The sequence below is a fragment of the Janthinobacterium sp. OK676 genome (assembly GCF_900103595.1).
In the GTDB taxonomy this organism is placed as follows: Bacteria; Pseudomonadota; Gammaproteobacteria; order Burkholderiales; family Burkholderiaceae_D; genus Janthinobacterium.
On record NZ_FNHA01000010.1, the window covers coordinates 230,687 to 286,724 of the forward strand.

53 protein-coding genes and 1 pseudogene (2 of these 54 cut by a window edge) are annotated in these 56,038 nt (G+C 63.0%); 26 read left to right on the forward strand and 28 right to left on the reverse strand.

From position 1 onward, the window contains the following. The 3 genes from BLU39_RS19945 to BLU39_RS19955 all read left to right on the forward strand — a co-directional run. A protein-coding gene (locus BLU39_RS19945) for a PAAR domain-containing protein (protein ID WP_092716081.1) crosses the window boundary here: on the forward strand, positions 1 to 111 show its end. It extends 156 nt beyond the left edge of the window; 111 of the gene's 267 nt are visible here — the last part of the coding sequence; its start codon lies beyond the left edge, outside the window; the stop codon is at positions 109 to 111. 85 nt (positions 112 to 196) lie between these two features. Further along, the gene (locus tag BLU39_RS19950; protein ID WP_139178388.1) at positions 197 to 871 is read left to right on the forward strand and encodes a hypothetical protein; all 675 of its coding nucleotides are present in this window, start codon (positions 197 to 199) and stop codon (positions 869 to 871) included. Between the two features lie 39 nt (positions 872 to 910). After that, entirely contained in the window at positions 911 to 1,345 is a 435-nt protein-coding gene (locus BLU39_RS19955) for a DUF695 domain-containing protein (RefSeq protein WP_052755885.1), read from the forward strand. On the opposite strand, the gene bla is transcribed toward BLU39_RS19955, so the two are convergent. Beyond that, positions 1,346 to 2,239, reverse strand: coding sequence for a class A beta-lactamase (gene bla, locus BLU39_RS19960; protein ID WP_092716085.1), 894 nt, complete (start codon positions 2,237 to 2,239; stop codon positions 1,346 to 1,348). Continuing rightward, positions 2,232 to 4,907 carry a hybrid sensor histidine kinase/response regulator gene (locus tag BLU39_RS19965; RefSeq protein WP_092716087.1) on the reverse strand — a complete coding sequence of 892 codons (2,676 nt, stop codon included), beginning with the start codon at positions 4,905 to 4,907 and terminating at the stop codon, positions 2,232 to 2,234. Before BLU39_RS19965 ends, bla begins: the two co-directional genes overlap by 8 nt. Between BLU39_RS19965 and BLU39_RS28320 the strand changes: the two genes are divergently transcribed. Both BLU39_RS28320 and BLU39_RS19970 read left to right on the forward strand, forming a co-directional pair. Continuing rightward, complete coding sequence (locus BLU39_RS28320) at positions 4,906 to 5,115, forward strand: hypothetical protein (RefSeq protein ID WP_139178390.1); 210 nt, start codon at positions 4,906 to 4,908, stop codon at positions 5,113 to 5,115. The two genes, BLU39_RS19965 and BLU39_RS28320, sit on opposite strands and share 2 nt — an antisense overlap. A gap of 308 nt (positions 5,116 to 5,423) precedes the next feature. Continuing rightward, positions 5,424 to 7,655, forward strand: a complete 2,232-nt coding sequence (locus BLU39_RS19970; protein ID WP_092716089.1) for a TonB-dependent receptor — start codon at positions 5,424 to 5,426, stop codon at positions 7,653 to 7,655. An 80-nt stretch (positions 7,656 to 7,735) separates the two neighbouring features. On the opposite strand, the gene gluQRS is transcribed toward BLU39_RS19970, so the two are convergent. The 7 genes from gluQRS to BLU39_RS19995 form a co-directional block, all read right to left on the reverse strand. Next, positions 7,736 to 8,653, reverse strand: coding sequence for a tRNA glutamyl-Q(34) synthetase GluQRS (gene gluQRS / locus BLU39_RS19975; protein ID WP_092716091.1), 918 nt, complete (start codon positions 8,651 to 8,653; stop codon positions 7,736 to 7,738). A 120-nt stretch (positions 8,654 to 8,773) separates the two neighbouring features. Further along, positions 8,774 to 9,046, reverse strand: coding sequence for a hypothetical protein (locus tag BLU39_RS28325; protein WP_139178392.1), 273 nt, complete (start codon positions 9,044 to 9,046; stop codon positions 8,774 to 8,776). A 122-nt stretch (positions 9,047 to 9,168) separates the two neighbouring features. Continuing rightward, the gene (locus BLU39_RS28330) at positions 9,169 to 9,408 is read right to left on the reverse strand and encodes a hypothetical protein (protein ID WP_139178394.1); all 240 of its coding nucleotides are present in this window, start codon (positions 9,406 to 9,408) and stop codon (positions 9,169 to 9,171) included. Between the two features lie 7 nt (positions 9,409 to 9,415). Next, positions 9,416 to 10,198: a glycohydrolase toxin TNT-related protein gene (locus BLU39_RS29035; protein ID WP_092716093.1), complete on the reverse strand. Its 783-nt coding sequence runs from the start codon at positions 10,196 to 10,198 to the stop codon at positions 9,416 to 9,418. A gap of 180 nt (positions 10,199 to 10,378) precedes the next feature. Next, positions 10,379 to 11,419 (reverse strand): type VI secretion system baseplate subunit TssG, encoded by a 1,041-nt coding sequence (gene tssG / locus BLU39_RS19985; protein WP_092716095.1) that lies wholly within the window; start codon positions 11,417 to 11,419, stop codon positions 10,379 to 10,381. Then, complete coding sequence (gene tssF, locus BLU39_RS19990; protein WP_092716097.1) at positions 11,383 to 13,224, reverse strand: type VI secretion system baseplate subunit TssF; 1,842 nt, start codon at positions 13,222 to 13,224, stop codon at positions 11,383 to 11,385. The genes tssG and tssF overlap by 37 nt, the downstream gene beginning before the upstream one ends. A gap of 78 nt (positions 13,225 to 13,302) precedes the next feature. Then, a complete protein-coding gene (locus tag BLU39_RS19995) occupies positions 13,303 to 14,115 on the reverse strand; it encodes an outer envelope protein (RefSeq protein WP_092716215.1) in 813 nt (270 codons plus the stop codon). Positions 14,116 to 14,546: 431 nt separating this feature from the next. Here BLU39_RS19995 and BLU39_RS20000 point away from each other — a divergent pair, with 431 nt between their 5' ends. The 8 genes and pseudogenes from BLU39_RS20000 (at position 14,547) to BLU39_RS20030 (ending at position 22,499) form a co-directional block, all read left to right on the forward strand. Further along, positions 14,547 to 16,061: an ABC transporter ATP-binding protein gene (locus tag BLU39_RS20000; protein WP_092716100.1), complete on the forward strand. Its 1,515-nt coding sequence runs from the start codon at positions 14,547 to 14,549 to the stop codon at positions 16,059 to 16,061. Further along, the gene (locus BLU39_RS20005; protein ID WP_092716103.1) at positions 16,054 to 17,130 is read left to right on the forward strand and encodes an ABC transporter permease; all 1,077 of its coding nucleotides are present in this window, start codon (positions 16,054 to 16,056) and stop codon (positions 17,128 to 17,130) included. Before BLU39_RS20000 ends, BLU39_RS20005 begins: the two co-directional genes overlap by 8 nt. Further along, a complete protein-coding gene (locus BLU39_RS20010; protein ID WP_092716105.1) occupies positions 17,123 to 18,052 on the forward strand; it encodes an ABC transporter permease in 930 nt (309 codons plus the stop codon). The genes BLU39_RS20005 and BLU39_RS20010 overlap by 8 nt, the downstream gene beginning before the upstream one ends. A 21-nt stretch (positions 18,053 to 18,073) precedes the next feature. Continuing rightward, the gene (locus BLU39_RS20015) at positions 18,074 to 19,150 is read left to right on the forward strand and encodes a BMP family ABC transporter substrate-binding protein (protein WP_092716108.1); all 1,077 of its coding nucleotides are present in this window, start codon (positions 18,074 to 18,076) and stop codon (positions 19,148 to 19,150) included. A 120-nt stretch (positions 19,151 to 19,270) separates the two neighbouring features. Continuing rightward, positions 19,271 to 20,107, forward strand: coding sequence for an HDOD domain-containing protein (locus BLU39_RS20020; RefSeq protein WP_092716110.1), 837 nt, complete (start codon positions 19,271 to 19,273; stop codon positions 20,105 to 20,107). Positions 20,108 to 20,241: 134 nt separating this feature from the next. Beyond that, a complete protein-coding gene (locus tag BLU39_RS29040; RefSeq protein WP_254789018.1) occupies positions 20,242 to 20,436 on the forward strand; it encodes a hypothetical protein in 195 nt (64 codons plus the stop codon). A 32-nt stretch (positions 20,437 to 20,468) separates the two neighbouring features. Next, a pseudogene (locus tag BLU39_RS29045) lies at positions 20,469 to 20,783 on the forward strand (IS1595 family transposase); the annotation flags it as partial. 102 nt (positions 20,784 to 20,885) lie between these two features. Continuing rightward, positions 20,886 to 22,499 (forward strand): M28 family peptidase, encoded by a 1,614-nt coding sequence (locus BLU39_RS20030; RefSeq protein ID WP_092716112.1) that lies wholly within the window; start codon positions 20,886 to 20,888, stop codon positions 22,497 to 22,499. Between the two features lie 40 nt (positions 22,500 to 22,539). Here BLU39_RS20030 and BLU39_RS20035 read toward each other — a convergent pair whose 3' ends face one another. Continuing rightward, complete coding sequence (locus BLU39_RS20035; RefSeq protein ID WP_092716114.1) at positions 22,540 to 23,553, reverse strand: zinc-dependent alcohol dehydrogenase family protein; 1,014 nt, start codon at positions 23,551 to 23,553, stop codon at positions 22,540 to 22,542. A gap of 174 nt (positions 23,554 to 23,727) precedes the next feature. On the opposite strand from BLU39_RS20035, the gene BLU39_RS20040 reads away from it, so the two are divergent. Further along, on the forward strand, positions 23,728 to 24,648 hold the full coding sequence (locus tag BLU39_RS20040) for a LysR family transcriptional regulator (RefSeq protein WP_092716116.1): 921 nt from the start codon (positions 23,728 to 23,730) through the stop codon (positions 24,646 to 24,648). A gap of 11 nt (positions 24,649 to 24,659) precedes the next feature. On the opposite strand, the gene BLU39_RS20045 is transcribed toward BLU39_RS20040, so the two are convergent. After that, positions 24,660 to 25,874 carry an MFS transporter gene (locus BLU39_RS20045; protein ID WP_092716118.1) on the reverse strand — a complete coding sequence of 405 codons (1,215 nt, stop codon included), beginning with the start codon at positions 25,872 to 25,874 and terminating at the stop codon, positions 24,660 to 24,662. A 254-nt stretch (positions 25,875 to 26,128) separates the two neighbouring features. Beyond that, positions 26,129 to 27,139 (reverse strand): LLM class flavin-dependent oxidoreductase, encoded by a 1,011-nt coding sequence (locus BLU39_RS20050; protein ID WP_092716121.1) that lies wholly within the window; start codon positions 27,137 to 27,139, stop codon positions 26,129 to 26,131. Between the two features lie 260 nt (positions 27,140 to 27,399). Here BLU39_RS20050 and galT point away from each other — a divergent pair, with 260 nt between their 5' ends. The 5 genes from galT (at position 27,400) to BLU39_RS20075 (ending at position 36,466) form a co-directional block, all read left to right on the forward strand. Next, complete coding sequence (gene galT, locus BLU39_RS20055) at positions 27,400 to 28,500, forward strand: galactose-1-phosphate uridylyltransferase (RefSeq protein ID WP_092716123.1); 1,101 nt, start codon at positions 27,400 to 27,402, stop codon at positions 28,498 to 28,500. Then, positions 28,497 to 29,603, forward strand: coding sequence for a M24 family metallopeptidase (locus BLU39_RS20060; protein ID WP_092716125.1), 1,107 nt, complete (start codon positions 28,497 to 28,499; stop codon positions 29,601 to 29,603). Before galT ends, BLU39_RS20060 begins: the two co-directional genes overlap by 4 nt. After that, positions 29,600 to 30,667 carry a galactokinase gene (gene galK / locus BLU39_RS20065; RefSeq protein ID WP_092716127.1) on the forward strand — a complete coding sequence of 356 codons (1,068 nt, stop codon included), beginning with the start codon at positions 29,600 to 29,602 and terminating at the stop codon, positions 30,665 to 30,667. The genes BLU39_RS20060 and galK overlap by 4 nt, the downstream gene beginning before the upstream one ends. A gap of 66 nt (positions 30,668 to 30,733) precedes the next feature. Continuing rightward, entirely contained in the window at positions 30,734 to 32,581 is a 1,848-nt protein-coding gene (locus tag BLU39_RS20070; protein WP_314607399.1) for a glycoside hydrolase family 2 protein, read from the forward strand. Positions 32,582 to 32,635: 54 nt separating this feature from the next. Then, entirely contained in the window at positions 32,636 to 36,466 is a 3,831-nt protein-coding gene (locus tag BLU39_RS20075) for an NAD(P)-binding protein (RefSeq protein WP_092716131.1), read from the forward strand. 343 nt (positions 36,467 to 36,809) lie between these two features. On the opposite strand, the gene BLU39_RS20080 is transcribed toward BLU39_RS20075, so the two are convergent. Continuing rightward, positions 36,810 to 37,307: a hypothetical protein gene (locus BLU39_RS20080; RefSeq protein ID WP_139178396.1), complete on the reverse strand. Its 498-nt coding sequence runs from the start codon at positions 37,305 to 37,307 to the stop codon at positions 36,810 to 36,812. Positions 37,308 to 37,764: 457 nt separating this feature from the next. Here BLU39_RS20080 and BLU39_RS20085 point away from each other — a divergent pair, with 457 nt between their 5' ends. Further along, entirely contained in the window at positions 37,765 to 38,064 is a 300-nt protein-coding gene (locus tag BLU39_RS20085) for a hypothetical protein (protein WP_092716136.1), read from the forward strand. Here BLU39_RS20085 and BLU39_RS20090 read toward each other — a convergent pair whose 3' ends face one another. The 6 genes from BLU39_RS20090 to BLU39_RS20110 form a co-directional block, all read right to left on the reverse strand. Further along, positions 38,065 to 38,478 (reverse strand): VanZ family protein, encoded by a 414-nt coding sequence (locus BLU39_RS20090; RefSeq protein ID WP_232731321.1) that lies wholly within the window; start codon positions 38,476 to 38,478, stop codon positions 38,065 to 38,067. Beyond that, a complete protein-coding gene (locus BLU39_RS28335; protein WP_139178398.1) occupies positions 38,459 to 38,698 on the reverse strand; it encodes a hypothetical protein in 240 nt (79 codons plus the stop codon). Before BLU39_RS28335 ends, BLU39_RS20090 begins: the two co-directional genes overlap by 20 nt. Before the next feature lie 328 nt (positions 38,699 to 39,026). Then, a complete protein-coding gene (locus BLU39_RS20095; protein WP_092716138.1) occupies positions 39,027 to 39,791 on the reverse strand; it encodes an SDR family NAD(P)-dependent oxidoreductase in 765 nt (254 codons plus the stop codon). Positions 39,792 to 39,875: 84 nt separating this feature from the next. Beyond that, positions 39,876 to 40,397: a TPM domain-containing protein gene (locus tag BLU39_RS20100; RefSeq protein WP_092716140.1), complete on the reverse strand. Its 522-nt coding sequence runs from the start codon at positions 40,395 to 40,397 to the stop codon at positions 39,876 to 39,878. Continuing rightward, positions 40,397 to 41,233, reverse strand: a complete 837-nt coding sequence (locus BLU39_RS20105) for a TPM domain-containing protein (RefSeq protein WP_092716143.1) — start codon at positions 41,231 to 41,233, stop codon at positions 40,397 to 40,399. Before BLU39_RS20105 ends, BLU39_RS20100 begins: the two co-directional genes overlap by 1 nt. A gap of 1 nt (position 41,234) precedes the next feature. Further along, entirely contained in the window at positions 41,235 to 41,849 is a 615-nt protein-coding gene (locus tag BLU39_RS20110) for a LemA family protein (protein WP_070313665.1), read from the reverse strand. Between the two features lie 157 nt (positions 41,850 to 42,006). On the opposite strand from BLU39_RS20110, the gene pyrF reads away from it, so the two are divergent. Next, entirely contained in the window at positions 42,007 to 42,831 is an 825-nt protein-coding gene (pyrF, locus tag BLU39_RS20115) for an orotidine-5'-phosphate decarboxylase (RefSeq protein WP_092716145.1), read from the forward strand. 310 nt (positions 42,832 to 43,141) lie between these two features. Here the strand turns inward: pyrF and sbcB are convergent, their stop codons facing one another. Beyond that, complete coding sequence (gene sbcB / locus BLU39_RS20120; protein ID WP_092716147.1) at positions 43,142 to 44,590, reverse strand: exodeoxyribonuclease I; 1,449 nt, start codon at positions 44,588 to 44,590, stop codon at positions 43,142 to 43,144. A gap of 156 nt (positions 44,591 to 44,746) precedes the next feature. Between sbcB and BLU39_RS20125 the strand changes: the two genes are divergently transcribed. Further along, a complete protein-coding gene (locus tag BLU39_RS20125; RefSeq protein WP_254789019.1) occupies positions 44,747 to 45,376 on the forward strand; it encodes a DUF5610 domain-containing protein in 630 nt (209 codons plus the stop codon). A 106-nt stretch (positions 45,377 to 45,482) separates the two neighbouring features. Here the strand turns inward: BLU39_RS20125 and BLU39_RS20130 are convergent, their stop codons facing one another. The 5 genes from BLU39_RS20130 to BLU39_RS20150 form a co-directional block, all read right to left on the reverse strand. Then, positions 45,483 to 46,448 (reverse strand): GGDEF domain-containing protein, encoded by a 966-nt coding sequence (locus BLU39_RS20130; RefSeq protein WP_092716151.1) that lies wholly within the window; start codon positions 46,446 to 46,448, stop codon positions 45,483 to 45,485. A gap of 258 nt (positions 46,449 to 46,706) precedes the next feature. Further along, complete coding sequence (locus BLU39_RS20135; protein ID WP_086139606.1) at positions 46,707 to 47,084, reverse strand: HPF/RaiA family ribosome-associated protein; 378 nt, start codon at positions 47,082 to 47,084, stop codon at positions 46,707 to 46,709. A gap of 184 nt (positions 47,085 to 47,268) precedes the next feature. After that, complete coding sequence (locus BLU39_RS20140; RefSeq protein ID WP_092716219.1) at positions 47,269 to 47,934, reverse strand: DUF1345 domain-containing protein; 666 nt, start codon at positions 47,932 to 47,934, stop codon at positions 47,269 to 47,271. Between the two features lie 39 nt (positions 47,935 to 47,973). Then, positions 47,974 to 49,224, reverse strand: a complete 1,251-nt coding sequence (locus BLU39_RS20145) for an MFS transporter (RefSeq protein WP_092716153.1) — start codon at positions 49,222 to 49,224, stop codon at positions 47,974 to 47,976. Positions 49,225 to 49,304: 80 nt separating this feature from the next. Further along, positions 49,305 to 50,330, reverse strand: coding sequence for a CDP-6-deoxy-delta-3,4-glucoseen reductase (locus tag BLU39_RS20150; RefSeq protein ID WP_092716155.1), 1,026 nt, complete (start codon positions 50,328 to 50,330; stop codon positions 49,305 to 49,307). Between the two features lie 12 nt (positions 50,331 to 50,342). Here BLU39_RS20150 and BLU39_RS20155 point away from each other — a divergent pair, with 12 nt between their 5' ends. The 4 genes from BLU39_RS20155 to BLU39_RS20170 all read left to right on the forward strand — a co-directional run bounded on the left by BLU39_RS20155 (position 50,343) and on the right by BLU39_RS20170 (position 52,532). Then, on the forward strand, positions 50,343 to 51,260 hold the full coding sequence (locus BLU39_RS20155; protein ID WP_092716157.1) for an SDR family oxidoreductase: 918 nt from the start codon (positions 50,343 to 50,345) through the stop codon (positions 51,258 to 51,260). Positions 51,261 to 51,343: 83 nt separating this feature from the next. Then, complete coding sequence (locus BLU39_RS20160) at positions 51,344 to 51,604, forward strand: hypothetical protein (protein ID WP_086139611.1); 261 nt, start codon at positions 51,344 to 51,346, stop codon at positions 51,602 to 51,604. 176 nt (positions 51,605 to 51,780) lie between these two features. After that, entirely contained in the window at positions 51,781 to 52,050 is a 270-nt protein-coding gene (locus tag BLU39_RS20165) for a hypothetical protein (RefSeq protein ID WP_092716222.1), read from the forward strand. Positions 52,051 to 52,292: 242 nt separating this feature from the next. Then, positions 52,293 to 52,532, forward strand: coding sequence for a hypothetical protein (locus BLU39_RS20170; RefSeq protein ID WP_029496207.1), 240 nt, complete (start codon positions 52,293 to 52,295; stop codon positions 52,530 to 52,532). An 87-nt stretch (positions 52,533 to 52,619) separates the two neighbouring features. On the opposite strand, the gene BLU39_RS20175 is transcribed toward BLU39_RS20170, so the two are convergent. The 3 genes from BLU39_RS20175 to BLU39_RS20185 all read right to left on the reverse strand — a co-directional run. Continuing rightward, a complete protein-coding gene (locus BLU39_RS20175) occupies positions 52,620 to 53,306 on the reverse strand; it encodes a glycine-rich domain-containing protein (protein WP_092716159.1) in 687 nt (228 codons plus the stop codon). Positions 53,307 to 53,508: 202 nt separating this feature from the next. Further along, positions 53,509 to 55,356, reverse strand: a complete 1,848-nt coding sequence (locus BLU39_RS20180; RefSeq protein ID WP_254789020.1) for a sensor histidine kinase — start codon at positions 55,354 to 55,356, stop codon at positions 53,509 to 53,511. 215 nt (positions 55,357 to 55,571) lie between these two features. Continuing rightward, on the reverse strand, positions 55,572 to 56,038 hold the final stretch of the coding sequence (locus BLU39_RS20185; protein WP_092716161.1) for a glutamine--tRNA ligase/YqeY domain fusion protein. Its footprint extends 1,300 nt past the window's final position; the window shows 467 of its 1,767 coding nt (coding positions 1,301-1,767); its start codon lies off the right edge, out of view; it ends in the stop codon at positions 55,572 to 55,574.

Here is a 56,038-nt window from a genome sequence, read left to right on the forward strand (position 1 = left end):
AGCGGCTCGTCCCGGCACAGCATCAACGGCATCGCCATCGCCTTCGAAGGCGACACCACCACTTGCGGCGCCAAGTTGCTCGCAGGCGGCGTCAACTTCCGCACGTCCTGACGCGGTACGCTCCAGGTATTTCCTGCTAACTATATAATCTGCGCTTGGACGATACCCGCCCTTGAACGTCGATTGAAGGAATACCATGCCAGGATCCATGCCAGCTTATTTCGTGCGCCCCTTGGCGCTGTGTGTCATGTCGGCCGCGTGCCTCTCTGCCAGTGCCGCCGAGGCGGTGGCCGTGGATGCGCAGCAGCGCGCGTCCCTGCTGGAGTTTTATGCGCAGCAATATCCGGGCGAGCCGGCTGCGCGTACCGTGTTCGAGAGCGTGCCCGTGGTGGGCGGACGCGGCAGCGAAGTGGTGGGCAGCGTGGAAACGTCGCCGTATCGCGGCCATGGCGCGCTGTGCCGGACGCAGCGTACCAAGTTCGTGCTGCACGGCGAGGGCAAGCAGGCGCGCTGGCAGGAAGCGGGGATGGAGTATTACGCCTGGCTCGACCGTGGCACCTGCCGCGCGGTGGCCGAACCCGTGCGCATGCTGCAGCGCGTGCCCGATGCGGAGCTGGAAGGCGTGTTGTTGTACCAGAAGCCGCTGCTGGAGCGGGCGCGGTTATTGATGGCAGGTAATACGGCCTGCGCGCCATTGCGGGCACTGAAGTTTTCGCTGGCGGCCGTCGACGTGGGCGCCGCCGCACCGCGTGCCGAAGAGCGTTATGCGCTCGTGTTCAAGAGCGACCGCGACAGCTACGCCCGCGTCTGGCTGCGCAAGAGTGGCGCCCAGTATGACGCGTGGAATGTGACTTGCCCGCCGGTGCTGTAAGCTGCGCACCCTCGATTTATTTTTTTGACTGTTGCAACCATGAACGAAAATTCCACTTCCGCCCGCAGCTGGGGCACCATCGTCACGCATAGCGACGAGATGGCCATCATCTATCGCTATGTCGATACTTTCCATGACGACTGGGACCTGTCGTCGCAGCCGGACCGCATCATCATCGCCTGGCGTTACGAGGACGAGACGGGCATGCCCGCGCCGAACGAGCGCGAGCATATGGAAGAACTGGAAGCGGCGCTGGCGCCCGTGGTGGAAGAGGACGGCTTCGCCACCCTGGCGCTGGTGTCGACCGGCGAAAACTTGCGTGAATGGATTTATTACACGCAGTCGGGCGAGGAATTCTTTAATCGCCTGAACACGGCGCTGGCGCCGCGTCCCAAGTTCCCGATTGAAATCCGCAGCGCCGCCGACCCCGCCTGGTCGACGTATGCGGGGTTTATGGCGGCACTGCCGAAGTAATTACACCAGCGCGGCCGTCACGATGCGCGTGGCGGCCGTGATGATGTCCTGGTTGGTGTCCGCTTTTTTCTGTTCGCGCGTGTAGTACACGGCGATCACGAGCGGCGCGCCGCTGGCCGGGTAGGCGACGCCGATATCGTTGACGCTGCCATACGCGCCCGAGCCCGTTTTATCGGCCACTTGCCAGCCGGCTGGCACGCCGGCACGGATGCGCTTGTCGCCCGTCGTGTTGCCGCGCATCCAGGTGTCCAGTTGCTGGCGCTGCTGCGCCGGCAAGCTATTTTCCAACAACAATTGCTGCAAGCTGTGCGCCATCGACGCGGGGCTGGCCGTGTCGCGCACTTCGCCTGGAATGGCGCTGTTCAATTCCGTTTCCCAGCGTTCCAGCTGGAACACCGTATTGCCGATGCTGCGCGCAAACGCCGTCACGGCTTGCGGCCCGCCTAGGAGTTTCATCAAGAAATTGGCCGCGCTATTGTCGCTGTACTGCAAGGTGGCGGCGCACAGGTCGGCCACGCTCATGCCGTCGGCCAGATGCTTTTCCGTGATGGGCGAATAGGTGACCAGTTCTTTTTTCTCGTAACGCACGTGCTGGTCCAGCAAGCCCGGCTGGCTGACGCTGCGGGCCAGCACGGCACCCGCGAGCATCGCCTTGAAGGTGCTGGCAAGGGGAAAGCGTTCATCGGCGCGATAGGCGACGCGCAGCTCGCCGCCGTGGCGCCAGGCGGCAACGCCGAGGCGTCCGCCAGCGGCTTGTTCCAGCGCTGCCAGCTGCATCTGGGCGGTGGCGATGCTGGTGGCGGGCGCGGCAAACAGCAGCGGCGCCGGGCACAGCAGGGCGGCGCCGCCGGCCAGCACGAGGTTGCGGCGGACGTGGTTCAGGGATTCAGTCATGGTCTGTCGATGCTTTCGGAGTGGAAAGGGTGGCCAGCAGTTCGCCGATGGCGAGCAGGCTGGCCGGTTTGGTCAGATGGTGGTCGAAGCCAGCTGCGCTCGACTGGCTGCGGTCGTTTTCGGCGCCCCAGCCCGTCAATGCAACGAGCACGACGTTGGCGCCGGCCGGTATCCGGCGCAGCGCGCGCGCCACTTCGTAGCCGTTCATGCCGGGCAGGCCAATGTCGAGGAAGATGACGTCCGGTAAAAATTGCGGCGCGGCTGCCAGCGCCTGCGCGCCGTCGTGGGCCACGTGCGTGACGTGGCCCATCATGTCGAGCACGGCGGCGAGGGTGTCGGCCGCATCGACATTGTCATCGACCACCAGCACGCGGAAATGGCGGCTGCTGGCGGAGCTTGCGGCGATGGCCGGTTCGGTGGGCGCCTTGGGTTCCACCGTCAGCAGGGGCAGGCGCACGCTGAAGGTGCTGCCCAGGCCGGCGCCGGGGCTGGCCACTGTCGCGCTGCCGCCATGCAATTCGGCCAGGCGCCGCACGAGCGACAGGCCGATGCCCAGGCCGCCCTGCGCCCTGCCCATGTTTTGTCCCACTTGCGTGAACATGTCAAACACGGTCGTGATCGATTCAGCGGGTATGCCCACGCCACTGTCCTGGACTTCGATCAATGCCTCATGGCCATCGCGTAATGCGCGCAAGCTGATGTGGCCGCCGGCTGGCGTGTACTTGGCGGCATTGTTGAGCAAATTGCCCAGCACTTGCGCCAGGCGCGTGGGGTCGGCCTCGAGCGGCAACGGGTCTTCAGTCAGTTGCAACTGCAACTGGTGGCGGCCGGCCTCGATCAGCGGCATGCTCGTTTCCACAGCGCCGGCAATGATGGTTTTCAAGTCCGTGCGTTCGAGCTTGAGCTCAATCTGGCCCCGCGTGATGCGAGCCACGTCGAGTAAATCATTGACCAGATGCACCATCTGATTGACTTGCCGTTCCATCACGTCGCGCACGCGCGCCACGGTGGCGGGCTTGTCGGCGGCCAGGCGCATGATCTGCAAGCCGTTACGGATGGGGGCGAGCGGATTGCGCAGTTCGTGCGCCAGGGTAGCGAGGAATTCCGTCTTGCGCCTGTCCATTTCGGACAGGTTGTCGGCCAGCTGGCGCAATTGCTGTTCCGAGCGCTTACGCTCGCTGATGTCGCTGAACAGTACCGTCAGCAGGCGGCTGCCGGGGCCGCCCAGGCGCGCGGCGAACACCTCGAACCAGCGCTCCATGGCCACGGCTTCGTTTTCGTAGCGCACGGGTTCGCCCGTCTTGACGACCTGGTCGTACAGGTCGAACCAGTGCTGGTCGTGGTCGGGCACGAAGCTGCGGATGGTCTTGCCGATGGCGTTTTCCAGTCCCGATTGCTTGACGAAGGCCGGGTTGCCTTCCAGGTAGCGGAAATCGACGGGGCGGCCTTGCTCGTCGTACAGCATTTCGATGACGCAAAAGGCCTGGTCCATCAGCTCGATCAGGGTGCTGTAGCGTTCCTCGCTGCTGCGCAGCGCATCTTCCACCTGTTTCTGGCGCGTGATGTCGAGCAGGACGCCGGGCAATTGCAAGGGCGTGCCATCGGGCGCATATTCCACGCGGCCCCGCGCGATGACCGAGCGGTACTGGCCATCGCCGGCGCCAACGCGGTAGCTGGCCTCGAACGGCGTGTGCGCGTGCAGCGCCTCGCTAATCTGCGCGCTGACTTGCTCGCGGTCATCGGGATGGATGATGTCCAGGTAGCGCGCCAGCGGCGCCGCCGTGGCCGCATCGGCATTGACGGGGAACAAGCGGGCCATATTGCTGTCGGCCGTGACCCGGTCGGCAACGATGTCCCAGTTCCAGGTGGCCACTTCGCCGGCCGCCAGGGTCAGGCGCAGGGTTTCCTCGTTCTGCTTGCTGGCAGTCAAGTCGAGCGAGATGCCGGACAGGGCGATCACGTTGCCCGCGCCATCGCTGGCGCAAGTGCCGCGCATGTGCGCCCAGTGCAGCGAGCCGTCGGGCCAGCGTACGCGGATGTCGATTTCGAAATCGCTGGCGCTGGCGATGGCCGCGTGCACCGCCGTTTGCCATTGCTGCTGGTCGCCGTCGAGCATGGCGCCCGTCAGCTGCGCGTAATCGATGTCGCTGGCGGGCGGCAGGCCCAGGTTGGCCTTGAAGGCATCGGAACCGACCATGCTGCCGCTGCCCAGGTCGATCTCCCACGTGCCCATGCGGCCGCCCTGCATGGCCAGGCGCAGCCGTTGTTCTGTCTGCCGTTGCTGCGTCACGTCGCAATGCGAACCCAGCCATTCAACGATGCTGCCGTCGGGCGCCAGCACGGGCAGCATGCGCACGATCATGTTGCGGTAAGCGCCGCTGACATGGCGCAGCCGGTATTCCGCTTCGAACACGCTGGTCAGATGGGACGGCATGACGTAAGGCAATTTGCGGTCGTCCGGATGCAGGGCATTGAGCCAGCCGCGTCCCAGCAGTTCGGCTTCCGTCTGGCCCGTGAAGGCGCGCCAGCTAGGCTGGTCGGCATCGAAGTGGCCGAAGGTTTTCGTGCTCCAGACGATGTCGCAATGGGCGCCCAGCAACAAATGCGCGGCCTGGGCGGCGGCAGGGGAGGAGTAGGTGTCGTGGCTGTGCTGGCTCGGTTCTGGCATGGATAGGGTCGGCAATGGTGCAGCGCGCCGCCGCTGCACTGAAATGTGGCAGCACGGCAAGAGCAAGTACGGCGATATTACAGTCAAATACCCGCTTGGGCCTGTCTTGCAGGCGCATTTTCAGCGCTTTGCCAAAATGGCGGCGCCAGGGCTGAAAGATAGGCAAAACAACAAACGGATCGCCGTACTGTGGCTGAATAACCACTAGTCAGCCTTGAATGTTGGTGAATAAATATTTTACATAACAATATTCTTGCAGCGCATAAGCCGCGTGAAATAAAGTGGCGCCTTACTGAAAAGTTGGTGTTCATCAGACATCCCAGAGATGCGGCCGGAACCACTGTTGACGTACGAGACAGTCAGGGCAGAGCCAGTGACGCCAAGAGCGGGGGGACATCCGCTCGCGCTGTTGCACCGTGATGGTGCAAACGATCGTCCAGCGCCGTACATATTCCGGGGACAGGTTGCAAGAAAGACAGATTTCGCAATTCTTTTTTTAAACTTCTGGGAAACCACATGATCAAGATGTCCAAGATGCACAAGCGTTTGTGCGCCAAAAGCGCCGCCATGCTGGCACTGTCCGCTGCCTTGCCTATCGGCTCGGCTTACGCTGATGAAGTCGCTGCTGATACGGCGCCTGCCGCCAGCCAGCTGGAAACCGTGACCGTGACGGCACAGCGCCGCAAGGAAAATATCCGCGACGTGCCCGTCTCCGTCTCGCTGCTGCGCGATGAAAAGCTCGACGTGCTGGTCTCCGGCGGTCAGGATATCCGCGTGCTGGCGGGCAAAGTGCCGAGCCTGAACGTGGAATCGTCGAACGGCCGCACCTTCCCCCGCTTCTACATCCGCGGCTACGGCAATACCGACTTCAACATTTTTGCATCGCAACCTGTTTCCCTGATTTACGACGATGTCGTGCAAGAAAATCCTATCCTCAAGGGCTATCCGATTTTCGACGTGGCTGGCGTGGAAGTGCTGCGCGGCCCGCAAGGCACCTTGTTCGGCCGCAATACGCCTGCCGGCGTGGTCAAGTTCGAATCCGTCAAGCCGAACCTGGACAAGGTTGAAGGCTATTACAATGTCTCCGCCGCCACGCACAACACGACCAACTTCGATGGCGCCGTCAACGTGCCACTGAGCAAGGAATGGGCGTTGCGCTTCTCGACCCTGCGCCAGCACCGCGACGACTACGTCGACAACACGTTTACGGGCCAGAAAAACGCGCTGGACGGCTACGATGAACACGCTGAACGCGTGCAACTGCTGTACGCGCCGAACACCATGTTCAATGCCCTGTTCAATGTGCACCTGCGCAGCACCACGGGCAGCGCGCGCATCTTCTACGCCAACATGATCAAGCAGGGCACGAACGATATCGTTGACGGTTTCGACCCGAACAAGTCGTTCACGAATGCACCGAACTTCCAGCGCCTGCGCACCAACGGCGCCAGCGCCCGCCTGAGCTGGGACCTGGACGGTATTAAACTGTACTCGGTCACCGGCTTTGAACAGGTCGGCAATTACGTGTCGCATGGCGACATCGACGGCGGCACGCCAACGGGTCCTGGCTTCATTCCTTTCCAGGTTGAAACGGCCGGTGGCATCACCAGCGTGAAGCAATACTCGCAAGAATTCCGCGCCGAATCGAAGAATGCCGGTCCGCTCAACTGGCAGGCTGGCGTGTACTACTTCAACGAAGATGCCAACGGTTTCACCGACAACTTCGATAGCAACACGCATGTGCTGACCACGCACCTGGCCAGCCGCCAGAAGAACTCGGCCTGGGCAACGTTTGGTTCCGTAAACTACGCCGTCAACGACGACTTCATGCTGCGCGCCGGTTTGCGCTACACCAAGGACAAGAAGGATTTCAACACGGTGCAAGCGACCAACATCGTGCAGGTCAGCCCGACCAGCGCCGATGTCAGCAAAGCCAAGGTCAACTGGGACTTGAGCGGCACCTATAAATACAACAAGGACGTGAACTTCTACGGCCGTGTTGCCACCGGTTTCCGCGCGCCAAGTATCGCTCCGGCCAGCACCAGCGTGCCTGTCACCGTGGCCGATGCCGAAACGATCACCTCGTTTGAAGCCGGTATCAAGGCCGATTTGTTCGAGCGCCGCGCCCGCGTGGCCTTCAGCCTGTACAACTATCAGGTGAAGAACCAGCAATTGACGGTCGTGGGCGGCACCTCGAACGTGACGCGTTTGATCAATGCAGCCAAGACGAATGGCCGCGGCGCGGAACTGGAACTGGAAGGTTTTGTCACGCCTAGCCTGAAGATGTCCCTGGGCGGCAGCTACAACTTTACGGAAATCAAGGATCCGAGCCTGTCGATCGCCACCTGCAATCCGCTGCGTTGCAACGTGACGGATCCGAAAAACGCCGCCGGTAACGCCATCATCAATGGCAATCCATTGCCGCAAGCGCCGAAGTGGACGATCACCGCCACGGGTCGTTATTCGATCCCGATGGAAAACGGCGAATTCTTCGTCTTCACGGACTGGGCTTACCGCAGCAAGATCAATTTCTTCCTGTATGAGTCCACCGAGTTCACCGGCAAGCCGATGGTCGAAGGCGGCTTGCGCGTGGGCTACACCTGGGATGCAGGCAAGTATGAAATGGCCGTTTTTGGCCGCAACATCACCGACACCCAGCGCATCACGGGCGCCATCGACTTCAACAATCGCACGGGCTTCATCAATGAGCCGCGTCAGTTTGGTGTGCAGTTCAAGGGCAACTTCTAATTGCCTGACACCAGGCGCCGGCCCTAGCGGCTGGCGCCTGCGCTCCAACCCGCCGACGGTTCGCGCCGCGGCGGGTTTTTTTATGCCCGCTCGGGAAGGCGTGCCAGCCGCTGTGCCCAGGCGGGAATCGCTTGCCGCCAGAAATCTTCCACATTGTCGGCACGCACGTCGAGGCCCAGGAAGCGGGCGGCCGGCAGTAACGCCGACGTCAGCAGTTCGGCTCGTGTTCCTGTATCGAAGGCGAGGGCGCCCGTCTGCTTGGACAGCTTTTCGCCGCTGTCGTTCGTGACGACAGGCACGTGCAGGAAGCCGGGATGGGGCAAGCCCAGCACATCTTGCAGATACAGCTGGCGCGGTGTGGAGTCGAGCAAGTCGGCGCCGCGCACCACCTGCGTGATGCCCTGCGCGCCATCGTCGACAACGACGGCCAACTGATACGCCCAGTAGCCATCGCCGCGCAGCACGACGAAGTCGCCCACTTCGCTGGCCAGATCCTGCCGCTGCGGTCCCGCCCAGCGGTCGGCAAAAGCGTACATCGCATCGACCCCCTGCGGCACCCGCAGCCGCAAGGCCCGCGCCGCCTTGCCCGGCGCCAAACCGTGACGGCACGTGCCCGGATACACGGCGGCCCCATTCTTCGGCGTTCCCGCCTGCAAGTTCGAATCCTGAATCTCCTTGCGCGAACAGCCGCACGCATACACGAGTCCATCGTCCTGCAACTGCTTGAGCGCCGCCTCGTACAGCGGCAACCGCCGGCTCTGCCACGTCGCCTCGCCATCCCAATGCATGCCGCAGCGCTGCAGGCTGGCCAGGATGCCGGCGTCGGCGCCCTCGACATTGCGGTCATAGTCCAGGTCCTCGATACGCAACAGCCACGTGCCCCGATGCGCCTTCGCATCAAGATAACTGGCCATGGCGGCAACGAGTGAGCCCATGTGCAGGGGACCGGAGGGGGAGGGGGCGAAGCGGCCGATGTAGGGGCTGTTGATGATGGGCATGCGTGGATTTTTGGGATCTGATGTGCTGGCTATGTCGCCGGATGGCCTGTCCTAAGGCAGTCAATGCGAAGTATGGTTCAGCTTGAAAACCAAGTCAAATAGTTAAGAATTTTACTGATGTCATCTATGATAATTTGACTTGGTAATTTCTTTCGCCTTTTTTGAAATGGTATAGGTGACGGATCTTCCCAATGATGTTTTTCCACCTAGTATTTTTTCGCTGGGCGCAAAATTTGGTACGAAGGTTATTTCAATATCTTCGTTGTTGTCTTGAATGTGTATTTCAAAATCTGAAATATTTTTTTGTTCTTTTTTGAACTCATTAAAAGCTATTAGTAATATTTCAAATTTTTTTCCTGAAATTTTTTCTTCTGAGTTTTCTGTATTGGTCATATTTTTTTTCACATTTTTTGTTGAGATGGAGAAACCTCTGGAACTATTCTTCGGACCTTGTTGCTGAATAGTTACACAATGTTCACCTTATCTGGCCAGTCTGAAGAATTCAATGCTATCAATTACTGTTTATTTTTTTGAAACCATTCATTTAGTTTTTTAATGAAATATTCACAAGCTTCGTCTTCATTTTTAAATGTATGAACTGAATTCTTTAAACCTCGTTCATAATAAAAAACTTCCCAAATATTTGCATTTTTTTGTATGCATAAACTTTCATCTTGGGGTTTTCTATTTATCGAGTATGCGTCGTCCGGGATATTGCTGATTTTTATGAGGTTTTGCATTTCTGGAATTTTCATGGCGTTTTCAAGGTATTGGTCCACATGGTAGAATTTCTATCAATGATCCATTTTTAATTAAATCGTCGACAGGCAGAGGTAGCTCATATTGCATTCCCATGCCAACCTGATTGAACCATGGTGCTGCTAATCCAGCGTCCACTTGGATTGGTTTCAAGACTTGATATACATGATAGGGTTTTCCATTTTGGTATGATTGAGGTAGTGCTCTATGTGAAAATTTAACCCCTTGAGGGGAGACAAAAGTTCCGCCGGGATATCCGAATCGATCTATGTTTGTCATTGGCAATAGCGAAAATTCATTAGGTATATCATTGAAGCCGCGGTTTGTGGGCCAGCCTGGGCCAGCAGCAAACCTTCCGTACTGATCTCTAAATCTACCATTGCCATCTTTGTCAACTTTTGAAGGATTTGCTTTACCACATACTAGACCTAATGGATCGGTCATCGTGGTAGGACTTGCTGAATATAAGTAACTGTTGATGCCGCCTAATAGACCTATCGGATCTTGCGTCACATACCTGGCTACATCCGGATCATAGTAGCGATACCGGTTGTAAAACAGCCCAGTCTCTTGATCCTCATACTGCCCCTGAAACCGCAGCGGCTGTTCGATTTCTCGCTCTACATGCAGCAAGCGCCCCCAAGCCTTGTAGCGCCCATTCCATACCACGTTCCCCTGCATATCCGTCAGCTCGCGCGGCGTACCCAGATGGTCGCACTGGTAGTGGGTGATGCGGTCGTGTGCTGCGGCGTCATCGGCTGCTGTTTGGGTACCTTGCCATGCCAATGCATGAAGCGCTTCAATGTCTGCTTGTTCCTGCGCAATCGCCGTTTGCAGTTCGGCATCGTGCCGGGTGGTGGGTAAATCCCATTGCGGGGAACTGGCTCATCGCGCGTCGCTTTACGGTAGGGATCGTTGGCCGACTGTAGCAATAGCGAACACAAGCGTGTTGCGCGGCCGCAAGTATTAATCGTTGAATGAGGGCATCAATTGCATTTCGTAATGTTTGTCATCGCGGTGGCGTGGCGTTGCCGCATCGCCAAGGAAACTGTTGCAGCCTAAGCCGCCTTGTGACGCGGCCGCCAATGTCGTCCCCCGCACATCGCCGGCGCGCAGCACCAGCACGATGTCGTAGCGCACGAGTGGCTGGCCGAACAGCATCAGCATGTGTCGCAGCGCTTGGCTGCCAGGGGCACGCGGCAGGAAGCTGGCGTGCTGCCTGGCGGTGAGCGGGCCCAGGCGCAGGCGCACGGCCAGGTCGGGGCGGCGGCAGCGCTCGCCGACAATTGCGCGCTGGCCCAGCACGGCATTGTCCGTGCCCAGCGCCGTTTGTTCGCGCGGCGCCAGCACGTCCATGGCGCCCGCCGCCTCGTCGATATGGCAGGGCACGCCGAAGTGGTCGGCGAGAATGCGCGCCATGACGATGGACGAAATATTGCGTTGCTGGAGCAAGCCGCTGTACAGGCCGGCGGCCGCCTCGTCCTGGCCCGGGCGGCATGCGGCCAGGGCCAGCAGGCGCGACAGGAAGTCCCCGCTGTGCCCGGCTTGCTCGACGCGGTATTTTTGCCAGGCCTGGTAAAACAGGGCCACGGCGCGGCTGGAAAACAGGTCGAGGAAGGCGCGCGGGCCGGTGTCGCGTTCGCTATGCTGGTGCGCGGCAATGCGCTCCGAATAGTGGCTGGGCAAGCTGCCCTGGCAACCCAGCAGGCCCATGAAGGCGGGCGTGAGGTGGATGTGCTGGCCGTGGCCGGACAACAGTGTTTGCAGCAAGGAATCCGCACCGTCGATGCCGCCGGTCGCGAGCGCCTCGACCTGGCTGGCGGGAAAGCGCAGTGAGACGCTATTGTCGAAGCGTATGTGCTTTGCCAGCGCCGTGTGCTCGTCGATGCCGTGTTCGGCCAGCCAGGCCAGCAGCAGGCGCAGGGCCTGGAAGCACTCGAAGCGCTGTGGCGCATCGAGCAGTTGCTGGATCACGCTGGCGTGGCGTCGGCGCTGCGTTCTGGGCATCGTATCAGTTCCTCGCCGCTGCGGTGCGACAGCAACGTCAGTTGGCTAAAGCAGTTGAGCTGGCTGTTCAGGGCGAAATAGCGCTGCAGCACCTGGGCGAAAATATAGATGCTGCTGCCGACGAAGGCTTGCTCGTCGATGCCCAGGCGGATGGCGATGCCGGGCATCAGGGTGGGAAACGGCACGGTGGGCATCCACGCGCGCGTGCTGCCGTGCTCAAGCGTGACGATGCCCTGGATCAGGCGTTGCGTGGTGGGCGAGCGGGGCAGGTCGTACAGGCCCAGCATTTTCTGGAATTCGCCCAGGCCCGCTTGCGTCAGGCTCGAGTAATTGAGCGACAGGTGCGCAATCAGCCGCCAGTGCGTGTCCGTCAGGAAACGCACACTGGGCGTGGGCTTGCGCAGGAAGCGCGCGGGGATGCCGTCGGGCACGTCTTCGGCCAGCAAGTCGCCGCCGGGCAAGCCGTAGTGCAATTGCGTAGGCAAGTCGCGGTTGCTGCACAGCAGCTGCGTCGAGACGGTGGCGCAGGCCGCGCTGCCTGGTGAAAACTGCGGGTCGATCAGGCTCAACCGCGTTTCATGGCCGGGGCTGATGGCGGCCACGGCTTCGTCGCGGCGCGCCAGCCAGTATTGACCATGCTCTGCCTGGGCGCCTTGCAGCGAGGCATACAGCGGCAAGAAGGTGCTCTGGCGTTCGCCGGCCTCGTCCTTGCGCACCACGGTGACGGCTTCGATGCTGTGGATGTCATAGGCAAACGCATGCGTGGCATCGGCCACCAGTGCATAGTCGGGCTCGGTATGCGTGAGGCGGATCGGCACGCCAGACTTGGCAAACAGGTTGACGACGGGCGTGCAGCCGGGCAGCAGGTTGTCGCGGCTGACACCGGACAATAACCGCGCCTCGTGGCTGTCGCTGCGCACGCCCTGGAGCGGCAGGTGCAAGGTGAACTGGCGGCACTGTTTCGGCAGCAAGGGGGCCAGCAGGGACCAGGCAATATCGATGAAATGGAATTTTTCCGGAAACGAGAAATACTCGGTCAGCAGGCGCAGGGCCGGGTGCGAACGGGCGGAAAATGGGATCAGTGCGTCGTCATCCGCATAGCCGGCCGGCGCCAGCAAGGCGCCATCGACGGCTTGCCATGGACCGTGTTCATCGAGCGCCACGTACGCGCCCGCGCCGTGCAGGAGCAGGGCGTCGAGCAGGGCCGCGCGCACGGACGGTTCGCCATCGGCAAACAGGCGCAGGCTGGCAAAGCCGGCCTGATCCAGATGGTAGTTGTCGCTGCCGCTGGTGAACTGGATGCTGAGCAAGGCGCTGGTGCCGGCGGGCAGGCGCAGGCCGGGCGGGGCGTCGATGATGGGCGAAAAATGCACCTTAGAAATGGTCAGCGGCGCCAGGGCCACGTCATATGCGCTCGTGAATTTGCAAGCCACGCCCTGCACCGGCTGCGAGCGCAGCACCGTGCCGCGCGCAATATGCACCACCTGGGCCAGCTGGCTGCCGCCCGGCGCTTCGTCGACGGCGATGCGCACGATGGAGCAAGACGGAAAGGGCCGCAGGTAGTGCGGGTACAGGGTTTCAAGCAGGGAATGGGTAAATTGCGGATAGGCGTCGTCGAGGCGTTTGGCGACCCTGGCAGTGAGCAGGGCAACGGACTGGATCAGGCGCTCGACGTGCGGATCTTCGCACGTTTCGCCAGCGATCAGCAGGCGCCCGGCCGCCTTCGGATAGCGGCTGGAAAACTCGCGCGTGTACTGGCGGAACAGGCCCAGCTCGCGCTCGTAATACGGTAATAATTGTTCCACGGTCGCGCTCTCCGCCAGCAGGAAAGCTTCATGCTGGCATCAGGCGCGACCGTGAGTGTTGATGAATAACAATGAATTTTAGAAATGGTACTCCGCGCGTATCATCGGCGTCTTCGCCGTCTGTCCCACGTTGCCCGTGGTGGCGGGCGAGTTGCCGAACTTGTTCTTCCAGTACTGGTATTCCAGGCCAACGCGGAAGGTGTTCTTGGCGCTGCCCAGGGCCGCGCCCACGTCGAACATCACTTGCATGTCGATGTTCGTTTCCACCGCCGTGTCGCGGCCGACTTCATCCTTGCCTTTTGAATCGATGAGGTTAAAGAAACCTTCGAACGAGAACAGCGGCGACAGGGGGATGCCCCAGGCGCCTGTCAGCATGGCGTGCGTTTTATACGTGTAGCGGCCCGTCACTTGCGAGATGGGCGGGAAGGCGCCGCTGGGGGCGTTGCTTTCGCGCAGCAACAGCAGGCTGGTGTTGAAGAAGCCGGGCACGTCCCACATCAGGGTAGGGCCGGCCACCAGCATGCGCTTGCGCGAGTTGTAGCCGACGTCGTTCTTGGTGTTGACGTCGAAACCGAGGGTGACGCCGACGCCGCGCACGGGGCCGAACTTGATGTCGCTGCCGCGCACCTTGCCGATGTCGATGGTATTGCGGTAGACCAGATACGCTTCCTGCGCGCCGGACGTCTTGCCGAGCGCGCCAGGGTCCTTGCTGTCGGACATGAGGAAATCGAGGTTGACGAAATTGCTGCCGTATTTGTAGCCGCTGGCGTGCGTGATGGCGAAGATGTTTTTCTTGATGTCGTCCGGATTGAACGGTTCGCGGTAGTCGTTGCCGGCGCGCCAGCTCAGCGCGGTATCGCTCCATTCGGCAGCCTGGGCGGTTGCACCCACGCCGAGGGTGGTAGTGAGGCAGAGCAACAGACACGGTAGGGTTTTTGGCACTTTCGGCTCCTGATGGTGTGAGAAAACGGGAACTGGGATGGCAGGGCACGCACGAAGCGCTGCGATGGGGCAAGTTGCGCGCCGTTCAATCCATGATGCGAGAAGCGCCGCGTTGGGCGATATGTCTTGTCTGCATACTTACTATCAGTTCCTGCATATAATCATCGCACCTTCCCGCCCTTGAGGGGCAAGGCGGCCGCTGCAAAGCTGATAATTTTTTTCAAAATTGTATACAGGTGTTGTTTTTTTGCGGAAATAGAAATGCGCGCCGCCGCGCCCGCCCCCCAAGCGTCGCGGATGCCGATACGATAGAGACAGAGTGTTGATTTTTTTCACCGATCGACATCCCGCATACCACGCAGCGAGGCACGAAAAAAACAATGACGGCACGCCTGGAACTCCTCGATATCAGCAAGCGCTATCCGGCCGTGGTGGCCAACGACGGCATCCGTTTGACCGTCGCGCCCGGGCAGATCCACGCCGTGCTCGGCGAAAACGGCGCCGGCAAATCGACCTTGATGAAAATCATCTACGGTGCCGTGCAACCCGATGGCGGCCGCATCCTGTGGAATGGCCGCGAAGTGGACATTGCCAACCCGTCGGCCGCGCGAGCGCTGGGCATCGCCATGGTGTTCCAGCACTTTTCCCTGTTTGACACCTTGACCGTGACGGAAAACATCGCCCTCGGTTTGCCCGCCGGTACCAACATGTCGGAGTTGGCCCAGCGCATCGAAGACACGGCGCGCCAGTACGGCCTGGACCTGGAACCGCAGCGCCACGTGCACACCTTGTCCGTCGGCGAATGCCAGCGCGTGGAAATCGTGCGCGCCTTGCTGGCCAAGCCGCAACTGCTGATCCTCGATGAACCGACGTCCGTGCTGACGCCGGGCGCCGTGGAAAAACTGTTTGGCACTTTACGCCAGCTGGCGGCCGAAGGCTGCAGCATCCTCTACATCAGCCACAAGCTCGACGAAATCCGCGCCCTGTGCCATACGTGCACGGTGGTGCGCGCCGGCAAGAACGCGGGCGTGTGCGACCCGTCGCAAGAGTCGGCGGCCAGCCTGTCGCGCATGATGATAGGCGCCGAGCCGCCCGCCGTCACGCGCGTGGCGCGCCCGCCCGGCGCGGCCATGCTGAGCGTCAAGGGCTTGAACTTGCCGAAGAGCCACCCCTTCGCCACGCAATTGATCGATATCCATTTTGACGTGCGCGCGGGCGAGATCGTCGGCATCGCGGGCGTGTCCGGCAATGGCCAGCAGGAATTGCTGGCCGCCCTGTCGGGCGAGGACATGCGCGCGGCTGCCGCCAGCATCGTGCTGAACGGTACGCCGGCGGGACGCTTGCCGCCGGGTCGCCGGCGCGCCCTGGGCTTCGGCTTCGTGCCGGAGGAAAGGCTGGGCCGGGGCGCCGTGCCCGACATGGGGCTGGCCGACAACGTTTTATTGAGCTTGCAGACACCGGCCACCATCCGCCACGGCTTCGTGCGCCACAAGGTGATCGCGCAGCGGGCGGCCGCCATCATCGCCCGCTTCCAGGTGAAGGCGGGCGGGCCGCAGGCGCTGGCGCGCAGCCTGTCGGGCGGCAACTTGCAGAAATACATAGTCGGACGCGAAGTCATGCGCGGACCCACGGTGCTGGTGGTGGCGCAGCCGACCTGGGGCGTGGACGTGGGTGCGGCCGCGCAAATCCGCGCCGAATTGCTGGCGCTGCGCGACGCTGGTTGCGCGCTGCTGGTCGTTTCGGAGGAACTTGATGAATTGTTCGACATCAGCGACCGCCTGCTGGTGATGGCGAAGGGAAAAATGTCACCATCGCTCGACGTGGCCGACGCGAGCGTGGCCCTCGTGGGTCAATGGATGAGCGGGCTGTGGCCGCAGGAGGCAGTCCATGGCTAAGTTTGCCTTGCGCCTGGAAGCCCGTCCCGCGCCATCGCGGCTGATGTCGTGGCTGTCGCCCGTGCTGGCCGTGCTGCTCACCGTGCTGTGCGGTGCGCTGCTGTTTATTGCGCTGGGCCACGATCCGCTGGCGGGACTTGCCGTCTTCTTTGTCGAACCCTTGCGCGATGCGCACGGCTGGTCCGAGCTGGGTCTCAAGGTGGCGCCTTTGCTCTTGATCGCCGTCGGCCTGGCCATCTGCTTTCGCGCCAACATCTACAACATCGGCGCGGAAGGGCAGCTGACCCTGGGTGCCATCTGCGGCGGCGCGGCCGCGCTGTACCTCGACGACGGCATCGGCGGTGCGGCCCTCATCGGCGTGTCTCTGGTGGCCGGCATGGCGGGCGGCATGGCGTGGGCGGGATTGGTGGCGTGGCTGCGCGACCGCTACAACGCCAGCGAAATCCTTGTCTCGCTGATGCTCGTCTACATCGCGCAATTGCTGCTCAGCTATCTCGTGTATGGCGTGTTGCGCGACCCGGAAGGGTTTAATTTTCCCCAGTCGAAACTGCTGTCCGACGGCTTGCTGCTGCCGATGGTGATCAGCGATACGCGCTTGCACGTGGGCATCGTGTTCGCCTTGCTGGCCTCGCTGGGCGGCTGGCTGTATTTATCCAGAAGCATCGCCGGCTTCCGCTTGCGCGTGGGCGGCATGGCACCCGCCGCCGCGCGCTATGCGGGCTTTTCCTCGCGCAAGACCTTGTGGTCATCCTTGCTGATCTGCGGCGCCCTGTCGGGCCTGGCGGGCGCCTGCGAAGTGCTGGGGCCGATGGGGCAGTTGACGCCCACGGTCTCGCCCGGCTACGGCTTTGCCGCCATCATCGTCGCCTTTGTCGGGCGCTTGCATCCCGTGGGCGTGATTTTTTCCAGCTTCGTCATGGCCCTGTTTTATATCGGCGGCGAACTGGCGCAATCGCGCCTCGGCTTGCCCAGCGCGATTACGGGCGTGTTCCAGGGCATCTTGCTGTTCGCCCTGCTCGCCTGCGACGTGCTGATCCAATACAAATTGCGCTGGAGAAAACATGGATAACCTGGCCCTCACCATCGCGCCATTGATTGCCGCCAGCATCAATGCGGGCACGCCGCTGATGCTGGCCGCGCTCGGCTTGCTCGTCAATGAAAAGGCGGGCGTGGTGAACCTGGGCGCGGAAGGCATGATGCTGGTGTCCGCCATCACGGGCTTTGCCGTTGCCGTCAACACGGGCAGCCCGACCCTGGGCTTCCTGGCGGGGGCGGGCGCCAGCATGGTGCTGTCCGGCTTCTTTGCCTGGCTGACCGTGTGGCTGGGCACGAACCAGTATGCGACGGGGCTGGCCTTGTCGCTGTTCGGCGCGGGCGCATCCACGTATATCGGCTTGAAGTACGTGGGCAACAGCTTGCAGAATGGCCGCTTCGGCATCCCTGTATTGGAAGATATTCCCGTGCTGGGGCCGGCCCTGTTCCGCCAGCATCCGATGGTGTATCTGTCGCTGCTGCTGTGCCTGGCCATCGCCTGGTTCCTGTACCGCACGCGGGCGGGACTCGTGCTGCGCGCCGTGGGCGAGTCGCCCGCGTCCGCGCATGCGCTCGGCTACCCCGTGCGCCGCATCCGTCTGGCGGCCGTGCTGTTCGGCGGCGCCTGCTGCGGTCTGGCCGGCGCCTTCCTGTCGCTCGTCTACACACCGCTGTGGGTCGAGGGCATGGTGGCGGGACGGGGCTGGATCGCGCTGGCGCTGACCACGTTTGCCACCTGGCGCCCGGCGCGCGTGGTGGGCGGCGCCTACCTGTTTGGCGGCATCACGATATTGACGTTCCACGCGCAGGCGCTGGGCGTGCCCATCGCGTCGCAACTGCTGTCGATGTTGCCGTATCTGGCGGCCATCGTCGTGCTGGTTTTGATCTCCAGCAATGCCAATTACATCAAGCTCAACATGCCCGCTTCGCTGGGGAAAAATTTCAATCCCGGAAATTAATCACTGACCACAAGGAAAACCATGTCCAAGAAACTGTTGTGCGCCGCCGTTTGCAGTGTCATTCTGATGCCCGCCATGGCCGCCGCGCCCGCGACTGCGCCGCTGAATGTCGGCTTCGTGTATATCAGCCCCATCGGCGACGCGGGCTGGACCACCCAGCACGATCAGGCGCGCAAGGAAATGGAAAAGGCGCTGGGCGGCAAGATCAGCACCCGCTTTGTGGAAAACGTGCCGGAGAGCGCCGATGCCGAGCGCGTGATCCGCGACCTGGCGCAAACGGGCAGCAAGCTGGTCATCACGACCTCGTTCGGCTACATGAATCCCACCTTGAAAGTGGCGAAACAATTTCCTAATGTGAAGTTTATTCATTTGACGGGCTATAAAACGGCGCCCAACGTAGCCAACACGAACGCCCGTTTCTACGAAGGCCGCTACCTGGCCGGCGTGTTGGCGGGCAAGATGAGCAAGACCCACGTGGCCGGTTATGTGGCGGCATTCCCCATCCCGGAAGTGTTGCAGGGAGTTAACGCTTTCACGCGCGGCATGCGCAGCGTCGACCCCAAGGCGGAAGTGAAAGTGGTGTGGGTCAATAGCTGGTTCGACCCGGGCAAGGAGCGCGACGCGGCCATCACCCTGATCGGCCAGGGAGCCGACGTGGTCACCCATCACACGGACTCGACCGCCGTGGTGCAGGCGGCCGAAGAGAAGGGCAAGTATGCGATCGCCTATCATTCGGACATGAAAAAATATGGGCCGAAGGCGCAGCTGGCCGCCGTCACCCACCATTGGGGCGACTACTATACGAAGCAGGCCCAAGCTGTGCTCGACGGTACGTGGAAAACCAGCAGCACCTGGGGCGGCATCAAGGATGGCATGGTCAAGCTCGAAGGCATCAACGCCGCCGTGCCCGCCGACGTGAAACAGTTTGTATTGGCGCGCGAGAAAGACTTGGTAACTGGCAAGCTCAATCCATTCAGCGCGCCGATCAAGGACAACGATGGCAAGGTACGCCTGGACAAAGGCGTGCTGGACGATGCGGCGCTGACGAAGATGGATTATTTTGTCGAAGGCGTGGCCGGGAAAGTTTCCGGAAAGTAATAGGTTTGAGTATAAACTTGCTGTAATATTGCCGGAAACGGGAGCAGGCCGGGACGCAATGCGCCTTCCCGGCCCCTCCACACAGCAGAGCCTGAACAGGCCCGTACCGGAGATCGAGCCATGGATAGACTGGAAGTATTCAAGATTATCGCGCTGCAAGCGAGCAAGGGCGAACTGACCTTCCCCGCCAACGTCAAGGCCACCTTGAAGCTGCAGGAAGCGCTGGACGACCCTGATTGCCATATCGAAGCGGCCGCCCGCATGGTCATGGCCGAGCCGCTGCTGTCGGCGCGGGTCGTGGCATTGGCCAACTCGGCCGCCTACAACCGTTCCGGCAATGAAATCGCCAACGTGCGCGCGGCCGTCTCGCGCCTGGGCTTTGCTACATTAAAGTCGATGGTGGCGTCCGTCATCGTGCGCCAGCTGGGCAGCCAGATCACGGACCCGCAATTGCGCGCCAAGGCGGCCAAGCTGTGGGAACACACGGCCCACGTGGCCGCGCTGAGCCAGGTGATCGCGCGGAAAGTCACGCATGTGGACGTGGAAACGGCCATGTTCGCCGCCATCGTGCACGAAGTGGGCGGCTTTTATCTGCTGTCGCGCGCCGAGGAATATCCGGGTTTGCTGGACGACAATACCGAAGACTGGATCGAATATGGCGAAAAGCTGATCGGCCGTGGCGTGCTGCGCCAGCTGCAAGTGCCGGACCTGGTCTTGCAAGCCGTGGAAGGCATGTGGCACGGCGGCAGCACGTTCCCGCCCCGCACCCTGGGCGCGACCCTGGTGCTGGCCAACGACCTGTCGCCCGTCGGCTCGCCTTTGCACCCGCCGGAAAGCGCCGCGCGGCGCCAGGCGGCGGCGAAGATCGATTTCGGCATCGGTGGCAGCACCTTGCACACCATCCTCGAGGAATCGGCGGAAGAGATCGAATCTCTGGCGGCCGCCTTGCTGGTCTGAACGTTCTTCCTGAAACATCCCCGCCCTTGCCGCGGGGATTTTTTTGGCTCTGTCATCGGTAAGTAGGGGAAATGCCGGAATCTTCCTGTGGCCGTGCTGTCTGACTCTGCATACTCACTCTGCGGGAGCCAATCATGCGGCCAGCCGAATGGATCACCTTGATCGCGCAGTTTGCCCGGTTGAGCCAACGCCAGCGGCAAACAGGCATTGCCCTGCTGCATGGCAACTCGCCACACGACGCGACCATCGCGCTGCTGGAAAGCGTGGCCCAGCCGCGATTGGCCTGTCCCACCTGCCATTCAGACCACTTGCGGGCAAAGGGGCGCTGACGCAGGCGCAGTTGCACCACTGTTTGTTGCCCATGATCGACAAGGATGTCTTGTTGGTCACCGACGGCCATGCCGCCTACCGGGCTTTTGCGAAGGAGGCTCGTATCAGCCACCAGGCCGTCAACTTGCGCGCCGGCATCCGCGTGCAGGGCGCCGCCCACGTACAGAACGTCAATGCCTATCACAGCCGTTTGCGACAATGGCTGGGGCCGTTTCACGGCGTGGCGACGCGCTACCTGCCGAACTACCTGGGATGGCGCTGGATACTCGACGCCAGGCGCATCCGTTCGCCGGAAACGCTGTTGAAAGCAACACTGGGCGCATTCCCACATCTGACGGTGACATAGCCATTTTTTTCGTCCGCATTTTGATCCCTCTTTCACCATGGCATACAATCGCCGGCCCGGCTATCCGCCGGATCGCTTTCCTCCTCTTACCCAAAGGATCTTATGCAGAAGCTGTTTTCTTCCCTTGCCTTGACTGCGCTGGCGTTTTCCGCCCAGGCCGCGACCGGTTTGCCCGTGGTGCAGGAAGCGCCCTTGCGCGCCCACCTGGCCTTCCTGTCCAACGATTTGCTGGAAGGCCGCGGCACGGGCCAACGCGGTGCCGACCTGACGGTTGCCTACCTGGAAACCCAGGCGCAGATGGCCGGCTTGAAACCCGTGCGCGGCAACAGCTACCGCCAGAGCGTGCAGATCGCCGGCGTGAAATCCTTGCCGCAAGATAGCAGCCTGCAGGCGGTGGCGGGGGGCAAGGCGGTGCCGCTGGCGTTCGGTCCGGACTGGGTCTGGGCCACGGGCGACTCCGTTGCCGCGCATACGTTCGATGCGCCGCTGGTCTTCGTCGGCTACGGCATCACGGCGCCGGAAGAGGGCTGGAACGATTTCAAGGGTGTCGATGTCAAAAACAAGATCGTTGTCATGATGGTCAACGACCCGCAGCCGACTGCTCTTGATCCGAACCGCTTTGCCGGCAAGGCGCTGACCTATTACGGCCGCTGGACCTACAAATTCGAGGAAGCCAGGCGCCAGGGTGCCGCTGGCGTATTGCTGATCCACACGAAGCCGTCGGCCTCGTACGACTGGAGCGTGGTGCAGAACAGCTGGAGCGGCAGCGAGCGCTTCCAGTTGGCCGAGCGCACGGCCGGTACGCCGCTGCAGGGCTGGATCGCGGAAGACGCGGCGCGCCGCCTGTTCGCGGCCGGCGGCCAGGACCTGGACGCCTTGCGCGCCCAGGCGGAAAGCAAGGACTTCAAGGCCGTCGCATTGAATGCCAGGTTGTCGGGCGAGATGAAGTCCGCCGTGCGCAAGGTGGAACAATTCAATATCGCTGGCATGGTGCCGGGTACGGATCCGGCATTGAAAGAGGAAGCCGTCATCTACAGCGGCCACTGGGACCACCTGGGCAAGCAAGGAGATACCGGAGATACGATCTACAACGGCGCCGTCGACAATGCCTCGGGCACGGCAGGCTTGCTGGCCATGGCGCAGGAAGCCGTCAAGCAACCTGCGAAGCGCACGCAGATCTTCCTGTGGGTGGCGGCCGAGGAACAGGGCTTGCTGGGCAGCGCCGCGTATGCGGCCGATCCGCTGTGGCCCTTGAACAAGACGGCGGCCGCGCTGAACCTCGATAGCTTGAACTTTGTTGGCGCCACGCACGACATCGGCGCGCAAGGCAGCGAGCGCACGGAGCTGGGCGCCATGGCGGCGGCAACCGCCAAAGCCATGGGCATGCATATCGCGCAAGCGCGTCCCGACCTGGCGGGCGGCTATTTCCGCAGCGACCATTTCAGCTTTGCCAAGGCGGGCGTGCCCGCGTTTTCCATCAATGGCGGACGCGAGTACATCAAGGACGTGGCAGCGTCGAAAGCCAAGGCGGCCGCCTATGGCCCCCGCTACCATCAAGTCACCGACGAGTACGATGCCAGCTGGGATCTGTCCGGCATGACGCAGCAGGCCCAGTTCACCTTGAACTTGGGCCTGGCCGTGGCCAACGCAGCCAAAATGCCGGCCTGGAAGGCGGGCGATGCGTTTGGCAAGGCGCGCGAGCAGGCTGCAAAGTAAGCCACGTAAACCAAGCACGGCCAGGTCGTCGCCAGGTCGCTTAGCCGGCGACCTGGATGACGACCTTGCCGAAGGCGCCGCGCGACAGGTGCTCATAGGCTTGCACGGCTTCCTCGAACGCATACATATGCTCGATCACGGGTTTGATATTGTGCTTGTCCAGGAACGGGTTCATGCGGTCGAACGAGGTGCGCGGTGCCACGGCGATGCCGCGTATCGTCGTCTGGCGGAAGATCAGCGGCATCAGTTTCAATGCCGTGGTCTGTCCCGTCAGGAAACCCACCTGTGCGATCACGCCGGCCGCCTTGGTGGCGGCAACGGACTGGTTCAGGCCATCGCCGCCGGCCACGTCGATGGTGATGTCGACGCCTTTGCCATCCGTCAACTCCAGCACCTTCTGTTCCCACTGCGGATACGTCCGGTAGTTGATGCCGTCTGTCACGCCCAGCGCCTTGATCCTGGCCAGGTTGGCATCGCTGCTGGACGTGGCGATCACGTGCGCGCCATGCGCCAGGGCGATCTGCGCGGCAAAGATCGATACGCCGCCCGTGCCTTGCACCAGCACCGTCTGTCCCGGCTGCAAGTTGCCCACATCCATCAGCGCATACCAGGCCGTGAGGGCGGCGATGGGCAGGGTGGCGGCCTCGGCGTCGCTCATCATGTCCGGTGCCCTGACGGCGCTGTCTTCATGGATGATCATGAATTCGGCCAGACCGCCTGGCAAGGGCGAACCGAAGCAATAGTCGGGCTCGTTGGGGCCTGGCGGGCCGTCGATCCAGCGTGAATACAGGTGCGAATTGACGCGCTCGCCCACCTTGAAACGGCTCACGCCTGCGCCCACGGCCACCACCACGCCGGCGGCGTCGGACACGGGAATCAGGGGCTTGGGCACCATGTGCGGCTCGTAGATGCCATCGACAATCGCCTTGTCGCGGAAGTTGAGCGAGACGGCGCCCACTTTTACCAGCAGCTCGCCCGCCTGCGGCACGGGCGTCGGCACCTCTGCCATCTGCAAATTGTTCAAGCCGAAATCCTGTAACAGCCATGCTTTCATGTTCTTCTCCAGTGAGCCATGCCGGGCAAGTGCCAGGCCGTGCAACGATGAAGACAGTGTAATTGCATCCTTCTGCGAGAGTTAGGGGGTAAAAAGACGGGCACTGCATCCTGTCATTCCAGAATTGCTTATACTGGGCACGATTGCATTGAACACTTTTGAAATGGCGGTGACATGGAAGATCGTTTTGCAGGCATACGCGAGTTTGTCGCGGCCGTCGACGGCGGCAGTTTTACGGCGGCGGCGCAGGTGCTGGGCGTGACCGGCTCGGCGGTCGGCAAGAGCATTTCGCGGCTGGAAGCGCGCCTGGGCGTGCAGCTGCTGCACCGCACGACGCGCCGCATCGACCTGACGACGGAAGGGGAAGCGTACCTGGGCAGTTGCCGGCGCGTGCTGGAAGAGCTGGAGCAGTCCGAAGCCTGCCTGGCCACCGGCCACCAGCAGCCCGTCGGACGCCTGCGCATCGACTTACCGACCACCTTTGGCCGGCGCCATATCCTGCCAGCCCTGCTGGCGCTGGGCGAGCGCCATCCCCGGCTGGACCTGTCCATTTCCCTGCGCGACAGGGCGGTGGACATGGTGGGCGAAGGCATCGATATTGCCGTGCGCATCGGTAAGCTGGGCAACCATGCGGACCTGGTGGCCCGCCACCTGGGCGAGCAGCATCTGGTGATCTGCGCTTCGCCCGCGTATTTGCAGCGGCGCGGCACGCCCTTGACGCGCGCGGACCTGGCCAGCCACGCTTGCCTGGCCGGCTGGCGCCGTGGCAACCGGCCGGCATGGCTGTTAAGAAATGAATTGGGAGAAACCGCGCTGCAGGAAATCCATGCCCGGCATGAACTGGCTGATGGCGATGCCTTGCTGCAGGCTTGCGTGAGCGGCAGTGGCCTGGCGCAGCTGCCGACCTGGCTGGCAGGCGAGGCCTTGCGTAGCGGCGCCTTGCTGCCCGTCTTGCCCGACATTGCCGGCGCCGCCATGCCCATCCACGTGCTGTGGCAGAAAACCTGGCATATGCCACCCAAGGTCAGGGTCACGGTCGATGAACTGCTGTGCCTGGCCGCGGCCGACAGCGCCGTCTTCGCGGCCGCTGCTTAGTTCACGCCCGGTCAGGCTAGCCGCTCCAGGCGCCGCTGCGTATGCCGGTACTTGCTCCACACAATCAGCATCAGCAGCGGCATGGCGCCGCCCACCATGCACAGGGCGGGCCAGCCGCCGGCGGCAAAGCTGGCGCTGGCCAGGGCCGAGCCTGCCGACGCGCCGATGAAGCCGCCCGCGATGAATACGGTGGTCACCCTCGCGCGGGCATGTGGCGCCAATTTATAGATGATGGACTGGTGCGTCACTTGCAAGCCCATCACGCCCATGTCCAGCAGCACGATGCCGATCAGCAGCAGCACCAGCGAATGGGCGCCAAAGCCGATCAGGGCCCAGCCCGCGATCGAGGCGACGGCCAGCAGCCACGTGGCCTGGCGCGCGTAGCCGCGGTCGGCCATGCGGCCCGCCGTGTTGGCGGCAAAGGCGCCCGTGGCGCCCGCCAGGCCGAACAGGCCGATCTGCATTTCCGAATAGTGGTAGGGCGCACCGCTGAGCAAGAAGGTCAGCCCTGTCCAGAATACGCTGAAGGTGCCCAGGCCCAGGCCCGAGAACAGGGCGCGCTGGCGCAGCAACGGTTCCTGGCGGATGATGTCGGCCAAGGAGGCCAGCAATTTTCCGTATTGCAGCTTGCCACGCGGTGCCTCGTTCGGCAGGATGCGGCGCAGCATGACGAGCAGGGCGGCCACGACGACGGCGGCCAGCACGTAGACGGTGCGCCAGCCGCCGCTGATCTGCGACACGGTGCCGGAGACTGTGCGCGCCAGCAAGATGCCCAGCAACAAGCCCGTCATGACGGTGCCCACCATGCGGCCCCGGCTGTGGTCGGGCGCATACGAGGCCACCATGGCCGTGACCACCATCAAGGCGCTGGACGTGATGCCCATCAAGACGCTGGCGATGGCAAAGACGATGATGTTCTGGCTGGTGGCGGCCAGCAGCAGCGCGGCTATCTTGGCGATCAGCATCCACGTCAGCAACTGGCGGCGGTTCAGCACGTCGCTGAGCGGGACCAGGAACACGATGCCCAGCACATAGCCGATCTGCGTGGCCGTGACCAGGTAGCCCGCCTGCGGCACGCTGACGCCAAACGAGGCGGCCAGCATGGAGGTGAGCGGCTGCACATAGTAGAGGCTGGCGACGAGCACGCCGGCGGACAGGGCGAACAACAGGATGCGGGTGGACGTCAGCAGGGTACTGGCGTCGACGGAGGACGGTGCGGATTTCATGCGCTGACAACTTTCTTCGAGTGATGCTTTTGGATGAGCATGATAGCGGGGCTGCGCATTTCTTGCCGGGCAGGCAAAAAAATCCCGGCGATCGTTGCCGACGGCCGGGAAAAGGGTATATGGGGATATACCGAGGGAGGAAAGTTAAAATGTGTCCTAAACTTACTGCGCGTCGTTAGTCGCGGCCTGCGATGCTCATTGTGCGTCCGCACAGTTCCGCGTCTCGTCCACAACTCACTTCCGCTCGCGACAGTTTAGAAAACGTTTTTATGACCGCTTGCCAGCTCCGCATGCACCTGCGCCGTGATTTCATACGAGCGCAAGCGGTGCTGGTGTTCGAAGATCTGCGAAGTGATCATCAGTTCGTCGGCGCCTGTTTCGGCGATGAAGGCGGCCATCTTCGCCTTGACCGTGTCCGGTGCGCCGATGGCCGTGCACGACAGCACGGAATCGAGCATGGCGCGTTCCTGCGGACCCAATTGCTCGAGGTAGCCGGGCACGGGCGGCTGCAGACGCGACGGGCGGCCCGTGCGCAGGTTGACGAAGGCCTGCTGCATCGACGTGGCGCGCAGGTGCGCTTCCGCATCCGTATCGGCGGCAAACACGTTAAAGCCCAGCATCACGTACGGTTTCGCCAATTGTTTTGACGGCTTGAAATGTTCGCGGTAATAGGCCACGGCTTGCATCATCATTTGCGGCGCGAAGTGCGAGGCGAACGCGTACGGCAAGCCCAGGTGGGCGGCCAGCTGGGCGCCGAACAGGCTCGAACCGAGTATCCACACGGGCACTTTCGCGCCCTTGCCGGGCACGGCCAGCACGCGCTGGCGCGGCTCGTCGGACATATAGTCGATCAGTTCCAGCACGTCCTGCGGAAATTGCTCCGCATCGGACTGCAGGTCGCGGCGCAGGGCGCGCGCCGTCGTCTGGTCGGAGCCGGGCGCGCGGCCCAGGCCCAGGTCGATGCGGCCCGGATGCAGCGCTTCCAGGGTGCCGAACTGTTCCGCGATCACCAGCGGCGAGTGGTTCGGCAGCATCACGCCGCCCGCGCCCACGCGGATGGTGTTCGTGCCGGCCGCCACATGGGCGATGACGACGGCCGTGGCGGCGCTGGCGATGCCGGGCATGCCGTGGTGTTCGGCCAGCCAGTAGCGGTTGTAGCCCCAGCGTTCGCCGTGCTGCGCCAGGTCGAGCGTGTTCTTGAACGACTGGCTGGCGTCGCTGCCTTCGGCGATGGGGGCCAGGTCGAGTATGGAAAATGGAATCATGGTAGCGATATCGGGACGTGGTGGAAAATCACAATGGACGATTTGTCTATCCCCTGACGATAATAGGGTCGGCCTTGAACGCGGCAGGGATGACAGGCTGTGCACATGATAATGCGAATCGGGAATTTGCGTACTGATCGGTAAAAAACTCGTGCCGATTGGGATCGGTGCTGCTGCAACTGCCGGAATCGCCGCAGACTCTGGAACTTTCCTTGCCAGTACCAGTCTTAAGAACTCGTGTCTTAAGATTGTGAAACGTCATGTACTGCAAGCAACTCGTCAAGCCCGACGGGCGCCAGCTGACCCTTTACAGCCGGCGTCCCATCGTCGCTGGTCTTGCACCGAGTCCTTTCCCCCAGCCGCAGGGAGCCAATCCGCACTTGCGCTGGCACCCCTTGCGCGGCGAGTGGGTGGCGTATGCGGCTTATCGCCAGGGCCGCACTTTCCTGCCGCCACCCCAGTACAACCCGCTGGCGCCCACGCGCGACCCTGCCCATCCGACGGAACTGCCTGCCGGCGACTACGATATCGCCGTCTTCGACAACCGCTTTCCCACCCTGGCGCTGGACGCCCACGATCCGCCCGACCTGACGGTGGCCACGGCGCCGGCCGCCGGCCATTGCGAAGTGGTGGTGTTCGCCCAGGATACCGGCGCCTCGCTGGGCACCTTGCCCGTCAGTCACATTGTCCTGCTGCTGCAAGCGTGGGCCGCGCGCACGCAGGAGCTGGCCAGCCGGCCCGGCATCGCCTACGTGCTGCCGTTCGAAAACCGTGGCGCGGAAGTGGGCGTGACCCTGCACCACCCGCACGGCCAGATCTATGCCTATCCCTTCGTTCCGCCCGTGCCGGCGCGCATGCTGGAGCAGGAGCGCGCGTATTTTGCCGGCCATGGCCAGGCCTTGCTGGTGGACATGGCGCGCCAGGAGGCGGACGCTGGCACGCGATTGCTGTACCTGGGACCGGAAGCCATCGCCTTTGTTCCCGCCTGCGCCCGCTATCCGTATGAAGCGTGGGTGATGCCGCGGCGACAGACGGACAGCTTTGCGGCCCTGTCGGCGGAGCAGCGCGAGGACCTGGCGCGCGCCCTGAAAACCGTGCTGCTGAAATACGACGGCCTGTGGCAGCGCGAAATGCCCTACCTGATGGCCTGGTACCAGGCGCCGACCGATGGCCGCGCGCATCCGGAAACGCAGTTGCACGCGCAGTTCTACCCGCCGTACCGCACGTGCGAACGGCTCAAATACCTGGCCGGCACGGAGCTGGCCGCCGGCATGTACGCCATGGATGCCTTGCCCGAGGAGTCGGCGCGGCAGTTGCAGCAAGTGCGCGTGGCATGGGAAATGTCAGAGGAAATCGCATGAATTGGAATGTGGAACTGGAAATTGCCCATAAACTGGCGCAGATGCGCGGCTGGCTGGAACAGGAAAGGGCGGGCGCGCTGCGCCTGCGCGGCATGGACTGGTTCGCCTGGGCCACGGCGGGCGCGTCCTGCGGCTCAGGCCAGTCGGCCGAGTGCGGCTGCGCCGAGGTCCTCGTCACGCGCGATGCGGCCTACATCCTGACCGATGCGGCCGAGGCGCAGCGGCTGCGCCACGAAGAGGTGCGCGGCGGCTGGACGTGGCAGGTGACGCCGTGGATGCAGCCCCGGCTGGCCGAGTTGCGCGAGCATTTCGTGCAGCATGCGGCAGGCGGGCGACCCGTGCTGAGCGACCGGCCGGGCCTGCATGAGCGCTGCCTGCCGGCCGCCTTGCGCGAAGAGCGCTTGCCCCTGCTGGCTTCGGAACAGGCGCGCTACCGCGAAGTGGGAGGCCTGGCCGCCGCGGCCGCCAGCGAAGCGCTGCGCGCCGCGCGTCCGGACTGGAGCGAGCAGGAGCTGGCCGGCGCCTGCGCCCGCGCCCTGTGGTCGCGCGGCCTGCACGCCGTGTACGTGCTGGCGGCGGGCGCCGAACGCTTCGAGCGCTACCGGCGCGCGCCGCCGGCCGCCTCGCCGCTGGGCGAGCGGGCCGTGCTGGCGCTGTGCGCGCAGCGCTTCGGCCTGTGCGCCAGCCTGAGCCGCCAGCGCCGCTTCCGCCCCGCGCGCGACGGCATGGGCGAAGCGGACGCGGCCATCCTGGCGCTGGAAGCGGTGGCGCTCGATGCCTGCGCGGTGGGGCATGCGCTGAGCATGGTGTATCACGCGCTCGACAGCGCCTATGCGTATGCGGGCCAGCCCGATACGGTGCAGGAATTCCGGCAGGGCGGCATCGCCGGCTACCGCTCGCCCGAAGTGGCGGCCGGCGCGCACACGGAAATCGCCCTGAAGGATGGCATGGCCCTGGCCTTCCATCCCAGCTTGCCCGGCAGCATGGTGGAAGACACTTTCGTGCTCAGCGGCGGGCGCCTGCACAACCTGACCTGCGACCCGGACTGGCCGGCGGCAACGGTGCAGGGACGGCTGCGTCCGCTGACCCTGGAGTTGCCATGATCACTCCCGACGCGTATTTCGGCGCCGTTCCCGTGGTGGCGGCCTCTGCGCCCGGCAGGGTCAACCTGCTGGGCGAGCACACGGACTATAACGATGGCTACATGCTGCCGTGCGCCACGCCGCAACGCACGCGCGTGATGCTGGCGCTGGCCGCCGATGGTCACCATCAGTTCTATTCGGCGACCCTTGACGAACTCGTGCGTTTCGAGCGCCAGAGCGCCGCGCCGCCCGGTTTCGGCCGCTACCTGGAAGGCTGCATCCGCCTGCTCGAGGAGCGCGGCGTGGCCGTGCCGGCCGTGCGCGCCCATATTGATTCAGACGTGCCGCCGGGCGCCGGCCTGTCGAGCAGCGCGGCGCTCGAGATCGCCATGCTGCGCGCGCTGCGCCAGCTGCTGGGACTGCAGATTGACGACGTGTCGCTGGCGCTGATGGGGCAGCAGGCGGAAATCCGCTACGCGCAAGTCAATTGCGGCGTGATGGACCAGATGGCGTCCAGCCTGGCCGACGAGCGCCACATGTTGCTGCTCGATGCGCGCACCCTGCGCCATGAACTGCTGGCGTTGCCGCACGACAGCGAGGTGCTGGTGATCGACAGCGGCGTGCCGCGCACCCTGGCCGGCAGCGCGTACAACGTGCGGCGCGCCGAATGCGAACAGGCGGCGCGCCTGCTGGGCGTGGCTGCGCTGCGCGACGTGCGCGAACCGTCCGTGGTGGAAGGCTTGCCCGAGCCGTACCGCCGCCGCGCGCGCCACGTGGTCAGCGAAAACCTGCGCGTGCTGCAAGCGTGCGGCCAGCATGGTCCCGTGCTGTTCGGCCAGTTGATGACGCTGTCGCACGCCAGCCTGCGCGACGACTACGAAGTGTCGCTGCCGGTGCTCGATACCTTGGTGGCGCTGCTGTCGGCGCAGTCCGCCGTGTATGGCGCGCGCCTGACGGGCGCCGGTTTTGGCGGCGCCTGCGTGGCCCTGTGCCGCAAGCAGTGCGCGGCTAGCACGGGGCGCACGGTGGTACAGCGCTTTAACACGGAAGGACACAGTGCACGCATGGTGGTTCCCTTGAATTGAGCATGGTTTGATCTTGCTCATGCGTGATAAAGCACGCCTTTTTCTTTGGAACTTGGCCCGTGCCGCATGCCTCCAATTGGCATGCTCAATGACTCTCTCCCCCCACCCCATACGGACGGCCAGGCCGGAACCGCCCCGCCTGAAGCGGGCGGCTTTGCGTATCCCCGGCCGCAGATGGTGCGCGAAAACTGGCAGTCGTTGAACGGCGCCTGGCGTTTTACCTTCGACAATGAACGGCGCTACCGGCTGCCCGATGGCGGCATCGACTGGACGCACGAGATCATCGTGCCGTTCCCGCCCGAGTCGCAGGCCAGCGGCGTCGGCGACCGGGGCTTCCACCGCGTTTGCTGGTACCAGCGCGAGTTCCTGCTGCAGCCGGGCGGCCCCTGCGTGCTGCTGCATTTCGGTGCCGTCGACTACCATGCGAAGGTGTGGCTGAACGGTCATGTGGTGGCCGACCACGAGGGCGGACATACGCCGTTTGTCGCCCACATCAGCCATGCCCTGCTGCCCGACGGGCCGCAAGTGCTGACGGTGCGCGTCGAGGACGACCCGCACGACCTGGCCAAGCCGCGCGGCAAGCAGGACTGGCAGCTGCTGCCCCATTCCATCTGGTATCCGCGCACCACGGGTATCTGGCAAAGCGTGTGGATAGAGCGCGTGGCGTCCACCTACATCGGCAAGCTGCGCTGGACGCCCGTGTTCGAGGGCTACGAGATCGGCTGCGACGTGTTCGCCATGGGCGACCTGCAGGACGACCTCACGGTGGGCGTGCGCATCTGGCATGGCGACAACCTGCTGGCCGACGACCAGTATAAATTGATCGAAAACGAGGCGAGCCGCAAGATCGCCCTGTCCGACCCCGGCATCGACGATTCGCGCAACGAACTGCTGTGGAGTCCCGAAAGGCCCATCCTGCTCGATGCCGAAGTGACCTTGTGGCATGGCGATGAGCTGCTCGACACGGTCAAGTCGTACACGGCGCTGCGCTCGGTGGCCATCAACCGCGACCGCTTCATGCTCAATGGCCGGCCGTATCCGCTGCGCCTCGTGCTCGACCAGGGTTACTGGCCCGACACCCTGCTGGCGGCGCCTTCCGACGACGCCCTGCGGCGCGACGTGGAACTGGCCAAGGCCCTGGGTTTCAACGGCGTGCGCAAGCACCAGAAGATCGAAGATCCGCGCTACCTGTACTGGGCCGACCGCCTGGGCTTGCTGGTATGGGAAGAAATGCCATCGACCTACCGCTTTTCCAGCAAGGCCATCACGCGCATGGTGCGCGAATGGACGGACGTGATCGAGCGCGACTATAGCCACCCGTGCATCCTCGTCTGGGTGCCGTTCAATGAATCGTGGGGCGTGCCCAACCTGACGGCCATCCAGGCCCACCGCAACGCCGTCGAAGCGCTGTACCACCTGACGCGCACGCTCGACCCCACGCGGCCCGTGATCGGCAACGACGGCTGGGAAGCGTCGGCCACCGACATCCTCGGCATCCACGATTACGACTGCGATCCGGAGCGGCTGCAGGCGCGCTACGCGATCAGCGACTCGGCCCGCACGACCCTGTTCGACCAGCGCCGGCCCGGCGGGCGCATCCTCACGCTCGACGGCTTTCCGCACCGGGGCCAGCCCATCGTCCTCACGGAATTCGGCGGCATCGCCTTTGACAGGGAACAGGGCGAATCGGCGGAAACCTGGGGCTATGCGCGCGTGGGCAACGAGGCGGCCTTCCTCGACATTTACCGGCGCCTGATGAACGTCGTCAACACGGCGCAGATGTTCAGCGGCTTTTGCTACACGCAGTTTGCCGACACCTTCCAGGAAGCCAATGGCCTGCTGACGGCGGACCGAACGCCGAAGGCCGCGCTGGAGCTGCTCAGCGCGGCCACCCGCAATATCCGGCTCAATTGAACGCAAGCCGGACCCGGCAAGTTTCATCTGCTTACTACATCAAGAGAGGCTGGCATGGCCGATACCGATGGCGCGGCAGCGCCGTTCCTTACCTACTGGCAGGCGGGCTACGAGGGCGCCGACCACGTCACCCATGGCGGCCATGCGCTGGACATGAACCGCGCCACGGGCCACCTGGACAGGGTGCGCGCGGACTACCTGCTGCTGCGCCAGTTCGGCATCCGCAGCGTGCGCGAAAGCATAGGCTGGCGCCTGGCCGAGCGCGATGGCCAGTTCGACTTTTCCTTCATCGAAGAGCGCGCCGCCGTGGCGCAGGAACTGGGCCTGCAGATCAACTGGACCTTCTGCCATTACGGCTGGCCGCCCGAGGTCGATCTGTTCTCGTCCGACTTCGTGCCGCGCTTTGCCCGCTATTGCCGGGCGGCGGCGCAGTTCCTCGCGCCGTATGCGGGCAGTGCGCCCGTGTATTCGCCCATCAATGAAATCTCGTTTACCAGCTGGGGCTTGTCCGTGCACATGTTCCAGTGCCTGAATATGTACCGGCCCGATGCGGGCGAGGAAGGCAAGCGGCAGCTGGTGCGGGCCACCGTGGCGGGCTGCGACGCCATCCGCGCCGTCAGCCCGCAGGCGCGCTTCTTGCAATGCGATCCCCTGATCCATGTGATCGCGCCGCCCGGACGCACGGACTGGGTCGGACAGGCTGCCGCCTGGCGCGCTTCGCAGTTCGAAGCGTGGGACATGCTGTGCGGCCGGCAAGCGCCGGAACTGGGCGGCGCGCCCCGTTACCTGGACTTGATCGGCTTGAACTATTACCACAGCAACCAGTGGGAAAGCGGCAGCAATTTGCGCCTGTGGTGGCACCTGGGCGAACCGCGCCGCATGCCCCTGCACCAGCTGCTGCTGGAAATGCAGGCGCGCTACCAGCGGCCCCTGCTGCTGGCGGAAACGAGCCACGTGGGCAGCGGGCGCGGCGCGTGGATACGCGAGGTGGCCGCCGAGGCGGCGCTTGCCGTCCAGCATGGCGCCGCGCTGCGCGGCATCTGCATCTATCCCGTCATCGACCGGCCCGACTGGGACGATGCCAGCCACTGGCACCGCAGCGGCCTGTGGGATGTCGGCCTGGAAGGCGAGGGGGAAGAGCGGTTGCGGCGCATCCTCGTGCCCCCTTACGCGGCGGCACTACGGCAGGCGCAGCGCCTGACCGGACAACTTTGTTCAACGTTTGCCCTGGCGGGGCAGAAAGGAACTGGCATGCGAACCATCATCGTTTTTTCCCATTTGCGCTGGAATTTCGTGTATCAGCGTCCGCAACAGCTGCTGTCGCGGCTGGCGCAGTTCTACCGCGTGGTCTTCGTCGAGGAACCCGTCTGGCACGATGGGCCGGGCACGCTGGAACTGTCCACGCCGGCGCCGAACGTGACCGTGTGCCAGCCCCGCACGGCCGTGCAGGCGCCCGGCTTTCACGACGACCAACTGGCCGTGCTGCAGCCCCTGCTGAGCCAGATCACGCCTGCCGACGACCCCATCGTATGGTTCTATACCCCGATGGCGCTGCCGCTGCTGCCGGCCCTGCATGCGGGCCTGGTCGTGTATGACTGCATGGATGAACTGGCCGCATTCAGGAATGCGCCGCGCCAGTTGCTGCAGCGCGAGACGGCCTTGCTGGCGCGCGCCGACCTCGTGTTCGCCGGCGGCCCCAGCCTGTTCGAGGCGAAGCGCACGCGCCACGCCAACGTCCATTGCTTCGCCAGCAGTGTCGACACCGTGCACTTCGAACAGGCGCTGGACCGCCACAACGGCCATCCCGCGCAAGCGGAGATCGGCCGGCCCAGGCTGGGATATTACGGCGTGATCGACGAGCGTTTCGAGCCGGCCCTGGTGGCGGCGCTGGCCGACGCCCATCCCGAGTGGCAAATCGTGCTGGTCGGCCCCATCCTCAAGATCGATCCGGCCAGCCTGCCGCAGCGGCAGAACATCCATTATCTGGGCCAGCAGCCTTACCAGGCGCTGCCGCACTTCCTGGCCGGCTGGGACGTCTGCCTGCTGCCCTTCGCCAGCAATGAGGCGACCCGCTTCATCAGTCCGACCAAGGTGCTCGAATACATGGCGGCGCAGCTGCCCATCGTCAGCACCCCGATCGCCGATGTGGCCGTGCCGTATGGCGACATCGTGGCGATCGCCGACACGCCGGAAGCCTTTGTCGCCGCCTGCGAGGCGGCGCTGGCCGCGACGCCGGAACAGCGCGCGGCCATGGCCGCCAGCATGCGCGCCATCGTCGATGCCACCTCCTGGGATGCCACGGTGGAGCAGATGCGCCATTTGCTCGACACGACGCCGCCGGGGCAGGGCGTCCGCCAGGCGGTGCCCGCCGCCGGCGCGGCGCAAGCCGCCGCACCTGGCGCCGACGTCAACCTCTTGCGCCCCCCGGGCGCGCCGCAAGCCGTGGCCTGCGCCATCATCGGCGCCGGCCCGACGGGCTTGAGCGCCGCCTATCACCTGGGTGCCGATACCTTGTTGCTGGACAAAAATGCCGCCGTGGGCGGCTGGTGCCGCTCCATCCAGGAGCGGGGATTTACCTTCGATCATGCGGGCCACATCATGTTTTCCAACGACGACTATGTGCTCGACATGTACCGCACCTTGCTGGGCACCAACCTGCACTGGCAAAACCGCGAAGCCTGGGTGTACAGCAAGCAGGTCTACACGCGCTATCCATTCCAGGGAGCGTTGTACGGCTTGCCGCCGGCCGTCATCAAGGAGTGCATCGTCGGTGCCATCGAGGCGCGCTATGGCAAGGCGCCGGCCGCCCCGGGCCAGGCAGCGGCCGCGGCCTGCGCCGTGGAAGACTGTTGCGCCGATGGGGGCACGGGGCTGGAGCAGGTGCACGATGCCGTGGCGGCGCCGGCCCAAGCACAAGCCCAGAGCGCGCCCAATTTCGAGCAATTCATCCATCAGGTGTGGGGCAGCGGCATCGCCCGCCATTTCGCCATTCCCTACAACAAGAAATTGTGGACCGTCCCCCTGTCCGAGATGGAAACGTCGTGGCTGGGCGGGCGCGTGCCCTTGCCGAACCTGGACGAAATCATCGAGGGCGCGCTTGAACCGGTGGCCAAGCCGATGGGCCCGAACGCGCGCTTCGGCTATCCTTTGCAGGGCGGTTTCCAGGCCTTGATGTCGGGCTTCCTGCCGCACCTGCAAGGCAAGCTGGAATTGAATGCCGATGTGGTGCAGGTCTTGCCACGGCAGCACGTGATCGTGCTGGGCGATGGCCGCCGCTTCCGCTACCAGCACTTGCTCAGCACCATGCCCTTGCCGCAGCTGGTGCGCCTGATCGGCGAACAGGCGCCGCCACAAGTGCGGGCGGCGGCGAGCGCCTTGCGGCATATTTCCGTGCGCTGCGTCAACCTGGGCGTGGCGCGCGAAAACATCAGCGAGAAACACTGGATTTACTATCCGGAAGAGACGATATTTCACCGCATTTTCCTGCAAGGTAACGCCAGTCCCCATTGCAACGCGCCGGGCGGTTTCGGCCTGACGTGCGAGATCAGTTACTCGCCCTGGAAACCGTTGCCGCTCGATGGACAGGCCCTGATCGACCGCTGCGTGGCCGATTGCATCGCGGTGGGCTTGCTGCGCGACGATGACCGCCTGCTGGCGGCCAACCAGGTGGACATGCCCTACGCCTACGTGGTGTACGACCATGCGCGGGCTGCCAATGTGGCGCTGGTGAAGGCATGGCTGTCCACGCAGGATATCGTGCTGGCGGGACGCTACAGCGAGTGGGAATACTACAATTCCGACCATGCCTTCCTGGCCGGGAAAAAAGCGGCGGAACTGATCGCCGGGCTGGCCGCCAGCCAGCGCAAGATGGGCATGGTGGAATAGGTGCTTGCGCCGGGAGCACAGGAAGGCGCTCCCGGCGCGGAACAGACACGATGAGCACGACGGGCATGGGGAACGATGAAGATGGGGGACTAGCAACAGGAACAGGAACAGGAACAGGAACAGGAACAGGAAGCCAACAGGCAACAGGCAACAGGCAACAGGCAACAGGCAACAGGCAACAGGCAACAGGCAACAGGCAACAGGCAACAGGCAACAGGCAACAGGCAAGGCAGATGGGATTTGCCTTGCCTGTTGCCGGGCTTCGGTGGCGTAGCTGGCGCTGGCGCTCGGCGCTCTGCATGCCAGCGGTCAGGCGTTATCGTTGCATGCGGGCGCTGTCTCTTTAATAGCGCTGCAGCAAGCCGTTGACCACCTTGACATGATCGCCGATCTGATAGCTGGGCTGGGAGTTTTGCATGAGGGTGCGTGTGCTGCCGTCGTCCAGGCGCAGGGTGACCCGGTATTGCGTGTTGCCCGAAGTGCTGCCCGCCGTGCCGGAACTGCCTGATTGCATGTCGCTGCTGCTCTGATCCATGCCGCGCGATACCGGCTCGATCGATTGCACCGTGGCGGAGGCGATGCTCACGCCCGTTTGGCTGCCATCCATGTTCATGGCGTTGTTGGCCGTGGAGGTGCGCGTGTCGGCGCTGCCTGTGCCTGCGGTGCCGCTGCTGCTCGTGCTGGTGTCGCTCATGGTGCTGCTGCCGGTCCCGGCTGTATTGCTGTAGCTTTCACCGCTGCGGCCATTCGTGCTGCTCATGCTGTTGCTGTTCGGATTGGAACTGCAGGCGGCCAGCGTACACAGCAGGCCGGCCAGCGCCATGGTTTCTTTTGCTCTCATCTTCTTCTCCTCTTGGTCTGACAAAGTGTTAACCCCGTTTCCAGGGTGCGGCGGAGGTCAGCGTCAATGGCGCATGCCAGGAATGCCAGACATGGCCGCAACTACTGCTAAGTAATCCTCAGGAAAATATTGTCAATTTATGACAAACAGAACCGGATGCTATGCAAGGCGCCAGCTGCGACGCAGTGCGAGCACTGCTAGCAGTTGGCAAGCCTCGTCGGCCACCTTGCAGAGCGCCGGTAATGGAAGTCAGAAATCACAATAATTTAATGGGGGTTACTTGGTAAGAGCGCGGGGCGGGGAGGATGTTCGGTCCTTGTTATTTCACATTGAGGTACATCAAGCGCTTCGATTGTCGAGCTTGGTATAAAAGACATTCCTGCGCAGGGCGAGTACGGCGTTCGCGCTTTCCCCTTGTGTTTTCCCTTGTTTTCCGTTGCCTATCTCAGGAGAATAAATGTCTGCCGATTCCCGTAGCGTCAAGCTGATCAATGAGCTGGTGACTGCCGTGTACGGCGCCCCGGGCGCGGCGGGCGGCGCGCGCGCCCGCCATGCGCTGACTCAGGCCCTGCATGCCTTGACGAGGCTGTCGCGGTCGGAACAGTTGATGGAGATGCGGCGCGATGCGGCGCGCGCGGCGGGAGCGGCCGGCCGGCGGGAGATGCGTACGGCCCTGCGTCGCGTTGCGAGCCGGGCGGCGGCCGGCCAAAGGCAGTTGCCGCTGGCACTCGGTGCCGGCGATGACGCCGCGCCGTGATCAGCCCTGCTGTTTTTTCAGTGCGGCAGCGGCCATGCCCGGCCAGCAAAAGTACAGTGGCAGCACGACGGCCGTGGCGGCCGTGATATCGACCACCCAGTCGCTGACGGCGCCATGGCGGTACGGCAGGAAACTCTGGATGAATTCGTCCAGCGCACCCATGGCCGCCACCATCAGCACCGACAGCAGCGCGCGGCGCGCCATGCCGCCGCCCGTGCCGCTGAACAGGATCAGGGCCAGCACGCCATAGCCGAAGGAATGCAGCACGCCGCCCGACGCATATTGGCCCACGTCCGCGCGCACGCCGGGGATGTCGCCGATCAGGATGACCAGGGCATACAGCAGCAGCGCGGTGCGGTAGCGCAAGCGTTCGTAGCGGTCGGCAAAACAAAGTTCAAGCAAGGGTGCAGGCATGATGCGTCAGGTCAGATGAAAAGGCAGTTACCATATCATGGGCATGGCGGCTCACCATGTTTTTGCGCAAGAGCTTGCCGCGCGGGCAAAAAAAGGCCCGCGGGGGCGCGGGCCAAAAACCCAAATAAAAAGGGCCAAGAGTTGAGAGTTGCTCGGTGCTCACCATGTCGCGCGCCTTGCCGGCGCCCGCCACAGTCACGAAAGGGGAGTGGTGTGCCATCGCGGCACACCTGTCTGTAGTCAGGCATATCGGTTGCCTGTACAGCAGATGAAGCAAGTATAGGGGGCGAAAATGACGGCCTGATGACACGCCGCAACATTTTTATGCGATATGCGGAATGACGGGGAAGATTGCTCGTCATGGCAAGAATGTCCATGTTTCAGCCGTGATGGCAAAAAAAAAGCCCGCTGGTGAAAGCGGGCTTAAAACTATTTTCTTGGAGGAGAATAGTGGAGACAGGTGCATTATGCTGCGTCGCACGATATGTGTCTAATGGTCTTTTTAGATATCCATTATCGTTTTTTGATATAACTGCCTCGTCCTGCCCTCAATCCTTCACGGCCACCGTGTAGTTGAGCGCCATGCGCCCGCCATCGACATAGATGGTCTGGCCCGTCATGTAGGTGGCGTCGTCGCTGGCCAGGAAGGCGGCGATGCCGGCCACTTCTTCCGGTTCGCCGCAGCGGCCCAGCGGCGTGCGCGACAAAATCGTGTGGCGCGCTTGCGGGCTGGACAACACAGCCTGCTTGGCCAGCTCCGTCAGGATGGTGCCCGGGCCGATGCCGTTCACGCGCACGCCGTGCGATGCCAGGTTCAGGGCCATGACCTTGGTCAGCTGGTTGATGGCACCCTTCGACACCACGTACGGTACCTGGTTCGGGATCGCCAGTTCCGCATTCACGCTGGACATATTGATGATGCAGCCGCTGTTGCGCTTGACCATCTCGCGCGCCACGGCCTGGCCGCACAGGAACATCGACTTCAGGTTGATGCGCATGACCCGGTCGAAATCGTCTTCGCACACGTCGAGGAAATCGGCCGCGTGCGTGACGCCCGCGTTGTTGACGAGGATATCGATGTGGCCGAACTGCGCCAGGGTTTCCTTCAGCATGGCGTCGACGTCCGCCTTCTGGCTGACGTCGGCGCAAAAGAAGCGCGCTTGCGGGCCCAGGGCGGCGGCCGCTTGCGCGCCTTCTTCCTTGATGTCGACCAGCATCACTTGCGCCCCTTCGGCGATCAGGCGGGTGGCGCAAGCCAGGCCGATGCCTTGCGTGGCGCCCGTGACGATGGCGGTTTTATTGATCAGTTTCATGAGTGCTCCTCGGCGGGTAATAGGGGGCGCTGCCCAGCCACGGACTTGCGCGGCAATGGGCAGATTTTAATCCCTGGGCAGGAATCAGAGGAGGATGGGTTCGTTCGGCAACTGATTGCCGCGCGTGCCATCGGCAGGGAAGTGGCTTTGCAGCAAGGTATTCAGCTGCGCCAGGGCTTCCAGGGTGCTGTCATGGAAGTTGCCTTCCTTGAATCCCCTGGTCATGGTGCGGCACACGGCTTGCCATTGCTCCGGCGTGACGCGGCGGCCAACGTTGCGGTCGGCCACGATATCGACCTGGTGCTCGGCCAGGTTGATGTAGATGAGCACGCCAACGTTGTCTTCCGTATCCCACACGCCATACTGGGCGAACAGTTCGCGCGCCCGCTCGCGGTTGCTCACGCCCTGGTAAGCCATGCCCGGCGTCAGGGCCGCCTCGACGATCAGGCGCACTTCCGCACGGTGCAGCGTTTCACCGTCGGCAATCGCCGTCTCGATGGCTTTCAAGGTACGTTCCGGAAACGCCTGGCGCGCCGTCGCCGGCGTGCCCCGCAAATGCTTCAATGCCCGTCCGCAGCGCTGGCCGAATGTCAGATGTTTCGTCATTACCAATCTCCCGAGGCGCCGCCGCCGTCAAATCCGCCGCCGCCGCCACCGAAACCACCGCCGCCACCGCCACCGCCGAAGCCGCCGCCACCGCCGCCGAAGCCGCCGCCACCGCGGTTGTTCAGCGCCTGGTTCAAAATACTGCCCAGCACGACGCCGGTGGCGCCGCTGGACCAGTTGCTGCCGCGCTGCAGCCGCGTCGGCCCGCCACGCGAGCGGAACAGGGTCAGCACGACGAGGAAGCCGAAGAACAGCAGCGGCAGCCAGAAGCTCATGCCGCCCGCTTCCACCGTGGCCGGCGCTTTCTGCTGGACCGGGGCAGGGAATTGCTCCTGGTTCAGCAGGGTGGCAATGGCGCCGATGCCGGCGACCAGGCCGCCGTAATAGTCATTCTGCTTGAAATGGGGGGCGATCACGTCTTGCAGGATGCGTTTCGATTGCGCATCCGTCAACACGCCCTGCACGCCGCGGCCCGCCTCGATGCGCAGGCGGCGCAAGGACGATGGGTTGTCCTTCGCCACCATCAGCAGCACGCCGTCGTCGACGCCCTTGCGGCCCAGCTTCCAGGCATCCGTCACGCGGATGCTGTATTGCTCGATGGCTTCCGGTTCCGTGCTCTTGACCAGCAGCACGGCGATCTGGCTGCCCGTCTTCGCTTCGTAGTCGGCCAGCACGCCTTCCAGCGCCGCTTTCTGCTTGGCGTCCAGCATGCCGGCGTTGTCCGTCACGCGCGCGGCCAGCGGCGGCACGGGCTGCAAGCCCTGCGCGCCGGCCGGCGCCATCGTCCACAGCAGCAGCGCCGTCGCCAGCGCCGCCAGATAAGACCAGGCTTTCATCTTATTTGCCAAAGTTGACGGTCGGCGCCGTCGAGATGGCTTTTTCGTTTTCCACCGTGAACGATGGCTTGACCTTGTAGCCGAAGACCATGGCCGTCAGGTTGTTCGGGAAGCTGCGCGCATGCACGTTGTAGTCCTGCACGGCGGCGATGTAGCGCTGGCGGGCCACGGTGATGCGGTTTTCCGTGCCTTCCAGCTGCGACTGCAAATCGCGGAAGCTCGTATCGGCCTTCAGGTCAGGGTATTTTTCGGACACGACCATCAGGCGCGACAGGGCCGACGACAGCTGGCCCTGCACTTGCTGGAATTTCTCGAACGCGGCCGGATCGTTCAGCACTTCGGGCGTGATCTGGAAACTGGTGGCGGCGGCGCGCGCCTTGGTCACCGCTTCCAGGGTTTCGCGTTCGTGCGTGGCATAGCCCTTGACGGTGTTGACCAGGTTGGGGATCAGGTCGGCGCGGCGCTGGTACTGGTTGACCACTTCGCCCCAGGCGGCCTTGGTGGCTTCATCCTTGCTCTGGAAGTCGTTGTAGCCGCAGCCCGTCAGGATGCCGGCCAGGACGGTGACGCTCAGCGCCAGGCGCAGCCATTTGGTGAATTGATTCGTGATTTGCATGATGGGTTCCGTGCAGAGTAAGGGAGGTGGGGCAAATATACCTGAAACGGCCCGCAATGTCGGTTTAATAAGCGCCGGTCGCCGCCTCCGCCTGCCTTCCCGGGGCCGCGCCGCGTTACAATACGGGGTTTGCAACTGAAGATAGAGAAGGTGTGCCGTGAATTTCATCAATAAATTATCCGCCGCATGGACGGCCAATAATTCCCTGCTGTGCGTGGGTCTGGACCCGGATCTGGCGAAACTGCCGGCCGAACTGCGCGATCTGCCTGATGGAATCACCACCTTTTGCACGCGCATCATCGACGCCACGGCCGACCTGGCCTGCGCCTTCAAGCCGCAGATCGCGTATTTTGCCGCGCTGGGCGCGGAAAAGCAGCTGGAAGACATCTGCCGCTACGTGCGCGAAAACTACCCGCACATCCCGCTGATCCTCGACGCGAAACGGGGCGACATCGGCGCGACGGCCACGCAATATGCGCGCGAAGCGTTCGAGCGCTATGGCGCCGATGCCGTCACGGTGAACCCCTACATGGGCGAGGATTCGCTCGACCCTTACCTGGCGTGGAAAGACCGCGGCGTGATCATCCTGTGCCGCACCTCGAACCCGGGCGGCTCGGACCTGCAATTCCTGAATACGGATGGCGAACCGCTGTACCAGCGCGTGGCACGCCTGGTGGCCGAGAAATGGAACAAGAATGGCCAGTGCGCGCTCGTCGTCGGCGCCACCTTCCCTGAAGAACTGGCGCAAGTACGCGCCATCGTCGGCGACATGCCGCTGCTGGTACCCGGCATCGGCGCCCAGGGCGGCGACATCGCCGCCACCGTCGGCGCGGGCCAGACGGCCAGCGGCATGGGCATGATGATCAGCTCCTCGCGCGCCATCATCTACGCCACGCCGCAGGACGGCGAAGACTGGGCCGACGCGGCGCGCCGCGTGGCGATTGAAACGCGCGATGCCATCAATCAACATCGTTCGGTTTAAGCACCATCCATCAAAAATGTAGGTCGGGTTAGGCCCGTGGCCGTAACCCGACAACACCGCTAACGTCCACAATGTTGTCGGATTACGCGGGCCTTCGGCCCGCTAATCCGACCTACGGCTGCAAATTGAGCGCGCGATGTGATCAAAGCGCACCGTGCGGGCTGAAAAATTACATTCAGCAGGCCTCACAGCGTCTAACAAAACCGTAGCGAGCGGAAGGGAGAGGTGGTCGAGAAGCGCAACCGTACTCTAGTACGGTGAGCATCGCAGGCCACCTATACCGACGCGCAGTAGGTTTGGTTAGGTGCGACTAATCGCGCATGGGCGCCACCATCTCCACGTAGTCGTACAGCTCGCCTAAAATCTCTTCTCCCCGCTCATCGACCGATTCCGACAGCACGTCGATTTCCGTAAACAGCATTTCGATGGTGCGGGCGCCGCCGTCGCCGTCGAACAGGCGGGCGGCGCGGTGCTGCTCCCAGCGCAGGCTTTCCGCCTCGCTCAGGGTTTGCGGGAAATTGCGCGCGCGGTAGCGGAACAGCAATTCCTGCAGGCGCTCGTCGGCAAACGAAGGGCGGGCCGTGGCCAGCTTGGCCGGTGTTTCGCGGCGCAAGGATTCCAGCAGGCGGCGGTCGTCGTTGCTGACGAAACCGTTGTACAAATCCTCATCCACGTCCAGCGCGACATTCGCGCCCGGGCGCTGGAACACTGCGGCCCAGATCGCATCCATGTTCGGCGCCGCGGCGGCAAATTGCGCGTTGATTTTCGCCGCGTCCACGTCGATGCCCCATTGCGCGGCCATGGCCGGCGACAGGGTTTTTAAATTGCCGACCAGCATGGGCGACTTGTTCAGGTGCACGCTTTTCACGGGCAGGCGCGTCATGCCTTCCGGCATGGCTTCCTTGCGCGTGAACAGCCGCGTGCGGATGGTGTCCGCGTCCAGTTCGAACAGTTCGCGCGGATCGTAGGCGCAATCCCAGACGAGGATCTCGTTCTTGTTGCTCGGGTGCGTGGCCAGCGGCCAGACGACGCCCAGGCAGCCCCGTTCGGCGGGGAACATGCCGGACACGTGCAGGAAAGGCTGGCGCTCGCCGGCGGCCAGGTGCATGCCCATTTCGCTGGCGACCCGGTCCTTCTTGTGCAGGGCCAGGCAGAATTCGAACAGTTTCGGCTGTTTCTGCCTGATCAGGCGGGCCAGGGCGATGGTGGCGCGCACGTCGGACAGCGCATCGTGCGCCGCTTCGTGGACCAGGCCATTGGCCTTGCTCAGGTGTTCCAGCTTGAAACTGGTCTGGCCATCGTCGCGCTTGGGCCATTGAATGCCTTCCGGGCGCAGCGCGTGCGTCATGCGCACCACGTCGAGGATGTCCCAGCGGCCGCAATGGTTCTTCCATTCGCGCGCGTACGGGTCGATCAGGTTGCGCCAGAACAGGAAACGCGTGACTTCATCGTCGAAACGGATGGTGTTGTAGCCCACGCCGATGGTGCCCGGTTCCGAAAAGGCCGCTTCGATGGTGGCGGCGAACTGGTGCTCGGGCACGCCCAGCTGCAGACATTGCTGCGGCGTGATGCCCGTGATCAGGCACGATTGCGGGTCGGGCAGGAAATCATTGGCAGGCTGGCAATACAGCATGATCGGCTCGCCGATCTCGTTGAGGTCCTCATCCGTGCGGATGGCGGCGAACTGGGCCGGACGGTCGCGGCGTGGCTGGGCGCCAAAGGTTTCGTAATCGTGCCAAAGAAAGGTCTGCTTAGTCATTGATGGTCATTACTTGGTTACTTGATTGGTTATCCGGGCCCGTAAAAGAGCGCCGCTGCTACAGTTTTCTGAAAACCTGCCGATACTACACGAGAGGATGGTCATCACTGCGTTTCCCGCATGGTGGCATACATTGCCCGTTCAAGGAGGCCTATCGTGTCAATTCCCATCGCCGCTAGCGGCAATTCCACCCCTTCCGTGACTTCCGTCAGTACGGGCGTTGCCGGCAAGGACGATAAAGTCCAGCAAAAGGACGGCGTCAACGCTGAAATGAGCGTCAACGATCGCACGAAGCTGCAATTGAACGCTTCCATCATGCAGGCCTCGCTGAACGTGTCGATCGGTTCCGAGAACGAGCCGCTGGCGCTGCTGTACAAGACGGCCATCACCAACATCAATGAAGCGCTGAAGAGCCAGTACGGCGACGACGCGATCCAGAACGCGGCGTCGCAGGACAATAGCGCCGAAGCGACGGCGAGCCGCATTGTATCGCTGTCGACGGGTTTTTTTGACGCCTTCAAGCAGCAGAATCCCGACATGGACGACGATACGGCCCTGACCAAGTTCATGGACACCATCAGCGGCGGCATGGAAAAAGGCTTCAAGGAAGCGCGCGATATCCTGGGCGGCTTGAAAGTGTTGAAAGGCGATATCGCCGGCAATATCGACAAGACGTATGAACTGGTGCAGAAGGGCTATGCGGATTTCATCGCCGCGCACAGCAGCAAGAAGGATGAGGCCGCCAAGCCGGATACTTCCAAGCCGGCCGACAGCAAGGCTGCCTGATCAATATTGCGCCGGAAGCGCCTGAGAAAATGTCCAGGGCCAGGCGCGTTGCCGGAGGCAGTACGAATGTACGACGAGGCAATGCAACGACGCCATGGGCGTTTTATCAGGTGCTTACGCGGTTGCGTCCGCTTGCCTTGGCGCGGTACAGCGCCGCGTCGGCCGCCGCGATCAGCGCATGGTCATCCTGTTCGGCCGCCAGGCTGGCCACGCCGAACGAACCCGTGATGTGCGGCAGCGCGCTGCGCATGTCGGCGAAGATGACGGCTTGCCGCATGCGTTCGCACAAGCGTTCGGCTACCCGCAGGGCCACGTGTTCGCTGGTATCGGGCAAGATCACCATCATTTCCTCACCACCGTAGCGCACGGCAAAATCCGTCGGCCGCAGGGCCGCGCCCAGCACTTGCGCGGCGATGCGCAGCGCCTGGTCCCCCGCCTGGTGGCCGTGCGTGTCGTTGAAGCGCTTGAAATGGTCGAGGTCTATCATCACCAGCGACAGCGGCGAGGCGCTGGAGTGGGCCGTGACGATCATGTTCGGCAGTAAATCGGTGAGCCAGGCGCGGTTGTACAGGCCCGTCAGGCTGTCGACCATCGACAGCTGGCGGTAGAATTCGCCCAGTTTCTGCCGGCGGCGCAGCAGGGCATTGGCGGCGCGGATGCGGAAGGACAGCAACCGCAGCAGGTTGCGCGCCAGGCCGTTCGACTGCTCGATCAATTCCCAGACGACGGCCGCGTCGATCACCAGCAAATCAGTTTCTTCCAGGGCGGAAATGGCGGCCAGGTTGCTCGCTTCATCGAGCACCGATTGTTCACCCACGCTTTCGCCGGGCAAGACCTTGCTGACGGTGCCGTCATCCATGCCCGTGTGGGTGTCGGCTGCCACGGCCAGCGAGCCGCGCAGGACGATGTAGAGGCTGGCGCCTTGCGTGTCGGCAATGGCTTCGCCCGCTTCGAGGCGCATGACGGGGCAGGGCGCCAGCATGGCGGCCGTCTGGCTATCCGCTCCATCGCGAAATAGCTGTAAATCGCCGATGTTGCAGCCTGAAGCGCCGAAGTTGCCGATCTGTTCCACAATCACACTTTCAAAAAGCCGGCGCGCGAGCAGGGTGCCGGTAGCTTCATGATAGCGTAAAGCGGCCTTGGCCGTAACGGCAAAGGCTTGCTTGATGTCACTTACTGTGAGAAATACGACAATTATTTCATTGTCGTGTTATTAAGCTGAAATGCTTGTGGTTTTATTATTGGTATTGCCGCGCACAAAAGGCGGGCCAGATGTGCAAAGGCAGCCTTGAACGGCTGCCTCAGTCTCTGGAAATCCTGCAGGGGGGAGTTACTCGGCGGTTTCTTCCGCTTCGGCCGTATCGATCACGGCATTCTTGCCGGTGGCGTGGCGCTTGCTGTCTTGCAGGCGGCCCAGGGCGCTATCGATGGCGCGTTTCAGTTTGTCGGTGGCGCCGGCGACGGATTGATGCACGGTGGCGTTTTGCTCAGTGACGGCAATTGGTTGATAGCCGGCAACGCGCGCTTCCATGACGCAGCGGATATCGTCTGCGCCGCCTTTTGGGCCATTCGTGTCGCTGAGGTGGACTTCGATGCGGGTCAGGTTGTCGCGGAAGCGGCTCAGTGCGCTTTCAAGTACGGATTGCACATGTTCGTTCAGTCCAGCGGTGTTGGCGATGGTGCTGTCGGTATGAATATTGATTTGCATATGCTTACTCCTGTCAATTCAAAAAAAACCCATCTCAGGCGTGCTGCTGCCTGGTTGCTGCCTCATGCACACGACCTCTGTGCATGGAACTTATCTTACTCCTCTTTCCAGTATTTCAAGAGGGTGCGCACGATTAAGATGAGCTTAACCCTTCAGCCAGGTCAAGTTTCCACTACGAAATTATTCAACCATTGATCAGGCCTGCGGCAATATTGATCGACAGCCCCAGCACGACCAGATTGAAGAAAAAGCTCAGCACGGATTGCCCCAGCACGATTTGCCGCATCAGGCGCGTCTGGACGGAAACGTCCGACGTTTGCACGGCCACGGCAATGGTGAACGAGAAATACAGGAAATCCCAGTAATCGGGGTTTTGCTCGTCGTCGGGAAACTTCAGCGGGCGCAGCGCGGGGTCGGCCTGGTAATACAGGTGGGCATAGTGGAAGCAGAACAGGGTGCCGACGAGGAACCAGGAGCCGACCAGCGTGAGTATCGTCAAGCCGTAGTGCAGCGCGCGCGCGTCCGGTGTCATGTCCTTCATGGCGGACAGTTGCGAGACGATGGCCACCAGGCTCATCACGGATGCGACGGACAGGGCCGACAGGACGGTCGCCGCCCGCTCGTCCTGGCGCGCCGCCATCATTTTCACGCGGTGGTGGTTGGCGCGCATCATCATCCAGGCCATCGTCGCCAGGTAAAACCAGACGGCCACGTTCCACGCCGTCAGCAAGCGCGTCATCTGTTGCCAGGACGAAGGCAGCAGCAGACCAGCCGCCACGCCGATGGCCGTGGCCAGGCTCAGGTGGGGACGGCTGCGGATGAAGCTGCGAAACGGAAGCGTGATTTTCATGGTGCCAGGATGCATCTGTTGGGATAGCGCATCTTACGCTTAAGTTGCCGCCGTGGTGGCCGCCTTCGCCGCCGTTTCCTTTTCGTGGTGGGGGAAGCGGTCCATGCGCGACAGCACGGGGAACAGCACGGCCCAGATGCCCGTCACGGCCAGGGTGGCGGCGCCGCCGAAGAGTACGGCGCGCACCAGGCCGAACCAGCCGGCCGTCAAGCCCGATTCGAATTCGCCCAGCTCGTTCGAGGCGCCGATGAAGACGGCGTTCACGGCGCTGACCCGGCCGCGGATCTCGTCCGGTGTCTCGAACTGCACCAGCAGGTGGCGGATGTAGACGCTGACCATGTCGCCTGCGCCCATCAGGAACAGCGCTACCAGCGCCAGAGGGAAATAGCTGGTGCTGCCCAGCACCAGGGTGCCCAGGCCGAAGACGGCCACGCCGCCGAACATCCACGGACCCACGCGGCGCGTGATGGGGAAGATGGCCAGCACGATCGAACACAGGGCCGCGCCGGCGCCCGGCGCCGTGCGCAGCAAGCCCAGGCCGCTGGGGCCGATGTGCAGCACGTCGTGCGCGAGCGCCGGCAGCAGGGCCGTGGCGCCGCCGAACAGCACGGCGAACAGGTCGAGCGAAATGGCGCCCAGCACGATGGGTTTCGACCAGACGAAGCGCAAGCCTTCGAGCAGGGTATGCCAGCTGGCCGGTTCCCGCCTGACCACTTGCGGCGCCGGCGTGGTGGCGCGCATCAGCAGCACGGACAGCACCAGCAAGGCCGACGAGATCAAATACACCACCTTGGGGCCGAAGTAATACAGCAAGCCGCCCAGGGTAGGCCCCAGGATGATGGCCACGTGCGAACTCGACGAGCTGAGCGCGACGGCGCGGCTGAAGTGTTGCGTGGGCACCATGTTGACCAGCACGGCTTGCGTGGCCGGCATCATGAAGGCGCGCGCGCTGCCGAACAGCACCAGCACGGCAAAGACGGGCCAGACGATGGCAAGTCCACTCAGGGTGAATGCCAGCAGGGCAAGCGCGCAAGCGAGCTGCGCTGTCATGCACCAGGCGATGATGTTGCGGCGGTTGTAGCGGTCGGCCACGTGGCCGGCCGGCAAAATCAAGACGAGGAAGGGGGCGAACTGCGCCAGGCCGATCAAGCCCAGGTCGAACAGGCTGCCCGTGATCTGGTACACCTGCCAGCCGATGGCCACGCTTTGCATCTGCACGGCCACGGTGCCCAGCACGCGGGCGGAAAGGTAAAAGGCGAAGTTGCGGTGACGCAGGATGGCGAAAGACATGAACACTTTCCAGGGAGCGGCGGGATGGGGCGGGTGGCGGCAGCGGATGCCGCACCTGCAGCATCCCGCTGTCTGGATGCTTACTTGGCCAGGTCGGCTTCCGTGGTGAAGGCGTCGGCGTAGAACTCGTCGGCCGGCAACCGGCACAGTTGCACGAAATCGCGGTGGGCCGAATCGACCATCACGGGCGCGCCGCAGGCATATACCTGATACGCGGACATGTCCGGAATATCGGCGATGACGGCCTGGTGCACGAAGCCCGTGCGGCCGCTCCAGCCGTCTTCCGGCAAGGCGTCCGACACGACGGGAACATAGGTGAACTGCGGCAAGTCGGCGGCCCACTGGCGGCACAGCGCATCCATGTACAGGTCGTGCGGACGGCGCCCGCCCCAGTACAGGGTGATCGGGCGCGTGGAGCGCTCGTTGATCATGTGCTCGACGATGGCTTTCAGCGGGGCGAAGCCCGTGCCCGAGGCCAGCAGCACGACGGGCTTGTCGCTGTCCTCGCGCAGGAAGAAGGTGCCCATCGGGCCTTCGAAACGCAGGATGTCGCGCTCTTTCATGGTGCCGAATACCTGGTCGGTGAACAGGCCGCCCGGCAGGTGGCGGATGTGCAGGGTCACGGGGCCGCCGTCGGCGGGTGCGCTGGCCATGCTGTAGCTGCGGCGTTTGTTGTCGCGCAACAGGATTTCGATATACTGTCCGGCGCGGTAGTTGAGGCGCTCGCTGGCCGGCAACTGCAGGGTCAGCACGACGACGTCGGGAGCGACTTTCTCGATGGTGGTGACGCGCGACGGCATTTTCTTGATCGGATAGTCGCTGCTGCCCGCCACTTCGCGCGCTTCGATGACGAGGTCGGCGTTCGTGGTGGCGCAGCAGAACAGGGAAAAGCCGGCCGCTTCCTCTTCCGGCGTCAGGGCGCGCTGCTGGTGCGCCTTGTGTTGGACGGTGCCGGAAAGCACTTTGCCCTTGCAGGAACCGCAGGCGCCATTTTTACAGCCATACGGCAAGCCCACGCCGGCGCGTATCGCCGCCGCCAGCACGGTTTCGTCCGCTTCGCAGCTGAACTGGTGGCCGCTGGGCTGAACAGTAACTTGAAAAGTCATACAATCCTTGAGATGAAAAATATGTTAACGCATTCTTTGCGCAAGCCCTCAGGCTTGCCGCGCCTGCTGATCCTCGGTTGCGGCGACGTCGGCATGCGCTTGCTGCCGCAGCTAGCGGCGCGCTTTCGCGTCTTTGCCGTCACCAGCCAGCCGGCGCGCTGCGCGCAGTTGCGGGAAGCCGGCGCCGTGCCCATCGTGGCCAACCTCGACGACCGCGCCAGCCTGAAACGGCTGGCCGGACTGGCGACCAGGATCGTGCACCTGGCGCCGCCCATGTCGTCGGGCTTGCTGGACCGCCGTACGCGCAATCTGGCCGCCATTTTACCCGAGCATGCACGCATGGTGTATGTGAGCACCAGCGGCGTGTATGGCGATTGCGGCGGCGCCCGGGTCGATGAAACGCGGCCGACGGCACCTGCCAATGCGCGCGCGAAGCGGCGCGTGGATGCCGAGCAGGTCTTGCGCAACTGGGGCGCGCGCCGCGGCGCCACGGTGGCCATCCTGCGCGTGCCCGGCATCTATGCGGATGACCGCCTGCCGTTGAAACGCTTGCGCGAAGGCACGCCGGCCCTGGCCGCGGATGACGACGTGTACACCAACCATATTCATGCGGACGACCTGGCGCGCATCATCGAGCGGGCCTTGTGGCAGGGCAAGCCGGGACGCGTGTATCACGCCAGCGACGACAGCGAACTGAAAATGGCCGAGTATTTCGACGCCGTGGCCGATACGTTCGGCTTGCCGCGCCCGCCGCGCCTGCCCCGTGCCGAGCTGCGGCAAGTGGTCACGCCGATGCTGCTGTCGTTCATGTCCGAATCGCGCCGCCTGCACAATACGCGCATCAAGCGCGAGCTGGGCGTACGCCTGCGCTACGCGCGCGTGGCCGATGCCTTGCAGGCGATGGCGGCCGGCGGGGCCGGCATCGGGTAAAATGGCCGGTTATCTGCGCACTTTGCTGGGCCGGCGCGCAGCGCGCCGTTCCCGCGCCGCGCCACTCACTTAAGGAATACAGCATGAGCACCCTCACTTACGAAGCATACCTGGACGAGGTCACCACCGTCCTGACGGAACTGTACGACCTCGACGACGACGCCGCCATCAAGCTGGTCGTGGCGGCGCAGGACGCCGAATTCTTTGTCCCGCACGATGCGCATGAAGAAATGCGTACCGTCGAGCAAGCCAAGAAAGATGCGGTCACCCTGTTCGAGCGCAAGCAGAATCGGCAGCAAACGCAGGAAAAACAGCAACAGCGCGTGCGCCAGCAAAAGAAATAAATGGATGGGGCAGTACGGGCTTCGGCGCAACACCGGGGCCTTGCCATTGATGCAACGCAAACGTGTCATCGCGTGCTGGCGATATGGTGAGCAATGTCGTCGCGCGCCTGGGCTCTTGTGGCGGGCTCTGCATCTACAACCAGCGTGACGCTGTTTCCCGTCAGCAGGAGCGAGCCATGCGAGCTACGAATCACCCCAGCAAGGAACAAGTGCGCGCCTATATGCGGCGCCGCGAACATGCGCTGCAGCCGCCACCACCGCCCGATGAAATTCGCCGGCAACTGGCCTGGTGCCACACGGACGATTTTCTCTGTACCTGTCTTCCGGCCACCCCGGCCGGCATGGCTGCGCGAGGCTGGCATCTTTCCGCCGAAATGGCTCGCTTGGGCGCCCTCATGGCGATTGCCTGGCTCATGCGTAGCGGCGTTCCTCATTGTAAAAATTGATGACTTGCAGCAAATTTTTCCGATTTGAGTTATCCTCTAGCACATCCCAAGTGCGTCAATTCTCTTCAATTATCACAATTTTGCTTTAAGTTACGCAAAAATCAACAATAGCGTGTATTATATTGTTTGCGGCGTAAAATCCGCATAAGTGATGGCGCTTTTTAGTGTGTTTACCCTGAATTAGTGCAGAAGAGACATTCTGTTTTTTCTTGCTCTAATACAACAAGTACGGATTTTTGATCATGTCTCTCAAACAAATTACCTCTTTGCCTACCTACAACCCGAATCGCGTCCTCGATGCGATCATCGACAAGCTGCAGTTGAAAAACGATGCCGCCTTGTCGCGAGCTCTGGAAGTGGCGCCACCTGTTATCAGCAAGATTCGTCACAACACCTTGCCGATCGGCGCCACGATCCTCATCCGCATGCATGAAATCAGCGATTTCAGCATTCGTGAACTGCGCGAGTTGATGGCTGCCTAAGAGCGCCTGACAGACGGCAAACTGAGAGGTGCCGTCTGGGTAAGTCAGGCTTGCCGCGTGCGGCAGCCACATCTGTTTTCCGCTTTTCTATTGCGTGTCGCGGTTCAGTACCGGACGATCAACATAGAAGCGCCCCAATTCCAGGCCAGTCGAAGACGATTTGACCACCGCCGCCGTCAGTGAGGCAGGCGCGCTGGAAAATGCGGTGCTGGCAGCCCCGGTCGCGCGGCCCGAATACGCCGTCGCCTGTACCGCCGCACTGGAAAACGCCGTTTGCACGGCCCGGCCCGAGTATGCCGTCGCCTGTACCGCACGTCCCGAATACGCCGCCTGCACGGCACGGCCCGAATACGCCGCCTGTACGGCGCGCCCCGAATACGCCGTTTCTGCGCGGATATAATCTTCCCCGAACGTTTGCTCATACAGTTGCTTCATGCGCTCGCCCACGCGATGGTGCGCCGCTTCGTCGTCTTCGCCGCGCAAGCCGATGTAGGGGAAGTGATGGAGGAAGTAGCCAAACACCTGTTCGCAGTCCGCCGCATATTTCAGGGTGTCGAGGATGTGGTAGTGCCAGAAGGTATCGACGTCCATCAAAGGCGCCGTTTCTTCTTCCGGAAACTGTTTCATCAGGATCAGGAAGCGGCGGTATTCGAATTCCACCGCATTCGCCTTTTCCAGGCTCCATCCTTCGCCTGATTCCCGGTGCATCAGCTTGACCTTGATCGCGTCCAAATTCAAATCGGCAATTGCCTTGAAACTGTCGTTCGTATCCATGAATGTCCTTTGGTAAAAAAGAGCGTTGTGGGAAATACGGTGAAACAAGGGAGAGCGGCGCTTGTGTGGCGGTTGTGTACTCCTGGCAAATGGTCGAGGAATGCCTGGCCCATGGCGGGCGGGCGCTGAATTGTTCTACATCAATATTGCATCTAATTACGAAATATGCAAGCTGAGCTTGTTTCATGCGGGCACCCGCCTGTCAGCTGCTGGCCCGGCTTTCTTCCTGGTAGGGAAACGCGGTGGCGTCCGCGCCCAGCGGCACGCTGACGTGCACGCCCATGCCGGCGCCGGGGCTGCTTTCGATGTAAAAAGTTCCACCTAACAACTTGATGCGTTCCTCGATGCCTACCAGGCCAAACGAGCCCAGCTTGTTGCGCCCGTCGATGGCCGCGCCCACGCCGTTGTCGCTGATGCTCATCGACACGGTATCGCGGCACTTTTCCAGCTTCACTTGCACGCGGCTGGCATGGGCATGCTGGGAAATATTGCTCAGCGACTCTTGCAGGATGCGAAACAGGGCCGTCGCGCATTGATCGCTGAGGCAAATGTCGTCGTGGCTTTCGCTCACCTCGCAGTCGATGCCCGTGCGCAGGCGAAATTGCGCCACCTGCCATTCGACGGCCGCATTCACGCCCAGGTCCAGCACGGTAGGGCGCAAGTCGTTGATGATTTGCCGCACGCTCTTGATGGTGGCGTCGATCTGTTCCAGGGTCGAGCGGGCGCGGGCATTCAGGCGCGGGTGGCGGCGTTGCGTGCGCGAAGCGAGCATGTCGGCGTCGATGCGCAAGACCAGCAGGTTCTGCCCCAGGTCGTCGTGGATTTCGCGCGCGATGCGCTTGCGTTCTTCTTCCTTGATCTGGTCGGCGTGGGCCGCCAGGCGGCGCAGTTTCTGGTGCGACAGCTGCAAGCGAATCTGGCTGGCGCGCAATTCCTCCGTCATGCCGTTGGCCATCTGGATGGCGCGCCGGCGCGACGAGGCCAGGGTATGGAACAGCATGTAGAGCAGCATGGCGCTGGCGAAACCGGTCAGCAGGGCCAGCCATGGCAAAAAGGCGTCGAAGCGCGTGTACAGGTCGCTCTTGCGCACGCTGAATAGCGCTTGCCAGACGCGGCCATTGTGTTTGATCAGCATCGTGCTGCTCAGGTAGCGGCCCGAACTGCCGGGCAGCCACCATGGCGCATGCATGCCCGCCGTCGTGCTGTCGAAGATGGGGCGCATGTCGTGTGGTAAGTCTAGCGGTGCGCGCGCCTGCGGGCCGATATCGAACAGGGTCAGGCGGACGTTGCGCACCGGCATGTCGGCCAGCGCGCTGCGCATCATCGTCACCAAGTCGTAGCCGATGCCGACGGAGCCCTGGTACGCCGCGCGCCTCTGCTCCACGGTATCGGTCGGCATGCCGTAGCGGTACACAGGCAGGCGCATGGCCATGCCCGTCAGCTGGGGACGGCCTTGCATCGGCACGGGCACGCCGGAATTGCTGATGTTGCCGGAATCGCGTGACTGCGCCAGCGCTTCGGCGATCAGGGGACGCGAGGCGATGTCATAACCATATTTTTCCGGGGCGCTGGCGATCGGCTCGATGTACACGAGCACGGAATAATGGGAGCGCGGGGCGGGCGGATGGATGGCAAACGCCGGATAGCCATCGCGTCCGGGCGGATAGTCGCGCCGCATGGCCGCTTCGAAGACGGGGCGCTGCGCTTCGTCCAGTTCCTGGCTGTAATTGAGGTTCATCACACCCGGGTAGTTCTGTTGCAGGGCGATATTTTCCACGTAGCGGTGGAATTGCTCGCGGCTCACGTGTTCGTTGGCGTGGAACAGGCTGGCCGTACCGCGCAGCAGATTGGCATACGACTGGACGCGCGATTCGATGTTTTTCCGGGTATTGCGCGCCAGGTTGTCGAACAGGTCGCTGGCGTCGCTTTCGACCGACAGCGAGGCGGCCATGTAGAACAGCAGACCTGCCATCATCGACATCACGAAGCCGAGCAGCCACAGCGGTCTTTTTTCAGCAGATAAGGGGTGTTCGCCGGCAGTAGAAGACATTGCCATCCGCATCAGGAGGAGGAATCGGGTGCCGCCTGGATGGCGGTGGCTGGACTGCGTTGTACAAGCGCTATCGAAATTGCAAATTGCTCAATAGCTGCCTAATATACAAAATTATTGTGAATGTAGTCAACAGGCAATATTCTCAGTGACATATGTTGTTGAAACGAAAAAAAACCGCCGCAGCGGTTTTTTTTGTGTGTGCCATCCAGCCCTTATTTGGCGGGCTGCCAGCTGTCTTTCAGGGTGACGATGCGGTTGAAGACGGGCTTGCCCGGCTGGCTGTCGACCCGGTCGGCCGCGAAGTAGCCGTGGCGCTCGAACTGGAAGCGCTCCTCCGGCTGGGCCAGTTCCGCGCCCGGTTCCAGCCACGCTTGCACGACTTCCTTGGCCAGCGGATTCAGGGCCAGCTTGAAGTCCTTGCCGCCCGCGTCCGGTTGCGGGTCCGTGAACAGGCGGTCGTACAGGCGCACTTCGGCGGGAATGGCCGTCGGCGCGCTGACCCAGTGCATATTGCCCTTGACCTTGTAGTTGGCGCTGCCTTCCGTGCCCGACTTGCTGTCCGGGAAATAGGTGCAATGCACGGCGATGACCTTGCCGTTTTCATCCTTGTCAAAGCCCGTGCACTCGATCACGTAGCCGTAACGCAGGCGCACGCGGCTGCCCGGCTTGTCGTCGATCG

What these genes read in the sequence shown, in the direction of transcription:
- bla (WP_092716085.1), bottom strand. Translation starts at nt 2,239, where the DNA reads ATGACTGAATCCCTGAACCACGTCCGCCGCAACCTCGTGCTGGCCGGC.
- BLU39_RS20005 (WP_092716103.1), top strand. Translation starts at nt 16,054, where the DNA reads ATGGCTAAGTTTGCCTTGCGCCTGGAAGCCCGTCCCGCGCCATCGCGG.
- BLU39_RS20000 (WP_092716100.1), top strand. Translation starts at nt 14,547, where the DNA reads ATGACGGCACGCCTGGAACTCCTCGATATCAGCAAGCGCTATCCGGCC.
- BLU39_RS20110 (WP_070313665.1), bottom strand. Translation starts at nt 41,849, where the DNA reads ATGCAAATCACGAATCAATTCACCAAATGGCTGCGCCTGGCGCTGAGC.
- BLU39_RS28335 (WP_139178398.1), bottom strand. Translation starts at nt 38,698, where the DNA reads ATGGCACACCACTCCCCTTTCGTGACTGTGGCGGGCGCCGGCAAGGCG.
- BLU39_RS20165 (WP_092716222.1), top strand. Translation starts at nt 51,781, where the DNA reads ATGCGAGCTACGAATCACCCCAGCAAGGAACAAGTGCGCGCCTATATG.
- BLU39_RS19955 (WP_052755885.1), top strand. Translation starts at nt 911, where the DNA reads ATGAACGAAAATTCCACTTCCGCCCGCAGCTGGGGCACCATCGTCACG.
- BLU39_RS20035 (WP_092716114.1), bottom strand. Translation starts at nt 23,553, where the DNA reads ATGAAAGCATGGCTGTTACAGGATTTCGGCTTGAACAATTTGCAGATG.
- BLU39_RS20155 (WP_092716157.1), top strand. Translation starts at nt 50,343, where the DNA reads ATGAAAAATATGTTAACGCATTCTTTGCGCAAGCCCTCAGGCTTGCCG.
- BLU39_RS19950 (WP_139178388.1), top strand. Translation starts at nt 197, where the DNA reads ATGCCAGGATCCATGCCAGCTTATTTCGTGCGCCCCTTGGCGCTGTGT.
- BLU39_RS20075 (WP_092716131.1), top strand. Translation starts at nt 32,636, where the DNA reads ATGGCCGATACCGATGGCGCGGCAGCGCCGTTCCTTACCTACTGGCAG.
- BLU39_RS20010 (WP_092716105.1), top strand. Translation starts at nt 17,123, where the DNA reads ATGGATAACCTGGCCCTCACCATCGCGCCATTGATTGCCGCCAGCATC.
- BLU39_RS20145 (WP_092716153.1), bottom strand. Translation starts at nt 49,224, where the DNA reads ATGTCTTTCGCCATCCTGCGTCACCGCAACTTCGCCTTTTACCTTTCC.
- BLU39_RS20090 (WP_232731321.1), bottom strand. Translation starts at nt 38,478, where the DNA reads ATGCCTGCACCCTTGCTTGAACTTTGTTTTGCCGACCGCTACGAACGC.
- BLU39_RS20105 (WP_092716143.1), bottom strand. Translation starts at nt 41,233, where the DNA reads ATGAAAGCCTGGTCTTATCTGGCGGCGCTGGCGACGGCGCTGCTGCTG.
- gluQRS (WP_092716091.1), bottom strand. Translation starts at nt 8,653, where the DNA reads ATGCCCATCATCAACAGCCCCTACATCGGCCGCTTCGCCCCCTCCCCC.
- BLU39_RS20085 (WP_092716136.1), top strand. Translation starts at nt 37,765, where the DNA reads ATGTCTGCCGATTCCCGTAGCGTCAAGCTGATCAATGAGCTGGTGACT.
- BLU39_RS29040 (WP_254789018.1), top strand. Translation starts at nt 20,242, where the DNA reads ATGCGGCCAGCCGAATGGATCACCTTGATCGCGCAGTTTGCCCGGTTG.
- BLU39_RS19965 (WP_092716087.1), bottom strand. Translation starts at nt 4,907, where the DNA reads ATGCCAGAACCGAGCCAGCACAGCCACGACACCTACTCCTCCCCTGCC.
- BLU39_RS20095 (WP_092716138.1), bottom strand. Translation starts at nt 39,791, where the DNA reads ATGAAACTGATCAATAAAACCGCCATCGTCACGGGCGCCACGCAAGGC.
- BLU39_RS20180 (WP_254789020.1), bottom strand. Translation starts at nt 55,356, where the DNA reads ATGTCTTCTACTGCCGGCGAACACCCCTTATCTGCTGAAAAAAGACCG.
- BLU39_RS20140 (WP_092716219.1), bottom strand. Translation starts at nt 47,934, where the DNA reads ATGAAAATCACGCTTCCGTTTCGCAGCTTCATCCGCAGCCGTCCCCAC.
- BLU39_RS20045 (WP_092716118.1), bottom strand. Translation starts at nt 25,874, where the DNA reads ATGAAATCCGCACCGTCCTCCGTCGACGCCAGTACCCTGCTGACGTCC.
- BLU39_RS20100 (WP_092716140.1), bottom strand. Translation starts at nt 40,397, where the DNA reads ATGACGAAACATCTGACATTCGGCCAGCGCTGCGGACGGGCATTGAAG.
- galT (WP_092716123.1), top strand. Translation starts at nt 27,400, where the DNA reads ATGTACTGCAAGCAACTCGTCAAGCCCGACGGGCGCCAGCTGACCCTT.
- BLU39_RS20050 (WP_092716121.1), bottom strand. Translation starts at nt 27,139, where the DNA reads ATGATTCCATTTTCCATACTCGACCTGGCCCCCATCGCCGAAGGCAGC.
- BLU39_RS20030 (WP_092716112.1), top strand. Translation starts at nt 20,886, where the DNA reads ATGCAGAAGCTGTTTTCTTCCCTTGCCTTGACTGCGCTGGCGTTTTCC.
- BLU39_RS20135 (WP_086139606.1), bottom strand. Translation starts at nt 47,084, where the DNA reads ATGCAAATCAATATTCATACCGACAGCACCATCGCCAACACCGCTGGA.
- BLU39_RS20070 (WP_314607399.1), top strand. Translation starts at nt 30,734, where the DNA reads ATGCCTCCAATTGGCATGCTCAATGACTCTCTCCCCCCACCCCATACG.
- galK (WP_092716127.1), top strand. Translation starts at nt 29,600, where the DNA reads ATGATCACTCCCGACGCGTATTTCGGCGCCGTTCCCGTGGTGGCGGCC.
- BLU39_RS20020 (WP_092716110.1), top strand. Translation starts at nt 19,271, where the DNA reads ATGGATAGACTGGAAGTATTCAAGATTATCGCGCTGCAAGCGAGCAAG.
- BLU39_RS20015 (WP_092716108.1), top strand. Translation starts at nt 18,074, where the DNA reads ATGTCCAAGAAACTGTTGTGCGCCGCCGTTTGCAGTGTCATTCTGATG.
- BLU39_RS20150 (WP_092716155.1), bottom strand. Translation starts at nt 50,330, where the DNA reads ATGACTTTTCAAGTTACTGTTCAGCCCAGCGGCCACCAGTTCAGCTGC.
- BLU39_RS20040 (WP_092716116.1), top strand. Translation starts at nt 23,728, where the DNA reads ATGGAAGATCGTTTTGCAGGCATACGCGAGTTTGTCGCGGCCGTCGAC.
- BLU39_RS20175 (WP_092716159.1), bottom strand. Translation starts at nt 53,306, where the DNA reads ATGGATACGAACGACAGTTTCAAGGCAATTGCCGATTTGAATTTGGAC.
- BLU39_RS20170 (WP_029496207.1), top strand. Translation starts at nt 52,293, where the DNA reads ATGTCTCTCAAACAAATTACCTCTTTGCCTACCTACAACCCGAATCGC.
- BLU39_RS20080 (WP_139178396.1), bottom strand. Translation starts at nt 37,307, where the DNA reads ATGAGAGCAAAAGAAACCATGGCGCTGGCCGGCCTGCTGTGTACGCTG.
- BLU39_RS20060 (WP_092716125.1), top strand. Translation starts at nt 28,497, where the DNA reads ATGAATTGGAATGTGGAACTGGAAATTGCCCATAAACTGGCGCAGATG.
- BLU39_RS28325 (WP_139178392.1), bottom strand. Translation starts at nt 9,046, where the DNA reads ATGACCAATACAGAAAACTCAGAAGAAAAAATTTCAGGAAAAAAATTT.
- BLU39_RS19970 (WP_092716089.1), top strand. Translation starts at nt 5,424, where the DNA reads ATGATCAAGATGTCCAAGATGCACAAGCGTTTGTGCGCCAAAAGCGCC.
- tssG (WP_092716095.1), bottom strand. Translation starts at nt 11,419, where the DNA reads ATGCCCAGAACGCAGCGCCGACGCCACGCCAGCGTGATCCAGCAACTG.
- BLU39_RS28320 (WP_139178390.1), top strand. Translation starts at nt 4,906, where the DNA reads ATGGATAGGGTCGGCAATGGTGCAGCGCGCCGCCGCTGCACTGAAATG.
- BLU39_RS28330 (WP_139178394.1), bottom strand. Translation starts at nt 9,408, where the DNA reads ATGAAAATTCCAGAAATGCAAAACCTCATAAAAATCAGCAATATCCCG.
- sbcB (WP_092716147.1), bottom strand. Translation starts at nt 44,590, where the DNA reads ATGACTAAGCAGACCTTTCTTTGGCACGATTACGAAACCTTTGGCGCC.
- BLU39_RS20160 (WP_086139611.1), top strand. Translation starts at nt 51,344, where the DNA reads ATGAGCACCCTCACTTACGAAGCATACCTGGACGAGGTCACCACCGTC.